This window comes from Arenimonas sp., from assembly GCF_044348765.1.
GTDB lineage: Bacteria > Pseudomonadota > Gammaproteobacteria > Xanthomonadales > Xanthomonadaceae > Arenimonas.
The window spans coordinates 1-40,393 of the sequence record NZ_JBIKSE010000013.1 but is presented as its reverse complement, the minus strand read 5'-3'; the positions used below and the strand labels follow the sequence as shown (position 1 = coordinate 40,393).

The following is a 40,393-nucleotide window of genomic DNA, read 5'->3' as shown; positions in this document are numbered from 1 at the left end:
CCGGCTCGAAACCTTCCAGCCAGAATCCAATGAAACGGTCCTTGCTGCCATCGCCATCGACCTGCAATGCAACATCGCGGACCTTGACCGGCTCGCCGGGGGCGACATCGATGATGATCTGGGCAAGGGCACCGTCGCGCTCCATCCGGCTACTCACCACCGAATGGTAGTATCCCAGCGGCTCCAGACTGTCTTCGACCAGACGGTTGATGTTGCTGACGTAGTAACCGAGCCGGCCTTCCGAAACCGTTACACCCTTACCCTCTGCTTCCGGAAGCGCCACCGCACGGCGCACCACCTGCTCGAGCATCTTGTTCTTTTCCAGACCATTGATCCTGACCGGCAACAGCTCCGCTGCTGGCACCGAAGCAGAAAAGGTGCCGAAAACAAATAAATAGAGAAAGAGCGGCCGCATACGGCATTTTACGGGGCGCTCAAGGTGCACGGCAAGCGATTACTGCATGCGCAAAGGTTCCGGGTAGTGTCTGCCGGCGCGTTTTGGACGAAAACAGGGCATACGCGTGAAGAAATCTGCAGCGGTATGTTCTGGATGCCAACCGGGAATGCCGGTCAAGGGAATCGGACGCAGTTCCTGCGGGTCATTCAACAATGAGCCGGCGGCGATACCTGTCGCAATGCGGGATGCCATGCCGTCCTCGTCCAAAGTGTCCGGCGAATTGATGACCAGAGCCTTGGCCACCAGCGCGATGGCAGGGGTCAGTGCATGCTCGAATAGGGAATGTCCGAACAGCCAGAGTTGGACTGCGCCTCGCCGTTCGGCATCGGTCCAGTTCCGGAACAGATACGGCCAGTCATGTGCATCCCAAGCCGTCTGCAGCGTGGCATCATGCAGACGCAGCACGGCTCCAGCCTCATCGAACTGCGTCAGCGCACATTGGCCGCGCGTGCGTTGCTTCGGACCCACCTGCACGATATCGGTGACCTGGCGGGCGTTTAATGCTTGCTTGACGGCGGGATAGCGCATCCAGATGAAGGCATTGAACAGATCGTGCCAGTTGCGGGTACGGGTGGCGATGGCTCCGGTGTGCGCGATGCGCTGCTCGTAATGCGCATCGTCCTGCAAGTCATCTTGGTCCACGAAACGGAACGGAAATCCGGCAGCATTGACGGGAGCTTGCCAGAGGGCATTGAGCGCAGGGATTTCGGGCCAGTTCTCGGACCGGCACAGATGATGCTGACTCTCATGCAACTGCTCGAAAACCGGATGCGCGAAAACCTGCGTATCAATCCGGCCGCGTTCGGGAGCGAGGTAACGCATTACCGCCATGTTAATGGAAGCGTGCCGCTTTCAAGGCCAACTCGCGAACAGCCGCGGGAATCTGTGCAGACGATTCCACCGTGCGCATCCGTTCGTCATCGGCGATGAAGCCCTCATGATGGTCCAGGGCCCAGGTCAAGGGATACGGTACATGCACGGCGAACCCGCCGACATGCAATACCGGTGCGACATCCGAGTTCAGGGAGTTGCCGACCATCAGGAATTGCTGCGGCTGCAAGCCGAACTCGGACAGTACGCGCCGGTAAGTGACCGGATCTTTTTCCGACACGATTTCAATGCGTCCGAACAGGGTCGATAGACCGGACCTGGCGACCTTGCTTTCCTGATGGAACAAATCGCCTTTGGTGATCAAAACCACTTGGTATTCACGGGCAATATCGGCTACCGCATCGGCGATGCCATCCAGCAGTTCCACCGGATGGTTCAATACTTCTTTGCCAAGCTGGATGATTTCGTGCAGATGATGCGCGCTGATGCGTTCGGCGGTCATCGCCACGGCCGTCTCGAGCATCGACAGGGTCATGCCCTTGGCGCCGTAACCGAAGAGCTTGATGTTGGTACGCTCGACCTCGAGCAGATGCTCGTGCACATTGGCATTGCCGATGTCGATGTACTGTCCGAGGATGGTCTCAAAGTGGCCATGCACCTCGCGGTAAAAGCCCTCGCTGTGCCAGAGCGTGTCATCGGCATCGAAGCCCACCAGTTTCAGCATGTCCGCACTCCGTGTGTCACTTGGGTTCACGCCACAGCCGGGCGCCGAGGAAAATCAAGCGCAGCTGCAGCACGAAATGGTCGACCAGTTCCTGCTCGCTCTGGCGATGGCCGGCCGGAAGATCGAGGATGTCGGTGGCGGCATTGAGCATGGTGCTGACCACCAGGCTGCAGATCAGTTCGATGGTCTGCCCGGACAGACCGGGCACGGTTCCGAGTTCGCGCATGTCGTGCGCCATTTCGTGCACGAAGCGCTCTTCTTCGCGGCGGATGGCCTTGCGGATCACCGGCGAACCGCCGCTGCGTTCGCCGACGATGAAGCCGAACACCAAACGGTTCTGTTCCAGATAGCGTTTGTAGACCAGTACCGAATTGTGCAGCATGTCTTTGGGTGGAAATCCGCTGCGGCGGGCTTCGCGCAGCAAGCGGCGCAGGGTCACCCCACCCTCTTCCACCAACGCCAGGCCCAGTTCGTCCATATCCTTGAAATGCCGGTAGAACGAGGCCGGGACGACCCCGATCTCGCGGGTCACTTCGCGCAGACTCAGCGACGTGAAGCCACGCCCCTGGCCGACCAGATCCAGCGCCGCCAGCATCAGCTGCTGACGGGTCTGCAGCTTGCGAGCGTCGCGGCGGGTACCTGTGGCGAGCGGGAGGGTCGGCGAACTGGACAAAGGGGCGCTTCCGGAGGAGTGAACCCAGTATAAACACTGGGCCGATGCTGGCAATGTGCAATTGACACAGCCCGTCATTTGAGTAAACATATGTTTACTGACATTAACCGGTAGATGCAATGCTGCCACTAGCACCCGCAATGTTCTGGCAAAGCCCGTGGCTGAAGCCCTTGAACGACACCACGGCATGGAACACCCTGCTGCAGGGCATCAACGCCACCTGGTCGCTGACCGAGGTGCGGGCCCGCGTGCTGCGTACCGTGCAGGAATGCCGGGAGGTGGTCAGTGTGTACCTGAAACCGAACCGCTTGTTCAAAGGCTTCACCCCCGGCCAGCATCTGATGCTGACCCTGCCCTGCAAGGGCGTGCTGCAATCGCGCAGCTTCAGCCTGTCGCAGGCCCCGGAAAGCGGCGGCGTGCTGCGTCTGACCATCAAACTCAAAGCCGATGGCATGGTGTCTCGGGCGGTAGCCAAACTCAAGCGTGGCGCAGTGGTCATACTCAGCCAAGCCGGCGGCGAATTCACTCATGCCAATCCCGAGGCTGGGGTTTTGCTGCTGTCGGCCGGCTCCGGCATCACGCCCATGGTGGCGATGCTGCAGGCCTGGGCGAAACACGAATCCCGTCCGGATGTGCTGATGATCCACAGCTGCCGCAATGAATCCGATTGGATTCTGCGTCAAGATCTACAAACACTTGTTCACCAATGGCCACAACTGAAAATCCGACCGGTGTTCACCGCCGCCGAAGGCCGCTTGGATCCCGAACGCCTACAGGCCCTGGCACCGGATTTCGCCCTACGCGACACCCTGCTGTGCGGCCCCGAAGACTTTATGGAGTGGATCGCCGCGTTTTACCGTGAGCAGGGCCTGAGCCGGCAGCTCAAACAGGAACACTTCCAGGCCCGGCGCACCGAAATCCGGCCCGATGCCACACGCTATCAGGTGTTTTCCGCCGATGGCCGGGCTGTATTCGATACCCGCAACGGCCAGAGCCTGCTGGAAGCGGCCGAAGCCAGCGGACTGAACCCGGTGTACGGCTGCCGGCGCGGCATCTGCAAAACCTGCACCTGTCGCAAACTCGGCGGCACCGTACGCAACCAATTGACCGAAACCCTGTCCGGCAGCGGCGAAGAGTGGATCCAGCTCTGCGTCTCGACCCCGGTCAGTGATCTGCATCTGGAGCTCTGAACCATGGCCGTGAAAACCTTCCTCGATGGCGACCGTCTTGCCGCATTCCAGCAGGAGCTCGACCAGCTGCGCGCGAAAGTGATGGCTGATCTCGGCGACATCGATGCCGCCTATATCCGGCGCGTGCGGGCACTGGCCCAAGGCAGCGCCATCGCCGGCCGCGGCCTGTTGATGTTCGGCATGGGTCCTATCAGTTGGGTGTCCGGCATCCTCGCGCTGGCGCATGCCAAAATCGTCGAGAACATGGAACTGGGCCACAACATCCTGCATGGCCAGTATGACTGGATGAATGATCCGGCTTTCCACTCCAAACACTACAGCTGGGACATGGTCTGTGCACCGGAAAACTGGCGCAAGTCGCACAACATCGAACACCACAACTACACCAACATCCTCGGCAAGGACCAGGATTACGGCTACGGCATGTTCCGGCTCACCGCCGCGCAGCGTTGGCGCCCGTCCTATCTGATCCAACCGTTCAGCTATCTGGTGCTGGCCAGCAATTTCCAGTGGGGCATTGCCATCCAGGATCTGAAACTCGGGCGCTGGCTGCAGGGCCGCATGAGTACCGCGCGCCTGAAAACCATCGCCAAGCCGTTCATGAAGAAAGCCGGCTCGCAGCTGGTCAAGGACTACCTGCTGTTTCCGCTACTGGCGTTCTGGCAGTGGCCGCGCGTGCTGCTCGGCAATCTCATCGCAAACGGCATCCGCAACGTGTGGACCAACGCCGTGATTTTCTGCGGGCACTTCACCGCTGACGCGCAGACCTTCACTCTGAAAGAAACCAAGGATGAATGCCGCGGCCGCTGGTATCTGCGCCAGATCCAGGGCTCCAGCAATCTGGAGGGCGGGCGCTGGTTCCACTTGATGACCGGAAACCTGAGCCACCAGATCGAACACCACCTATTTCCGGACATGCCGGCGCGGCGCTATGCCGAAATCGCACCACAGGTTCGCGACATCTGCACCCGCTACGGCATCCACTACAACACCGGCGGTTTCTGGAAACAGTACGCCAGCGCCCTATGGCGAATCCTGCGTTACGCCTTCCCGAATGGACGGCGCACGCTAACGACGGCATGATTGTTTTCCAGCATGAATAAAAAAAACCGCCCGAAGGCGGTTTTTTTATTGGCTGAATTATCCGCTCAACCGCATTTGCTGTAACCACAGTTCAGGCAGGTCTGGCAGCCGTCCATCAGCACCAGCGCCTTGGTGTTGCACTTGTGGCACATGGTGGCGGTCGGAGGGAAAGAGGCTCCCTCGCCGGACTGCGATGCCGCCTCGTCGGCGCTGTCGCGCCCGGCATCCACGGCGAGGTCGCCCTCAGAAGATTTCTTTTTCGCACGGCTCTCGTAGGCCGCGCGTTTTTCGGCGATCATCACGCGCTGGGCGTCGCTCAGCTCCGGGTCAATGATCATGCCGATGAATTTCAGGTGCTCTTCCACCACCGAACCGATTTCGGCTACGATCGAGGGCATGTACACGCCACCGGCCTTGAAGTAGCCGCCACGCGGATCGAATACCGCCTTCATTTCCTCGACCAGGAAGGTCACGTCGCCGCCCTTGCGGAACACGGCGCTCATGATGCGGGTGATGGCGACCACCCATTGGAAGTGATCCATGTTCTTGGAGTTGATGAACACCTCGAACGGACGGCGCAGTTCGTGATCGGTGCCGGGATTGAGCACGATGTCGTTGATGGTCACGTACATGGCGTGCTCCACCAGCGGCGATTTGATTTTGTAGGTGGCGCCGACCAGGGCTTCCGGGCGCTCGACCTTTTCATGCATGTGGATGATTTCGGCGGTGGCCGGCATAGCCGCCACGGCGACCGGCGCGATTTCAGCGGCCTTATCTTCCGGTTTATTGACACTGTAGGACTTGATTTTTTTTGTAATTTTGATGGCCATTACTGCAAAGACTCCTGAGGATATTCGGTGGAACGCGGACATGGGGCGCACAGCACTCTGCCCATTACGGCCAGAGCACGGTCATCGCGGATTATTTTCTAACGGCTTTCTTGGCAACGGTTTTTTTGGCAACCGCCTTCTTGGTCGGCGCCTTTTTCACTGCTACTTTTTTGGCAGGAGCTTTCTTTCCTGCAGCTTTCTTCACCGGAGATTTCTTGGCCGGAGTCTGCTTGGCGAGTTTGGCTTTGACCTGGCTGATGGCTTTCTTCACCGCTTGCGCAGCTTCGGAGCGCTCGGCTTTGGCCACTTCCTGCTTCACTTTTTTGATTAGCGGTGCGGCTTTTTTGCTCAGCACAGCGCCAGCCTTCTTGGCTTCGGACTGCACCTTTTTCACCGCACCCTGCATACCGCTGGATTTCTTCGCACGCATGACATCACCCTGTCTGGTTGGAATGGTTTAGAACTTTCCGTAGTAGCCTTCTTTCAGCGCATCGAATAGGTTGGCGGCGGTATGCATTTCACCGTCGTATTCGATTTGCTCATTACCCTTTACCTCTACCACGGAACCATCTTCCAGTTCAAACCGGTAGGTGGTGTTTTCCAAATCCGACTCCTTGACCAAAACGCCCTGGAAGGCGGCCGGATTGAAACGGAAGGTGGTACAGCCCTTCAGGCCCTGCTGGTGGGCATAGGAATAGATATCCTTGAAGTCCTCGAACGGATAGTTGGTCGGCACGTTGGCGGTCTTCGAAATCGAGGAATCAATCCACTTCTGCGAAGCGGCCTGGATGTCGACGTGCTCCTTCGGCGAGATGTCATCGGCAGCCACGAAGTATTCCGGCAACGCAGCTTCCGGGTCTTCGCTATAGGGCATCGCTTTCGGATTGATCAGCTCGCGGTAAGACAGCAGTTCGTAGCTGTACACCTCCACCTTTTCCTTGGACTTCTTGCCTTCGCGGATTACGTTGCGGCTGTAGTGATGCGCGAACGAGGGCTCGATACCGTTGGAGGCATTGTTGGCCAGCGACAGCGAAATGGTGCCGGTCGGCGCGATCGAACTGTGATGGGTGAAGCGGGTACCCTTCTCAACCATCTTGGCGACCAGATCCGGGGCGACCGAGGCCACACGCTGCATGTAGCGCGAGTATTTGGCGTGCAACACCCGTCCCTTGATTTTCTGACCCAGCTTGTAGCCATCGGCAACCATTTCCGGACGCTTGCGCAGCATTTCGGCAGTCACCTTGAACTCTTCGTCCATGATCGGGGCCGCACCTTTCTCTTCGGCCAGCGCCAGGCCGACTTCCCAGCCGGCCAGCGCCATTTCCCGCGAGATGGCTTCGGTGAACTCCAGACTTTCGGCGGAACCATATTTCATCTTGAGCATGGTCAACGTGCTGCCCAGGCCCAGAAAACCCATGCCGTGGCGGCGCTTGCGCATGATTTCCTGACGCTGCTGTTCCAGCGGCAGACCGTTCACTTCCACCACGTTATCGAGCATGCGGGTGAACACGCGCACGACTTCTTTGTATTCTTCCCAATCGAACGCCGCCTTATCGGTGAAGGCATCACGCACGAACAGGGTCAGATTGACCGAGCCGAGCAGGCAGGCGCCGTAAGGCGGCAATGGCTGTTCGCCACAGGGATTGGTGGCACGGATGTTTTCACACCACCAGTTGTTGTTCATTTCGTTGACACGATCAATTAGGATGAAGCCCGGCTCGGCGAAATCGTAGGTGGACGCCATGATGCGGTTCCACAGCAACTGCGCGCGGATATGACCGAAAATCTTGCAGGCCACCAAGCCGTCGTCACGGGTCACATAGCCGGTGTTGACCGGCCAATCGCGCCAGATCACCTGCGAGGCGTCGTTCAGATCAAGATCGTTCTGTTCTTTGACACTGACCGGGAAAATCAGCGGCCAGTCGGCATCCTTGTTGACGGCATCCATGAAGCCATCAGTAATCAGCAATGAAAGATTGAACTGACGCAGGCGACCGTCTTCGCGTTTGGCACCGATGAATTCCTTGACGTCCGGATGCGAGACATCGAAGGTACCCATCTGGGCGCCGCGACGCCCGCCGGCGGACGACACCGTGAAGCACATCTTGTCGTAGATATCCATGAACGACAGCGGACCCGAGGTATGCGCACCGGCACCGGATACGTAGGCGCCGCGCGGGCGCAGGGTCGAGAATTCATAGCCGATACCGCAGCCGGCTTTCAGGGTCAGTCCTGCTTCGTGCACTTTGTCGAGGATGCCGTCCATCGAATCCGGAATCGAACCCGATACCGTGCAATTGATGGTGGAGGTGGCCGGCTTGTGTTCGAGCGCACCGGCATTGGAGGTGATCCGTCCGGCCGGAATCGCGCCGCGGCGCAAGGCCCACAGGAAACGTTCATTCCAATAAGCCTGGCGTTCGGCATCCGGCTCGGCCTCCGAGAGTGCTTTGGCGACTCGGCGGTAGGTATCATCGATGCTCTGATCCACCGGCGCGCCGCTTTTGGCCTTCAGTCGGTATTTTTTATCCCAGATATCCAGCGAAGCCGGTTGCAGCGGAAGCGCATCATTGTGCAGGGTTTGAACGCTGGCGGGAACGGCTTCCAATCGGGGTGTACTCATATCCAACTTATCTCCATGATAATTCAAGCTTTTCAGTCATCACTTAGCACCCCTCACTACATGTTGGGGTTTCTCGTTATAAAAACACAACATCTTGTGTTTCAGAACCCTACATTAACCGTCTTGAAACGGGCTGTCAACACGATATTTTAACCTGTCCTCATGTCAATATCTATTTACATTACAATTAGATAGACTATTTTCACTGGCGTGAAACCATGTCGTGAATCACCAATTTTTTTCACCTTCGCTATACTGCTTCCCAGACCCCCGGCAGGAACTCCTATGACTCTCTCCTTGCGTACCTTGGCTTTGGCGACGTTGTGCACCATGACGGGCGCACTCGCAGCCGGTTTTTATTACTCAAATCAATCAGATAGTAATAAAAATGGAGCCTCGGGGCGCCTGTGGATGATTCCGGACGCCCGCGCCGCAGTCCCCGCCAATGCGCAAACCATGCCCACGCTCGCACCAATGCTCGCCAAAGTGACGCCTTCGGTGGTCAACATCTACACGAAGCAGCGGGTCAGGGTGAACAATCCCATCGCTGATTTTTTCGGTGGCGGCCGCTATCCTCAGGAACGCATCGCACAATCGCTTGGCTCGGGCGTGATCGTAGATGCCGCACGCGGTCTGATCCTAACCAACAACCACGTGGTCGAGGGAGCCGATGAAGTATCGGTCAGCCTATCCGATGGCCGCACCTTCGAGGCGCAACCGGTCGGCTCCGATCCCGACACCGATATCGCGGTCATCCGCATCGCCGCCAAGGATCTGGTGGCATTGCCGGTGGCCGATTCCAGCAAACTGCGCGTCGGTGATTACGTGGTCGCCGTCGGCAATCCCTTCGGTCTGGGACAAACCGTGACCTCGGGAATCGTCTCCGCCGTTGGCCGCAGCGGCCTGCAGGGCCTGGGCTTTCAGAATTTCATCCAGACCGACGCATCGATCAACCCCGGAAATTCCGGGGGCGCGTTGGTCAATCTCAGCGGCGAACTGGTCGGTATCAATGTCGCCAGCTTCAATCCGCGCGGCAGCGCCGCCGGCAATATCGGGCTGGGTTTCGCAATTCCCGCCAATCTGGCCAAGGAAATCATGCGTCAGCTGATGGCCTATGGCGAAGTCCGCCGAGGCACGCTTGGTCTGGATGCCGAAACCGCGCAGACGCAGGTCGAGCCAATCACCCGGGGGGCCTTGGTGACCCGGGTCTACCGCGGCAGTCCGGCGGAAGACGCTGGCATCCGTCCCGGCGATGTCATCGTCAAAGCCAACGACCAACGCATCGACGGTGCCGACGCCCTGAGTAATCTGGAAGGCCTGTTGCCGCTCGGCGCGCCGGTGCGACTGGAACTGGTACGCGACAGCCAGCGCCTTGTTGTCAATGCGCAACTGAAAGCCTCGGCGAAGGAACTGGACGCAGGCCAACTGGATGCCCGGTTGGCCGGCGCCATACTGATTGACACGCCGGAACGCTACCGACAGACCGGCATGCGTGGCGTCATCATCAGCAAAGTGGCGGCGGGCAGCCGCGCCGAACGCAACGGCCTGGAAGCCGGCGACCGCATTCTGGTGGTCAACCGCCAGTCGGTCGGTGATCTGGCAGCCTTGCGCAGTCAGCTCGCACAGAATCCGCCGCGCCTGGAGCTGGGATTGGCACGCGGCCGGCAATCCGGTTATCTGCAAATACGTTAAAAACACGCAGTGTGCACGTCGATGCGCGGTATGCTATCGGGATGCATACTGTAAAAGCCATCAGCCTCGATCTGGACGATACCCTTTGGCCGATCTGGCCGATTATCGAGCGCGCTGAAGCGGCACTCCATGATTTCCTGCTGGCACACGCTCCGGTCACCGCCGAACAATTCCCGGTGCCGGCCATGCGCCATGTGCGTGAACAGATCGCCCAGGCCCATCCGGAACTTGCGCACGACTTCACCGCGCAGCGCAAACTGTCCTTGCAGCACGCCTTCCATCTGAGCGGCGAAAGCGATGCACTGATTGAGCCGGCCTTCGATGCGTTTTTCCGGGCACGCAACGACGTCACGCTTTACAGCGACTGCCTGCCGGCACTTGATCGCCTGGCGGCGCGCTTTCCGTTGATCGGATTGACTAACGGCAACGCTGACCTCGGTCGCACCGGCATCGGCCACTACTTCATCGGCTGCATTTCCGCGCGCGACGTCGGTACCGCCAAGCCGCATCCGCCGATTTTCGAAGCCACCAGCCAAGCGCTGGGCATCGCACCGCAATACATCCTGCATGTCGGTGATGACCCATGGCTGGACGTGCAGGGTGCACATGATGCCGGTTTCCGTTCGGCATGGATCAATCGCACCGGCGCGGTCTGGCCGGCCGAAATCATGCCGCCCCATCTCACCATCACCACCCTGCTGCAACTGGCCGAACGGCTGGAAAAGGTATCCGCATGACTGCTTTATTTTCCGCGCAAGGTCTATCGAAAGAACGCCATCCGCAATCGCGGGCCATCGAATTGGTGTCGGTTGAGCAATACGCCGACTGGCTGGCGACGCAAGCAGAGTTCACCCGTAACTGGTTGACCAGCCAGTCGTTCCAGGGGCGTGCTACGCAATTCGCGCTGCTGCCGGATGCCGGCGGACAATGCAATCGGGTTGTGGCTGTCATCGGCGGCGACACGCCCTATGCCATTGCGCATCTGCCGAAACTCTTGCCGAAAGGCCACTATCATCGTTGTCCCCATTCCACCGCCGCGCTCAGTACCGACAATCTTCTGCTCGGCTGGGGACTGGGCGCTTATCGATTCGAACGCTATCTGGCCAAAACCGAGCCGGCGATTCTGCATGCCGAAGGCCAGAGCGCCCGTGCCGAAAGCGTACTCACCGCCAGCCTGGAAGTGCGCGATTGGATCAATACGCCGACCGAACACATGGGGCCCGATGAACTGGAGCAGGCCGTCCGCGCCATTGGGGCAGACTTCCAGGCGAAGGTGTCCAGCATCTGCGGCGAGGAACTGCTGGTAGAGAACTTTCCGACCATCCACGCAGTCGGCCGCGCCGCGCACCGGGCGCCGCGCCTGATCCGTCTGGACTGGGGTGATGACGCGCATCCGCATGTCGTGTTGTGCGGCAAAGGTGTATGCTTCGATACCGGCGGCCTCAACATCAAAGCAGCCGATGGCATGCGCAACATGAAAAAAGACATGGGTGGCGCGGCACACGCACTGGGTCTGGCGCGTCTGCTGATGCAGAACACGGTACCGGTGCGGTTGACTCTGCTCATTGCCGCTGTCGAAAATGCCATCGCCGGCAATGCCTTCCGCCCCGGCGACGTCATCACCACCCGCCAAGGCTTAAGCGTTGAAATCGATAACACCGATGCCGAAGGCCGTCTGGTGTTAGCCGATGCCTTAGCGCTTGCCGGTGAACTGAAACCGGATCTGATCATGGATTTCGCCACGCTGACCGGTGCCGCCCGTATCGCGCTCGGACCGGATCTGCCGGCTCTATTCAGCAACCAGGATGCGGTAGCACGCGACTATCTGGCCGCCGGTGAATCCGAGCATGATCCCCTGTGGCAAATGCCTTTGTGGCAACCCTATCTGGGTTACCTGAAATCCAATGTCGCCGATTTGGCCAACTCGGGAGCTAGCAAAATGGCCGGCTGCATGACCGCTGCCCTGTTCCTGCAACGTTTCGTTCCGACCGAAACCGCTTGGATGCATCTGGATGTCTACAGCTGGAACGATTCCGAGCGGCCCGGAAAGCCCGCCGGCGGCGAAGCCCAGGGGCTGCGTGCGGCGTTTCGCTTCCTCCAGAAAAAATATGACCACCGGTACTTCACCGATTCCTGAGTCAATGACAGAATAATGGCCATTCCGCCAAGGACCTTTGCATGAACCGCTCCGAAGAACTTTTGAATGAACTGAAAATCAACCGTCGCGGCATCCAGGCCGTCAAGAAACGGCGCTGGCCCTGGATCGTCGGTGCTCTGGCGGTTTTGGTTATGGCTTTTTTCTTGTTGCGCGGCGGCAAGGCGCTGGAAGTGGAAACGGTCAATCCGCGCTCGGCCGCAGAAAGCGGTCCGGCCTCGGTGCTGGATGCCTCCGGCTACGTGACCGCACGCCGTATCGCTACCGTCTCTTCGAAAATCACCGGCAAGGTCAAAGAGGTCTACATCGAGGAAGGCCAGCGCGTCAAAGCCGGCGAAATACTCGCCCGCCTCGATGTGCAGGACGCCGACGCCCAGTACCGGCTGTCGCAATCGCAATTAGCCTCCAGTGAATCGCAGCTGGCCGAAGCGCGCGCGCAGCTGGCTTTGGCCGAGAGCAACTATGCCCGCAACCGCGAGCTCGGCGCCAAACAGCTGGTTTCCCGTCAGGCGCTGGACGCCGCCAAAGCCGAGCGTGATTCGCGCGCGGCTCGTCTGAACAGCCTGCAAAAGTCTGTCAATGTCTCGCGCGACCAGCTTGGCGTATCGGCACTGAACATCGACAACACCGTCATCCGTGCGCCCTTCGACGGCGTGATCGTGGCTAAGGCCGCGCAGCCGGGCGAAATGATCTCGCCGATTTCCGGTGGCGGCGGTTCGATCCGTACCGGCATCGGCACCTTGGTCGACATGGACTCGCTGGAAGTACAGGTCGATGTCAACGAAGCCTATATCGGACGGGTCACGCCGGAAATGCCGGTACAGGCCGTGCTGAACGCCTACCCGGACTGGAAGATTCCCGGTGCGGTGATTGCCATCGTGCCGACCGCCGACCGTTCCAAGGCCACGGTGAAAGTTCGCGTGGCATTGACCAGCAAGGACTCTCGCATCGTGCCGGATATGGGTGTGCGCGTCAGTTTCCTCGAGCAGAAGAACGAAAACAAACCCTTGACCGGCTTCTGGGTGCCGAACGGTGCCGTACTCAAGGACGGCAACGCCACTTACGTATTCACCATTACGGACGGCAAAGCTGTTCGTACCGCCGTGACCGTTGCTGAAAGCAATGACAGCGAAAGCCGAATCAGTAAAGGCGTAGCCAAAGGCGATTCGCTGGTGGCCACGCCCGACAAAGATCTGAAAGATGGCGCCAAAGTCGTCCGCAAGGCAGACGCCGGTCAATGAGCGCACGCGACAGCAGTACCGGTCTGTTTCCGTTGGTCGAAATACGCCAGCTGACCAAGGCCTATGTACGTGGCAAGCAGGTACTGGAAGTACTGCACGGCATCAATCTGGATATTCCGGAAGGCGATTTCGTGGCACTGATGGGCCCCTCCGGTTCCGGCAAAACCACCTTGCTGAACCTGATCGGCGGCATCGATTCACCGACCAGTGGCGTACTGACCATCGATGGCCGGCGCATTGACGATCTGGGCGGTAACGAACTGGCCGCCTGGCGCGCCAACACCGTCGGTTTCATTTTCCAGAGCTACAACCTGATGCCGGTGTTGAGCGCCCAGAAGAATGTGGAGCTGCCCTTGTTGCTGACCGACATGGATGCCGGCGAGCGTCGTCACCGCGCTTCGATTGCCTTGAAGCTGGTCGGCATCGCCGACCGGGCCGGCCATAAACCGAACGAACTGTCCGGCGGCCAGCAGCAGCGCGTGGCCATCGCGCGCGCGCTGGTGTCCGATCCGCGCATTCTGATCTGCGATGAACCGACCGGCGATCTCGACCGCAAGACCGCCGACGAAGTGCTGACCCTGCTGCAGCAGCTCAACCGTGAATTCGGCAAGACCATCGTGATGGTGACCCACGATCCGAAAGCGGCCGAGTACGCCAAGCGCACGGTGCACCTCGACAAAGGCAGTCTGGTCGACGAGCCAAGCCACTGAGATGATCCGCAAATATATGCCATTGGTGTGGGGCGCCCTGATGCGCAAGAAAACCCGGACGGCATTCACCCTGCTGTCGCTGTCGGCGGCCTTCCTGCTGATCGGCCTGCTGCAGGCGGTGAACTCGGTGCTGTCCGGCGGTGCCGATTTCCTCGGTGCCAACCGGCTGATCACCCAGGCCAAGATCAGTTTCACCCAGCCCTTGCCGATGCGTCTGCTGCCGCAGATCGAAGCCATTCCCGGCGTCGAACACGTCGGTCATTCGCAGTTTTTCGGCGGCGTCTACCAGGACCCGAAGAATTTCTTCCCGCAGTTCGCCGTCAATCCGCAACGCCTGCGCGATACCTACCCGGAATGGACCATGGATGAAGACGCCTGGCGCACCTTCATTTCGACCCAGGACGGCGCCATCGCCGGCAAGGTGCTGGCCGAAAAATACGGCTGGAAGGTCGGCGACATCATCCCGCTGAATTCCTTCATCTGGACCCAGCGCGACGGCAGCCGGGTCTGGCAATGGCGTCTGGTCGGCATCTTCGAAGGCCGTGATCAGGAATGGACCGACCGTGCCAACCTGATGTACTTGAATTACGGCCAGTTCGACGAAGGCCGCAGTGAACGCGCGCGCGGGCTGGCCGGCGTATTCGTGGTGCGGGTGAAGAACCCGATGGACTCCGAACGCATCGCCGCCGAGATCGACCGCAAGTTCGAAAACTCCTCGGAAGAAACCAAAACCCAGAGCGAGCAGGAATTCCAGCTCGGCTTTTTGAAGCAGCTGGGCGACATCGGCTTCATCGTCAATGCCATTTCCGGCGCGGTGTTCTTCACCATCCTAATTTTGACCGGCTACACCATGAGTCAGGCCGTGCGCGAGCGCATTCCCGAACTGGCCGTACTGAAATGTCTCGGCTTCACCGACCGCACTGTTTTGGGACTGGTGCTGGCCGAGTCTTTTCTGCTCTGTTTCATCGGTGCCTTGTTCGGGCTGTTGCTGGCCAGCGCGGTAACCGGGCTGCTGCCACCGGAATACCCGATCAAAGCCGATGCCCGCGTCTGGCTGTTCGCACTGGCCACCACCATCTTCCTGGCGCTGGTGGTCGGGCTGCCGCCGGCATTGCGTGCGATGCATCTGAAAATCGTCGATGCCCTGGCGGGACGCTGAAATGAGTACACTGACCCAGATCCGTGAAATCGTGCTGATGAATCTGAAAAGCATTCCGCAGCGTCTCGGGGCCTCGCTGGTCATCGTCATCGGCATCGCCGGGGTGGTCGGGGTGCTGGTGGCGATGCTGTCGATGTCGACCGGACTCAATAAAACCCTAACCGCCACCGGCGATCCGAACCGTGCCATCGTGCTGCGCGGCGGCTCCAATGGCGAACTGGCCAGTTTCCTGGACCGCAGCGCGGCTACTTTGATCAAACAGGATCCGGCCATCGCCCGACATTCTGACGGTCTGCCGTTCGCCTCCGGCGAGTTGATCGTGATTACAGAGGTGCCCCGCAAAGGCCAAAGCTCGGGTGCCAACGTGTCGCTGCGCGGCATCGAGGCCAAAGGCCTGGTAATCCGCCCGGAACTGAAATTGGTTGCGGGAAGATCCTTCAAGCCCGGACTGCGCGAAATCATCGTCGGCAAAGGCGCCTATACCCAATTCGACGGCCTGCAGGTTGGTGCCAAACTGAAATTCCGCGGCTCGTACTGGGATGTAGTCGGCATCTTCGAAACTGGCGATGCCCATGATTCCGAGCTTTGGGCCGATTTGGATACCGTACAGAGCGCCTTTGGTCGATCGGGTGTGTCTTCGGTGGTGGTTCGTCTGAATTACCGCGATGCGTTCAAGGATCTGAAGCGCCGTCTGGAATCGGACCCGCAGCTGAATGTGGAAGTGAAAACCGAGAAAGATTACTTCTCCTCGCAATCCTCCGGGCTGACCCGTCAAATCGGATTTCTGACCAGCATCGTTACCGTCATCATGGCCTTCGGCGCCCTGTTCGGCGCGCTCAATACCATGTACTCGGCGGTTTCAGCGCGTACGGCGGAAATCGGTACCCTGCGCGCGCTCGGTTTCGGCAATGCACCGGTAGTGGCCTCGGTGATGGCGGAAGCGATGTTCCTGTCCCTGCTGGGCGGCGTGCTCGGTGCCGGCATCGCCTATGTGCTGTTCAACGACTACTCGGTATCCACGCTCGGCGGCGGCTTCACCCAGGTCGCGTTCAATTTCGCGGTGACCCCGGGCCTGGTCGCGCAGGGCCTGAGCTGGGCGCTGACCATCGGCTTTCTCGGCGGACTGGCACCAGCGGTGCGCGCCGCCCAGCTTCCGGTTACGGCGGCATTGCGCGGCTGAATCTTGATGGCGAAATAGCTCGAATCCCAGATCAGATGATCGCCGCAAGCATTACGGCGAGGTGATCGGATTTCAGTGACAGACTCATCGCGCAGCGACGCCGCTGCATTCACGGCGCAACAGATCTTCCTTCAAGGGCAAGCCCCAACGATAACCGCCGAGCGACCCATCGCCACGGATGATGCGGTGACAGGGCACCAGAACGGCAACCCGGTTGCCGGCACAGGCCCGGGCCACCGCACGCGCGGCTTTGGGCAGGGCCAGACACTCGGCCAACTCGCTATAGGACAAGGTGCTGCCCCGTGGAATGGTCATCAGCGCCTGCCAGACACGGTGCTGGAAAGCCGTTCCAATCAACTCCACCGACACCTTCGCCGCCTTTCCGGATAGGGCATCGACAACCGCACGAACCTTTTCCGCGATGATGCCGTCATGGTCGGGGACGTGATTAAGTTCAGCATGAGGAAATTCGGCGCGCAATTCTTCGAGCAATTTCGGCTGCTCGTCCGCCAGCGCGACCGCGCAGATGCCACGCTCGGTGGCGGCGACAAGGGCGTTCCCCAGTACCGTCACCGTGATCGTCCAATGGAGGATCAGGCCAGCGCCGCCCTTTCGGTAAACAGCAGGCAACATGCCGAGTTTGGCCACGTCGTTTTCATAGACGCGCGAACTCAATCCATAACCGCTGTCGACCCAGGCCGGGGTCGCGTCCGATGCGTTATCCGCATCCTGCATCACTGCGTCCAGATCTTGGCGGCATTGGATTTCGGAAACACCTGGGTCAGCAAGGGCTTGCTGCCTTCCAGCAGAACGATGGCATCGGCAAGAATGGCTGCGGACTCATTCAGCAACGGATCCGGGCGCTCCTTATCGGCATTTTCCTGGGCGACCTGTTCACTGACCTTGCGTTCATTGGCCTGCAGGCCATCATCGTTATCGTCCGGACCGCCGGATTTCAGGCCCAGCGCCTTGCGTTCGACCTCACGGGCCTCGCGCTTGGCTTTGAAGGCAGCCCGTTCATCCAGGCGTTCCTGCTCATTCAGGGACACCGACTTCTTCGCGCGGTCGGCCTTGAAGCTGGCGACGTCCTGCATCCACCAGGTAAATTCCTTGTCGCCGGTGATGCGGGCCTCGTGGCGGCTGATCAGCTGCGGATTGATGGCCTGGAACATGCCGAGACGATTGTAACTGGCTGCCGGAATTTCGGTATACGGCAGGGCGTTGTCGAAGGTGCTTTCGCCGTATTCACCGGCATCGACGGTCACCGGGAACGGCACATCCGGACTCACCGCCGCATTCTGGGTGGTGCCTCCATTGATGCGGAAAAACTGGGCCGTGGTCATGTGCAGATCGCCGAGCTTGAAATCCTTGGTGCGCTTGTAGCGATCAAAAGGAATGACGCTCTGCACGGTGCCCTTGCCGAAGGTCGGCTCGCCGATGATCAGGCCGCGGCCGTAATCCTGGATGGCGGCCGCGAAGATTTCCGAAGCCGATGCCGAAGAACGATTGACCAGAACCGCCAGCGGGCCGGACCAGGCTACACCGGGTTCGGTATCGCCGCCGACTTCGATGTCGCCGTTGCTGCTGCGAACCTGCACAACCGGTCCGGTGTCGATGAACAGGCCGGTCAGTTCGATGGCTTCCGGCAAGGCACCGCCGCCGTTGCTTCGCAGATCCACGACCACGCCATCGACTTTTTCGGCCTTGAGCTCATTCAGCAGTTTGCGCACGTCGGAGGTCGCCGAACGGACATCGGGATCACCGCGGCGAGCTGCTTCGAAATCGAGGTAGAACGCCGGCAGCTCGATCACGCCGATGCGCTTGCCGCCGCTTTCGATAATCTTTTTGCTGGCCGCCTGTTCTTCGAGCTTGATTTTGTCCCGCACCACGCGCACGATCTGACGGGTGCCGTCGGCGCCCTCGTCGCCGGACTGCACTTCCAGACGCACCACGGTGCCTTTGGCTCCGCGGACTTTGGCCACGACATCGTCGATGGACCAGTCGACCACGTCCACCATGGGGCCACTTTCGCCCTGGCCGACAGCCAGAATGCGGTCACCGGCTTTTATCTTTCCGGTTTTTTCAGCCGGGCTACCCGGCATGATGGTGCGGAACAGCACGTAGCCATCCTGCTGCTGCAGCACCGCGCCGACGCCTTCCAGCGACAGCCTCATGGTCATTTCGAAGTTCTCCGCACTGCGTGGCGAAAAATACGCGGTATGCGGATCGATGGCGTTGCCGTAGGCATTCATGTAGTTCTCGAACACATCGTCGCCATCAAGCTGGTGAATACGGCGCAAGAGATCGCTGTAGCGCTTATCGAGCGTAGTACGGATCTCCGGCATGCTGCGGCCAGCCAGTTTCAGGCGCAGTACATCATTCTTGACCGATTGCCGCCAGAGCTCATCGAGTTCCTTGTTATTGGCGGCCCATGCCGTATCCTCCCGATTGTAATGATAGGACTCCTTCACAGTGAAGTCGAAATCCTGTTTCAGCAGATTGCGGGCATAGGCGATACGTTCATCGACGCGCGCAAGATAGACTTTAAAGATAGTGAATGGTGTCGTGAAATCCTTGGCCTTCACCGCATCGTCATGCCTAGTCTCAAACGCTTTGAACCCGGCGATGTCGCTGGCCAGGAAAAACATCCGGTTGCCATCAAGGGACTCGAGGTATTTGTCGTGCATGGTGCGTGAGAGTTCATCGTCGAGCGGCAGCGGGCGATAGCTGAAATCGCTTCCCGAAAGGTGCAGATACATGAGTGTTCCAGCCTGAGCCTGGGCCTCGGTCGGGGCCAACGCCGCTTTCTCGGCCGGGGCATTGCCCTGTGTTGCCGCATAGGCGATAGCCAGGGGCAGCAGTGCCGCGATTGCCAGAACGATCCGTTTTTTCATGGGTTGCCTCGTTAGTTACCGCGATTGTGCGCGCTCCGCACGGAAAAAGCATGGGCCATTGGTTGGGTCAGGCCTCGACGAAGCCGGCATCCATAGCCATGCGGTCTGCGTGGTAGCTGGAACGCACCATCGGCCCTGATGCGACATGGGTGAAGCCCAGTTGGTTCCCGTAAGCTTCGATTTCGGCGAATTCTTCCGGAGTCCAGTAGCGCATGACCGGATGATGGTGCGGAGTCGGCTGCAGATACTGGCCGACCGTGATCATGTCGACGTCATGCACGCGCAGATCCCGGAGCGTCTTCTGGACCTGTTCCATGGTTTCACCCAGGCCGAGCATAATGCCGGATTTAGTCGGCACTCCCGGATTGGCGGCTTTGAACTCTTTAAGCAAATTCAGAGACCATTGGTAATCGGCCCCGGGCCGTACATTCGGATATAAATCAGGCACAGTTTCCAAATTGTGGTTGAAGACATCCGGCGGCGCCTGGTTGAGTAGCTCCAATGCGCGCTCCATACGGCCTTTGCCGCGAAAGTCCGGGGTCAGGATTTCAATCTTGATGCCCGGGCTGAAACGCCGGACCTCTTCGATGCAGCGGGTGAAGTGTTCGGCACCACCATCACGCAGATCGTCACGGTCGACCGAGGTGATCACCACATAGCGCAGCTTCATGTCAGCGATGGTTTTGGCTAGATTCAGCGGCTCGGACGCGTCCGGCGGCTTCGGGCGGCCATGCGCGACATCGCAGAAACTGCAACGCCGGGTACAAACCTCGCCCAGGATCATGAAGGTGGCGGTACCGTGGCTGAAACACTCATGGATGTTCGGGCAGCTGGCTTCTTCACACACGGTGACCAATCGGTTCTCGCGCAGCTGCGATTTCAATTTTGCGACGGCGTTTCCAGATGGAATACGGACGCGTATCCAGCTCGGTTTGCGCAATACCGGCGCCTCGGCGAAATTGACCGGACTGCGTGCAATTTTGTTTTCGCCCAACTGCTTCACACCGGCCTCGAGGCTGGTGACGGTCTGCGCGGCGATGGTTTTATCCTTGGACATTACGCTCTCACGTTTCGGGAAGGAATGCCGGCGGCAACGCATCGGTCCAGACTGGGGTCAATCCCAGCTGCTGCGAGAGCTGCGCCACCAGTATGGGCTCGACCTGATCCAGGCCCGCGGCTGGATTCAATTCTACCATCTGCGTCACTTCCAGGCCGGCATACCCGCAGGGATTGATGCCATGGAACGGCGCCAGATCCATAGCGATGTTGAAAGCCAAGCCATGAAGGCTGCAACCATGCTTCACACGCAGGCCGAGGGCGGCGATCTTAGCGGCGCCCACGTATACCCCAGGTGCCCCGGAACGCCGTTCGGCGACAATATCCCAATGTGCAAGGGTATCGATCAATGCCTGCTCGATACGGGTGACCAATTCGCGCACCCCGATGCCCAAGCGCCGGATATTTACCAGCGGATAGGCCACAATCTGACCTGGGCCGTGATAGGTGACTTGTCCGCCGCGGTTGCAGCGGATAATCGGAATAGCGCCCGGCAGCAGCACATGTTCGGGTTTGCCGGTCTGGCCGAGGGTATAAACGGGCATGTGCTGGAGCAACCAGAGCTCGTCCCGGCCATCGTTATCCCCACGTTCGGCGGTATGCCGCTCCTGCGCATCCCAGACCGGTGAATAGGGTTGGATGCCGAGCCGGCGAATCTGCCAGGACGGTGTTATAGCGTCCACTTGATCTCGGGGTGGGCCCGCAACGCATTATGTGCGGCTTCGTAATCAGTACGGGTTTCAGCTTTGAATTGCAGGCTAACCGAAACGAAACGGCCGGCACTGGAGGCGCGGCTGGACACGGTTTCATGCAGCACGGTCAGCCCGGCCTGCTCCAGTTCGTGCGGAACGGCCGATTCCAGATGGGCAGCGGCACTGCCCAAAGCGGTGATTTCAAATACGCCCGGGAAGGTAAAGCCTTTTTCAGGGGGGGGGTCGGTAGTCATGTCCTCATTATCGGGGCAATCCGGGCAAAACCCAAGGTCGGACCGGGCCGGATATGCCTTTCGGCACATTTAATTAACGCGCTTTCACGTAAAATCGGGGAGTTATCCACTAAAGGTCCTTTCCCATGTCGAAAAATCCCGTCACCCTCGCCATCGCCCTGGCCTTGGCCACCGCCAGCCTCGGCCTGCCTTCCGAATCGGCACAGGCTGCCGCCACCAAGGAATCCGCGCAAGCCATGAATCCGTTCTTCCAGAAAAGCCCGCTGCCCTACCAGTATCCGCAGTTCGACAAAATCAATAATACCGTCTACGGCCCTGCCTTTGAAGCCGGCATGAAAGAGGGTGCAGCCGATATCGAGAAAATTGCAAATAATCCCGCCAAGCCGACCTTCGAAAACACCATCGTGGCGATGGAGAAATCCGGACAGGTGCTCGACCGCGTATCCACCGTATTCTTCAGCCTGATCGGCACCAATAACAATCCGGATATGCTTAAGCTGCAAGCGGAACTAGCCCCGAAACTGTCGGCCTACTCCGATGCCATCACGCTCAACGGTAAACTGTATGCCCGGGTCAAGACACTGTATGACCAGCGCGACAGCCTGGGACTGGATGCCGAATCCAAGCGCCTGCTCGAACGCTACCACACCGACTTCGTGCGCGAAGGTGCGCAATTGAATGATGCCGACAAGGTCGCACTGAAAGACATCAATGCCAAATTAGCTGGCCTGCAGACTACCTTCAGCCAGAATGTGCAGAAGGAAGTCAACGCTGCCGCCATCGTGGTCGACCGCAAGGAAGATCTCGCTGGCATGTCCGATTCCGACATTGCGGCCGCCGCCGCCGTGGCCAAGGCCCGTGGCATGGACGGCAAGTATGTCATCGCGCTGCTCAATACCTCCGGACAGCCGGCGCTGGACTCCCTCGACAACCGTGCACTGCGTGAACGCATTCAGAAGGCCTCGATTGCCCGCGGCAGCCAGGGCGGTGAGTTCGACAACCGTGCCGTGTTCGCCGAAATCGTGAAGCTACGCGCCCAGCGCGCTAAACTACTCGGCTACGGCAACCATGCCGAATACGTGCTGGAGGATGCCACCGCGAAGACCACGGACGCCGTCAACAAGATGCTGTTCGGCCTGGCACCGGCGGCTGTGGCCAACGCCAAGAAAGAAGCGGCCGACATGCAGAAAGTGGTCGACGCCGAAAAGGGCAAGTTCCAGCTAGCAGCCTGGGACTGGTCGTACTATGCCGAGAAGGTCCGTAAGGACCGCTATGCTTTTGATGAGTCGCAGCTGCGCCCTTATTTCGAAATGACCAACGTTCTTGAAAACGGCGTATTCTACGCGGCCGAAAAACTGTACGGTCTGACCTTCAAGCGCCGCGACGATCTTCCGAAATACCACGAAGACACCACGGTCTATGAAGTGTTCGATGCCGATGGCAGCCATCTGGCTCTGTTCATCGCCGACATGTATGCGCGCGACAACAAACGCGGCGGCGCGTGGATGAACGCCTATGTGGCACAGAACCGATTGACTGGAAATACCCCGGTGGTGGCAAACCATCTGAACGTACCGAAGCCCCCGGAAGGCGAACCCACGCTGCTGACCTTCGATGAAGTCACCACCATGTTCCATGAGTTCGGCCATGCGCTGCATGGCATGTTCTCGGACGTGAAGTATCCGCGCTTCTCAGGCACCTCGGTGCCGCGTGATTTCGTCGAATATCCCTCGCAGGTCAACGAAATGTGGGCGACCGATCCGACCATCCTGAGCAATTACGCCAAGCATTACCAGACCGGCGTGCAGATTCCACAGGTGCTGTTGGACAAGGTTCAGGCGGCGGCCCAGTTCAACGAGGGTTTCCGCACCACCGAATACCTGGCCGCTTCCATCATCGACCAGGCCTGGCATCAGAAAACCGCCGAGCAGCTTCCCGGCGCCGATGGTGTCCTGGCGTTTGAAAGCAAAGCGCTTGACGAAGCCGGCATCAATATGGCTCTGGTTCCACCGCGTTACCGCACCACCTATTTCAGCCACATCATCGGCGGCTATTCGGCCGGTTATTACTCCTACCTGTGGAGTGAAGTGCTGGATGCCGACTCGGTCGAATGGTTCAAGGAAAACGGCGGCCTGAAACGCGAGAACGGCGATCACTTCCGCAAGACTCTGCTCTCGCGTGGCGGCAGCGAGGATGCCATGAAGCTGTTCGAGGATTTCCGCGGCCGTTCTCCCGACATCCAGCCGCTGCTGAAACGCCGCGGCCTGACCGCCACGACCACGCCTTCCAAATAAGTACTGTCCGAGAAACAAAAAAGCCGGTGCAAGCCGGCTTTTTTGTTACGGAATGACTCAGGATTACAAGTTGTCCCACCACATCAGGAAACCGTCCCACAGACGTCCGAAAAACCCGGCTTTGGCCACCGCGGTCGTGGCGACCAGCGGGGCTTCCGCCACCACTTTGCCGTCGAGACTGATTTTCAGCGTGCCGACTTTCTGGCCGGCAGCCAGCGGTGCGATGACATGTTTGGGCAGATCGATGTTGGCTTTTAAAGCATCAAACTTACCACGTGGCAGGGACACGCTGAAGGGCGAAGCCACGGCCAGCGTCACGACATTGCCTTTGCCTTTCCAGACGCGCGGCGAAGCGATGATTTTGTCAGGCGTATACAGCGTACGGGTTTCATAGAAACGAAAGCCCCAGTTCAGCAGCGCCAGATTGCCGTTTTCGCGCAAATCGAAGCCCTGCTTCTGGGAGTCGGTTTGGATACCCAGCACCACCGACACCAGCCGCTGTTCGCCGCGCTTGGCCGAGGCCAGCAGGCAATAGCCGGCGGCCGAGGTGTGGCCAGTTTTGATGCCATCGACCGAGGCGTCCCTCCACAGCAGGCCGTTGCGGTTGTGCTGACGGATGCCGTTGACCGTGTATTCCCTGATCTTGTTGTACGAATAGGCTTCTGGGAAGTCACGTATCATCGCGCGTCCCATCAGCGCCAGATCACGCGCGGTCGAATAATGATTAGGATCCGAAAGGCCATGCGGATTGACGAAGTTGGTATTGTTCATGCCGATTTTCTTGGCATAGGTGTTCATCAACTCCACGAATGCCACCTCGGAACCGGCCACATGCTCGGCCAAGGCGATCGCGGCGTCGTTGCCGGACTGGATGACCATGCCGCGCTCAAGTTCATCCAGACTGACCGTGCTGCCCAGTGGCAGAAAGCTGGTGGATCCATCGGTACCGCCACCACCGCCACGCCAGGCGTTTTCGCTGATCAGCACCTGATCGCTACGCTTGATCTTTCCGGCTTTCATTTCGGCAGCGACCACATAGGAAGTCATCACCTTGGTGATGCTGGCAGGTTCAACACGGGCATCCGGATTGGCACCGGCCAAAACTTGGCCATTACTGAAATCCATCAACAGCCATGCTGAAGCGCCGGCCGGCGCCGGGGCGGCCGGAATCTGCACGGAAGTTGCCGGGGTCGCATTCGGCACCGGGACGGATTGCGCAACAGCCACAGCCATTGCGCACAACGCGGCACAGGCCGCAAGATAAGGGGGAAATCGCATGAAAGCTCCAAAAAGGGGATCCTACCCCGCCATTTTAGGCTATTCGGCCCCGACACGGACCCCTTGCAAGCCGTTTTCCTGCAATAACTGCTGGATTCGCTCGATTTCCAGACTATTCAAGGGACCAATCCTTACCCGCCAGACCGATCCCTGTTCAGTCCGGGCCTTCTGTATGAAAGCAGTATCAATGGAAATGTCGCGCAGAAGATCTTTCAGGGCTTTGGCATTGTCTTCGCTGGCAAAGGAGCCGGCCTGAAGATAATGTTTATCGCTTTCCGGCGTCTTCGTTACCAGCACCGGCGGTAGATCTTCGAGATTGCTGACGGCTTCGACCTCAACCTTTGCCGTTCCGAGACGGTTGATGCCGAGCTTTGTGGCGGCGGCAAAGCTCAGATCGATGATGCGGCCCTCATGGAATGGCCCACGGTCGTTGACACGCACGATCACCGATTGCCCGGTATCAAGCCGGGTTACGCGGACGAAACTGGGAATCGGTAGGGACTTGTGGGCGGCGCTGAACTGGCACATGTCATAGATTTCACCGCTGGAGGTGGTACGTCCGTGGAATTTGGTACCGTACCAGGACGCAATTCCGCGCTCCTTGTAGCCCTCCGCAGAATCACGCACGTAGTAATTGCGGCCAAGTACTTTGTATGGCGAGCGGTTGCCGACCCTCGATTTCGGTTCGGCGCGCGGCACCGGCTCTTTCAGCAGTCTGATGTCGAGCTCGCCATCCGGGTGGGCATCGGCAATCCCGGGCGCATACAGTCCGCCTTTGGTGTAATTGCGCTCGTCATGCTGCATCACCTGCCGGCAGACGCGGGCGTTGTTGCGCTCGGCCTCTCCGGAGCTTTCCGGCAATGACGACACCGTTGGAGTCTGCGCCTGTGACGGCTGTGGTGGCGGCTGTAGTAGCGCCGGCGACGACACCTCGGGCCGCGGCGGCGCACTGCTGCAAGCTGCGAGCATGAGCGCCAATAAAGGCGCGAACTTCAACGCAGTCATTATTTGGCCGGAGCCTGGGCGCTTGTGAAAGAATCTTCCGGCGCCCCGTAGGATTGCTGTGCGATTTCCTGCGAGAGCTGCCAGACCGCCATGGCATACATCGGCGAGCGGTTGTAGCGGGTAATCACCCAGAAGTTCTTGAACCCAATCCAATGTTCGGTACCCTGCGCGCCTTCAAGCGTCAGCAAGGTTGACGGCAGGTTCTGCACGGGACGGACCGGCGCATAGCCTCTGGCGGCGAGTTCGGCCAAGGTGAACTTCGCCTCCCAGTTTTCCGGTTTATACGGCGCGGCACCCGGGGCGGCAACTGCCCGGACGAACACCGGCTTGCCGCTTTGCCAGCCGAAACCATTGAAGTAATTGGCGATTGATGCAAAAGCGTCTTTCTTCGATCCGAACAGATCACGGCGGCCGTCAGCGTCGCCATCCACCGCATATCTTCGGTAGCTCGAAGGCATGAATTGACCCAGGCCCATGGCGCCGGCATAGCTGCCCTTTAATGCATGGATATCGAATCCTTCCTCGCGTACTAATGCGAACAACTGACCCAGCTCATCGGTGAAGAAAGCGGATCGCGCCGGATTAGGTTTGCCGTTGATAATCGGATAATGGAAGGCCAGAGTGTACAGTGCATCCAAGACATTATGGCTTCCCATGTTACCGCCCCATCCGGTTTCAACGCCCATGATGGCCAGGATCATTTCAGACGGCACACCACTCTTGGTAGCAACATCCTCGATGCTGACGCGGTTGTCGGCATAATAGGTACGGCCCTGCCGGATTCTTCCATCGGTGAGGAAGATGGGACGGTATTGCGCCCAGGTCCTGGTCGATTCCGCCGGACGGGCCATAGCATTGACGATCGACTGCCTGTAAACCGCTTTGGACAGGGTAACGCTGATTTCACTTTCAGGAATGCCATATTTCTTTGCAGTCTCGGCGATGAATTGCTGCTTGCGTGTTTGCAGATCCGTACTCAAAGGCTCACTTTCTGCCGGCGGCGGTAGGGGAACGGGAACCGTAACCGGCTTCGAAGGCGCTATAGCTTGCTTGACCGGCGTACCGGTGCAACTGGCCAGCGCGAGAGTCATCACCAGCATCGGAATATTTTTCATGTCTTGCATCCTTGTTCTTTCATCCGTATGAGTCCAAATTACCACAGTTCATTTGCCGCCGTTATGCGTCTATAACTATAGTCAAAGCACATGCGGATCCAGATCCCGGCAGAGCGGGTCGAGTGCGGTGAAGCGCTCGAGCTGTGCGTCCTTGGCCGGAAGTTCCCAGGTGATGAAGTATTGCGCGGCGGCGATTTTTCCCTGAAGCAGGGCCAGATGCGGACCGCGGGCCTCGGCCTGTAATCGTGAAGCGGTCAAGGCCTGATCTAACCAGAGCCAGGCCACGACAGCATGCCCCATCGCATCCAGCATAAGATAGGCGTTGGCCAGCGCCAAGTCCATGTCGGTACGAGCAGCTGCGCCGGCGGCATGAATGGCGGAAGCAAACTTCGCCCAGCGCATTGCCAGAACCTCGGCCAATGGTGCGAGTACCCCATTATTGCGGGCAGCGGCGAGTGTACTTTCGACACGCGCGCTCAGCAATGCAAATGCACGGCCGCCATCCGCCAATAATTTCCGACCAAGCAGATCCATGGCTTGGATGCCGTTAGTGCCTTCATGGATGGCATTGATGCGGTTTTCTCGCCAGAGGCGTTCAACCGGAAAATCACGCGTATAGCCGGCACCGCCATGCACTTGAATCGCAATGGAGTTCGCTTCCAAAGCATAATCCGACGGCCAGGCTTTTACGATCGGCGTCAGCAGGTCGACCAGTGCCTGGGACTCAGCTGCCGCTGCGCCGCCGGACTTCGCTTCATCGACAAGACGCGCTGCATAGAGACACAGTGCCAGCCCGCCTTCCACATAACTCTTGGCACGCAGCAGCATGCGGCGGACATCAGCATGCGCGATGATAGGAATCATCGGTGAAGACGGATCGCGCTCACCCACGGCTCTGCCCTGACGGCGGTCTTTGGCGTAAGCCAGTGCCGCACGGTAACCGGCATAGCCGCCCATGGTGGCGCCGATACCGACACCGATACGGGCCTCATTCATCATCACGAACATGCCGCGCAGGCCGTCGTGAGGTGCACCGACCAACTCGCCGATGCAGACTTCATTTTCACCGAAGCCGAGCAGGCAATTGACCTGGCCATGCGTACCGAGCTTGTGGTTCAATCCGAGCAGAGTGACGCCGTTGCGGGCAGTCGCGTTGCCATCGGCATCCACGTGCCGACGCGGCACGATGAACAGCGAAATGCCCTTACTGCCCGCAGGGCCGCCCGGAATCTTGGCTAGCACCAGATGCACGATGTTCTCAGAAATTTCATGGTCACCGCTGCTGATCCACATTTTGTTTCCGCGCAGAGCGTAGCGTCCGTCCGGAAGCGGCTCGGCGATGGTGCGGATATCGGCGAGACTGGAACCGGCCTGGGGCTCTGAAAGACACATCGTTCCGTACCAACGACCCTCGACCATCGGAGGGAGGTAGCGACGCTTCTGGTCTTCACTGCCGACCTCGCGGATCAGATTGGCGGCAGCCTTGGTGAGAAACGCATAGCCGTTGGTCGCAACATTGGCGCAGGAAAAAATGCCCCCAAGCGTCGCAACCAGTGTATATGGAAGGCCAAGGCCGCCTTCGGCTGTCGGAGTTCCCATGCCGAAAAATCCAGAGTCGCGATAGGCCGCCAATGCCTGAGCGATTTCCGGCATCAATTGCACGCGGCCATCCTTGAATTGCGGCGGATTGGCATCAGATTTCGCCGCATGCGCAAGGAACTCCGTTTCGGCCAGAATCAGCGCGGCATCAAGCATGGCCTGCATGGTTTCAGTATCAGCGTGCGCAAACTCCGGAATTACGGAGAGATTCTCCGCATGTAGCCAATCAAATAAGAGAAAATGCAGATCATCGCGCGGTGGCAGCATCGGAATTCATCCAGTAAAGTCAGGGAAGGTACTTGGTATTTCGTTAGGCATACATGGGAGTTAGTCACCCATATGTTTTCGGTGCGCGAATACGGACATGATGAGTCCGAATCCGGCCAACAATGATACGGCGGAAGTGCCGCCGTAACTGATCAAAGGCATCGGCACCCCGACAACAGGCAGGAACCCGGCGACCATGCCGCCATTGACTACGATATAGATGAAGAAAGTCAACGCTAAGGTGCCGGCCAATAGGCGTGAATAGCTATCTCTGGCTTGCATCGCCATCCAGAGGCAGCGGACAATGACGAAAAAGTACAGAGCCATCAGCAAAAGCACGCCGAGCCAGCCCCACTCTTCAGAATAAACCGAAAAAGCGAAATCGGTCGTATGCTCGGGCAAAAAATCGAGCGCCGCCTGGGTGCTTTCGCCCCAACCCTTGCCGCTGAAACCGCCAGAGCCGATCGCGATCTTGGATTGAATGATATTCCACCCCGCGCCTTGGGGGGCACTTTCCGGACTCAGAAATACCATGATACGGTCTTTCTGATACGGCATCAGTAATTGATAGCCGATGGGAACCGCAATGGCAGTCATACCGAATGCAGCCAAAATACGCTGCCACTGCAAGCCGGCCAGAAACAAGGCGAATCCTCCTGATGCGGCGACCAACATACCGGTACCGAAATCGGGCTGCTTCACGATCAGCAACACCGGCAGACCGATGATGACGGCGCTGACTAACAGCGTCTTCCAGCTCGGCGGTAAAGTTTCACGCTGGAGGTACCAGGCCAGCATCATCGGTACACTCAATTTCAACAGCTCGCCCGGCTGCAAATAGAACACGCCGAGATCTAGCCAGAGATTGGCGCTGCGGCCGCTACCGAAAATGAATACCAGCGGCATCAAAGACAGCGTGCCGGCATAAATCCAGGGCGTCCAAGACCGCAGTGTAGCGGGCTTAGTATTGGCTAACAGCAGTAAGGCGGCCAACCCGAGAGCGAATCGCACGATCTGTGCCATCACTACATGCAATGCATCGTCACCGACACTGGACTGTACCAACAGACTGACTATCATCAGTGCAGTCAATGCTGCCATCAGCGGTGCATCGACACGTGACAGCAGCCGTGCGATGAATTCACGGAATCCGGCGAGCAGTTCAATCATTGGCTGTCTCCAGGACCACTTGTTCGGTCTTAGGTAGCAAATAGGCATCCATCATCTTGCGCGCAATCGGCCCGGCCGTGCTGGCACCGTAACCGCCATGCTCGACCACCACTACTACGGCAATTTTCGGGTTATCCGCCGGTGCATAGCCGATGAACAGCGCCTGATGGCGCAGATGCAGGGGCAGACTACGGGGATCCATGCTGACATTGCCGCGACGGCTGATTTTCTGCACGGTTCCTGTTTTTCCGGCAATGCGATAGGGCGAGCCGAGTGCAATCGCCCATCCAGTGCCCTTGCGGGTATGCATGGTTGCTTCCATTCCGGTACGGATCGCCTGCAACTGTGAAGCGTTGGCGCCGATTGAAGTGGTCTGTGCTGCCGGCAGTGGCTGCCATGCCTGATGCAATCCGGTACGGGTTGCCTGTACCAGGCGAAGTGGAATGCGACGACCACCATTGGCAAGACTGGCCGTACCTTGCGCCAGTTGCAACGGGGTAACGACCCAATAACCTTGGCCGATGCCAGCAATCACGGTTTCACCCAAATACCAGGGCTGGTTGAATCGCTTGCGCTTCCATTCGGGTGACGGCAAGGTGCCCGGAATTTCACCGACCAAATCGATACCGGTCGGCTGTCCGAATCCATAACGACGCATATAGGCATCGAACTTGGCAATACCCATGTCCATCGCCAGTTTGTAGTAATAAGTATTTACTGATTCAGCGATAGAAGCATACATATCGACGTTACCATGTCCGCCGGCATGTGAGTCCCGGTAGCCACGGCGTTGGCCGGGTATGAAGAACTCGCCGCTCGAATATATGGTGTCTTCTGGTGCGCGCATTCCGGACTCAAGACCTGCCAATGCCACGAATGGCTTGATCGTAGATCCCGGTGGCGTCCCGCCACGGACATTGCGGTTGAACAGCGGCCGCGACGGATTGGTGGATAGCGCAGCGTAGTCCGCGGTCGAAATGCCGTTGACGAAAAGATTGGTGTTGAACGAGGGTAGGCTGACCATCGCCAATACTCCACCGGTATTGGGGTCAACTGCCACCGCCGACCCGGTCAGCTCACCGAATGCAGCGACGGTGGCTTTCTGCAGATCGGCATCAATGTTTAGCTTGAGATCGGTGCCTGCCTGGGAGATATGGCGTTTGAGTACACCCAGGGAACGACCGCGCGCATTGGTTTCGACTTCTTCGTAACCGATAGTCCCGCGCAGTTGTGCTTCATAGGCGCGCTCGAGACCGGTCTTTCCGGTATGCGTCAGTACCGAATAGCGCTCATCACCCATCGCTTTCAGATCGGCTTCATCCAACCGGGCGACATATCCGATGACATGCGCGAATAGATCATCATAAAGATAACGGCGCGTAAGATATGGCGTCACCTCAACACCCGGAAACCGGAATCGGTTCACTGAAAACCGGGCAACCTCTTCTTCACTGAGGCGCAGCTTCACCGTAATCGGCAGGAATTTACGAGAGCTGTCCATGGCGCGGCGGAAGCGCCGCAAATCGTCCTTCGACAATACGACCAGATTGCCCAACTGCAACAGTGTGGCATCAATGTCATCGACCCGCTCCGGCGTAAGCTCCAGACGGTAGGCAGATACGTTGTCGGTCAGCAGACGGCCTTTGCTGTCGTATATCAGCCCGCGTGCAGGCATAGTCGGCTTGAGGCGTATGCGGTTGCTGTCGGCCTGTTCGCGATATTCATCAAAACGCAGAACCTGCAGATTGAAATAGCCGAACAGGAGGGCGGCCATCACTGCCGTAACCAGCAATGTAGCCATGAATGTCCGCTGCCGGAACAGTTCGGCTTCAAAATAGGTATTCTTGATCGTCGCCGCCATGCTCAGCGGCCGCGACTCTGCACACGCAGATTATCCAGAAATATGTAGAGCCATGGCCAGATCAGTAATGCCAGAATCGGCGAGCCCCAGATTTCGGCCTGTTCCATTGGCAGACCCTGCGATAGTCGCATCAGCCAGAGTACAACCAGATCCGCATACAGTATCAGCATCAAGAAGCCGGACTGCTGCCAGGCCAGATAAAAATGGAACCGGCTGCGCATCAGATGCAATATTCCGCCTATAAGAAGCAATCGCAAGGCATGTTCGCCAAGCATGGAAAAATTGACCAGATCGAGCAGCAAGCCAATCAGGAATACACGGCCAAGTCCCATTTTCTGGGGCGTTTCAAGAATCCAATAGGCCACAACTAACGCAAGCAGAAAAGGACGGGGCGCGGAAAGCCAGTCTGGAAACGGAAACTCCATGAACAGGAAGGCCGCAACCAAACTCAGCCAGCGCAGTACAGGAGTATCGCGCCGGATCACGGTTTACCGCCCTTGACTGGATCCGACACAGCGGTCTGGACTGCCGGCAGCGGACCGGGCGCTGCTGCAGGCAAGATCTCAAGCAGAAGCAAATGCCGGCCATAGTGCGGGCGGGCAAACGGCTGCACCTGTGCGCTGATGAACGTCAGTGACGGATCCTGCCTGAAGGCTTTGACCTGGCCAACCGGAATCCCGGGAGGAAAACCTCCGCCAATTCCGGATGTCAGCAGGATATCCCCTGCTTTGACATCATCACTCGGCGTAAGGTTGGCCAGTGACAGACGGTTATCACTGCCCTGACCGAACAGCACGCTTCGGAAGCCGGAACGCGCGACCAGGACCGGCACTGCATGATCGGCATCGGTGACTCCGATGACGACTGCGCTTGAAGGATGGACTTCGGCAACCTGTCCGACCAGTCCGTTGGCATCAATCAAGACCTGGCCGACACGGACATTCTGGCGGGCACCCTCGCTGATGACGAATCGTTTCTGTGACGCATCTGGATTGATATTCAGTAATTCGACCACGCGTGCCGTCGGTGCCAGTCGCTGGCGCCCCATAAGCAGTTTGCGCAACTGTGCATTTTCCGACTGGACAGCCAGCATCTGCTGCAATGCCAGATCGGTTTTGAACTTCTCCTTTTCAAGTACATTGATGCGTTGTTGCAGGCTGTCATTGGTACTCAATGCCGCGACCCCGCCTTGCCAGAGCTTTTGCGGCTGCGATGCCAGCCACCAGACTGGCGATACCAATACATTGGCCCGGCTGCGGATTTCGCTGCCGATGGAAAAGCGCGCATCAATGGCCATAAGGCATAAAGCAGCAGCGACATAAAAAAGAATCGGCAGCCAGGCGCCGATGCCGCTGCCGATCCGGAGCGAAATGCGATTATCCGATGCCACGGATCATTCGCGTGTCGAGAATTCGCCGCCGCCGTGCATATCGATCAGATCAAGGGCCTTGCCGCCGCCACGGGCGACGCAGGTCAATGGATCATCGGCGACATGAACGTGAAGGCCGGTCTTGTCGGATATAAGCTTGTCGAGATCGGTCAGCAGTGCGCCACCGCCGGTCAGCACAATACCCCGCTCGGTCATGTCGGAACAGAGCTCCGGCGGCGTCTGCTCCAGTGCCAGTTTGATGGAACTGACGATGCCCGACAGTGGTTCGCGCAAGGCCTCCAGAACATCGTTCGAATTCAATACGATTTCACGTGGCACGCCTTCAGCCAGATTTCGCCCGGAAATACGCATTTCCTTGATGTCCTGTTGCGGAAAGGCGCAACCGATTTCAAGCTTGATCTTTTCCGCAGTCGCATCACCGATCAGCGTGCCACGGGTACGACGCACGTGATTGACGATGGCCTCGTCGAAACGGTCGCCGCCGATCTTGACCGACTGCGCATACACAATGCCGTTGAGGGAAATCACTGCGATTTCGGTGGTGCCGCCACCGATGTCGATGACCATCGAGCCGCGCGCCTCAGCAACCGGAATACCGGCACCGATGGCGGCCGCCATCGGTTCTTCGATGATGAATACATCGCGGGCACCCGCTTCAAGCGCCGATTCCTTGATGGCACGGCGTTCGACCTGGGTCGAGCCGCAGGGTACGCAGATCAGTACGCGCGGGCTCGGACGCAGAAAGCGCGAGGTATGCACTTTGCGGATGAAGTGCTTGAGCATTTCTTCGGTATAGGTGAAATCCGCGATGACGCCGTCTTTCATCGGTCGCACGACCGTAAGGTTGCCCGGAGTCCGTCCCAGCATCTGCTTGGCATCAGTGCCGACGGCGGCGACGGTATGCGAATGGTGGCTGTTGCGTCCGGTTCGGATAGCGACTACGGATGGCTCGTTCAGTACGATGCCTTGACCACGCACATAAATCAGGGTGTTGGCTGTTCCAAGGTCGATGGACAGGTCATTGGAGAAAAGACCGCGGAGCTTTTTAAACATCGTGGAAAGCCTTATAAAATTAGGATTGGAGCGAATCAATAGGATACCGTTTCCGGCCAGCCGGGACAAGCGATCCCTGTTTCATGTTTCCTTGAAATTCAGACAGATGTCGCCCAATCGGGTAAAATGGCGGACCTTATGGATTTCAGGGATTTACGATGTCTCGTGCACTGATTTGCGGTTCCCTGGCCTTCGACACCATCATGGTGTTCCAGGACCAGTTCAAGAACCATATCCTGCCCGACAAGGTGCATATCCTCAACGTCTCGTTTTTCGTGCCACGGATGCGCCGCGAATTCGGGGGTTGTGCCGGCAATATCGCCTACAACCTGAACCTTCTGGGCGGAAAACCGGTACCGATGGCAACCGTCGGCCAGGACTTCGAATCCTACCGCGAACATTTCGAGTACTGCGGCATCCCGCTGACTCATATCAAAGTCGTGCCCGACCTTTACACCGCACAGGCTTTCATCACCACGGATCTCGACGATAACCAGATCACCGCCTTCCACCCCGGCGCGATGATGCGCTCCTTCGAGAACCATGTGAAGGATGTGCCCGATGTCGGTTTCGGCATCGTCGGACCGGACAGCTACGAAGCCATGCTGCAGAACTGCCGGGAATTCAGTGAATCCGGCATCCCATTCATATTTGATCCGGGTCAGGCGATGCCGCTGTTCAACGGCGACGAACTGAAGCAGATGATCGAGCAGGCGACTTACGTCACTGTAAACGACTACGAATCGCTGCTGATGAGCGACAAGACCGGACTGAGCACGGCTGAAATCTGTAGCCGTGTGCAGGGCTACATCATCACCCGCGGCGACAAGGGTTCGGAAATCCATACCGCCGACGGCCTGCTGCAGATTCCTGCCGCCAACGCCATCCGGGTGGTCGATCCGACCGGTTGCGGCGATGCCTATCGCGCCGGCCTGATTTTCGGGTTGATGAAAGGCATGGACATGGCCACCGCCGGCCGTATCGCTTCACTGATGGGCGCGCTCAAAATCGAGCATCTCGGCCCGCAGAACCAGCGCTTCAGCTACGCCCAATTCGCCATGCAGTTCAAGCAGCAGTTCGGCTACGCGCTCGACTGATTTCGGCGGTTTCCAGCCAAAGAAAACCCCCCGGCATGCCGGGGGTTTTCCGTTCCAGCTTGGATTGATCAGAATTCCTGCGAGAAACGCAGACCGATGGTGCGTGGCTGGGCGGCCACGGTGTACACCTGGCCATCCGGATATTCCGGAACAAGCCCGGAAGCACCGCAGACGGTGACAGCGCACATGGTGAACCGGTTGAACTCGGCGCGTTCATCGAACAGATTCTTGACGTACAGATTCAAGGTCCAGCTGTCCTTGCGGATGCCGGCCGAGAGATCGAACATGGTGTAAGAGGGCATATCGCCCAGAATCTCGCGCTCTATGATCCGCAGATCGCTGGTACGACGTCCTTCATACACCACCGAACCCTGGATGAAGGGCTCGTACCCGTTCCAGTCGAAGGTGTAACGCGCATTCAGGTTGCCTTTGAAATCCGCAGTCACCGGCAGACGCGTGCCCGTGGGCGCTTCCGGATCGGCACAGTCCGTCACCGGATTGCCGTCATCGTCGGTGAAGCCGCAGTAGTTCTCGGTCAGCTTGGCATCGTAAAACGCCACACCAGCACTGAGCTGCAGATTGTAGGTCGCGGCGAAGTTGACATCCATTTCCAGTCCGTCAATACGCGCCTGGTTGGCGTTCTTGATCTCCGTCAAACCGTTCTGCCCGAGAATGGTGAATTGGAAGTCTTCCCATTCCTGACGGAACAATGCGCCGTTGAAGGTCAAGCGGTTGTCCATCCAGCTAGTTTTCCAGCCAAGCTCCCAGTTAGTCAGGTAATCGGCTTGATACGGCGGCAGGGTGGCGCGGCGGTTGATGCCGCCGGGGCGGTAACCTTCCGACCAGGTGCCGTAAATCAGCTTGGTGTCATCCAGTTTGTAGGTGACGTTGAACTTTCCGAGTGTCCCGTTTTCCTTGGTGGTTTTACCGAGACTGCCATCCGGATCGCGGATGAATTCGCAGGGTGCGCCGTTGAACTTCGGCCAATTGGCCGGATTGGTGCTGCCCCAGACGAAAGCGCAGCCGGCTTCGCCATAACGCTGGTTGCCCGGTTTGCTGCCCTGACTCGAGAAACCCCGCGAGAAACCGAAGAAGCCGCGCAGACTATTGTCATTCTCGAAATAGCGGAAGCCGGCAGTCGCGGTCAGCTTGTCAGTAAAATCGAAGCTGAACTCACCGAACACGGCCTGTTCGCTGTCGCGACGGTCCTGCTTGGTCAACCAGATAGTGTCTTCCCAGCCGGTCACTTCATAGCCGTCGTACCAGTCGGCGATCATGTAGCGTTCCTGGATATCGCGGTACTGGTCGATCTGGAAATAACCGCCGATGAAACGGAAGCGCTCGTCCTGCGGCGAGGAAATACGCAGTTCGTGGCTGCGCTTGGTCTGGTGACCTTCGCTCAAGGTGATCTGTGAAGGATTGATGTAATCGCCGTTGTTGTCGTAAGCATAGGCGCCGTAACCGGAAACCACGTCATACCAGAAGCCGTAATCGTTGTAGTCGGATTCGGCCTTGCCGTCGCGGTCGAGCGTGGAGAACGCATAGACCAGATCGAAATTGCCGATTTTGCCGGTCACGGTCAGGGCGACCTGAGTGAATTTGTCTTCCAGCGACTCGGGATAGTAACGCGAGATGTTCAGGTCCCCAACGACTGGATCGAACGCGAAACTACCGTTAGTGGTTTCCTTCTGAGTCATGATGCTGGGCATGATTGACCAGTTCTCGCCAAGATCGACTTTCAGGGCAGCACGGGCACCGGTCGTATGTGAATCGTTGTAATTTTCTTCGACCAGATCCGCATTATTCATAGTGATGCCAGACGTCGGGAAAGTACGTTCGTTATAGACGTTATCAATCCATCCAGCTTCTCTCTTATCCCAACCGACCACACGCAGTGCGGCAACATCCGACAGCGGAAGATTGAGGAATCCTTCGGCAACATGACCATCGCCACCGCCACTGATGCTATTTACTTCAAAAGCATAGCCAGCCGCAAAACTGCTGGAGTCGGGCTTGTTGGTAATGATCTTGATAGTACCGGACTGCGAGCTGGCGCCGTACAGGGTGCCCTGCGGACCGGCCAGTGCTTCGACGCGTTCGATGTCGTAGATATGCGGTTCGATGGAGCCGCCGACACCGGTAACCGGCTGCTCGTCCAGATAGATTCCGACCGACGGTGAAGGGCCGGAATGGTTGCCGTCACCACCACTGACCACGCCGCGGATATAGGGATCAGAACCGCCGCCCTCGCCTTGGGTATAAGACAGGCTGGGCAGGAGCTTGGCATAATCATCGAAATCATTGACATTCATTTCGGTGAGCTTCTGGGTTCCCAGGACCTGGATGCTGATGGGTACTTCCTGTAGGTTTTCCGTTCGCTTCTGTGCGGTCACGGTCACCGTGTCAAGGACGGCTTTTTTGTCTTCGGTCGCAGCCTGGTCATCCGGGCTAGCCAAAGCCGCCGTGCTGAGTGCCATGTAGATTGCAGCCGTGAGCGGCAATCGTGACATCCTCAGTTTCGGCCTCATATTTTTTTGTGTTTTCATTTACTCTCCCTTTCGTTGGTGTTGTACTGCTGTTTTCAGGAAAACCGGAGCTTCCGGGTACTGCTCGAGGACGGGGCCCAATACGTCTTTCAAAGGCCCCAACCAGGTTTCGAAATGGCGCCAGTGATCGACACCCTCTTTATAAATCGGCCGACGCACCTGCTCGGAACTGGCGGTGCGTACTGGGCGATTATTCTCGAAGAAACGCAGACAGCCGTCTTCGAACGGCAGGCCGCAATAGGCCAACAGACGCCGGACCTCGTTTTCGGTATCTTCGACCATATTTTCGTAATGTACGCGGTGGATGCTACCGGGCAACGCCTCATCGAAATGCGCCATTAGCTCGACATAGTCCCGATAGTAGCGGCCCATGTCATCGAGACTGTAGCTAAAATTCTGGCCTCGGGCGAAATGCTGCTTGAAATTAGAAAAGCAGCAGGCCAATGGATGTCGACGCGCATCGATGATTTTTGCATTGGGTAGCATCAAACGAATCAATGCGATGTGCGCATAATTATTCGGCATCTTATCGATGAAGAACGGCGCTTCGGTGCGTCGCTGGATGCGGGTATTTTCGATATAGCGTCGACCATAAACAGCCGCTTGTTCGGCACTCATTGCTGGCAACATTGGATAATAGGTACCGGCAGAGGTATCACTCTGACGACGATAAAGATCCTTGGTCACCGAAATGATGTCCGGTAACTCCATGGTGCCCTCCACCTGCGAATGGCTGGAAAGGATCTGTTCCAATAGCGTCGATCCTGCCCGCGGCATGCCGAGAATGAAAATGGGATCGGCATCGGTAACGCCGAAACCGGAGCGTTTCTGGAAGAATTCCGCATCGAACAAGCGCTGATTCTGACGCAGCTTGAGGGTATTGCGATCAGCACTGTACTGAATCAAGCTTTTACGCAGACCGTTGCCGTTATCGTAATGATGGAATGAACGCTCATAGTCGCGCCGGTCCTCCAAAGCCTTGCCCAATGCAAAATCGAAATGGAAACGATCTTCGGCAGCCAACTCGCCGCGGTCAAGCTGTGCCTGCATGGCAATGACGTCTTCGTCCGTGAACACAAATGTTTTCAGATTGGCGAGGCTCCAGTAAGCCTCGCCATAATGCGGCTCGATGCTGATACTGCGGCGATATGCAGTTACGGCCTCATCGGTTCGTCCGGCAGTTTTCAGGGTATGTCCGTAGCTATGCCAGATGCGCGAATAGCCCGGGTGCTCGGCAAGCACTTCCTGGTAAAGCGCGATGGCGGCATCAAAATCGCCGATCTTTCCGAGCGCAACGGCTTTGAGGTTGCGGTAGCTCATGTTGCGCGGATCAGCTCCAAGAAGAATCTCCGTCTGCTCCAGAACTTTCGCGAAACTGTTGTTGCGGTTGAGAATGTAGGCGTAGTTCTGGCGGGCGAAATTGAATCCTGGTGAGAGCTCCAGACAGCGCTCGAGTAGGAGCTCGGCATCCTGGTCACGGCCGAGGCGTGCGGCGACTTCGGCCAGCATGCGGATGGCGGCAACGTCAGTGGGATTTTCCTGCAGGTAATCCTTCAAGGACCGTTCGGCAACCGGAACTGCGTTCTCGCACATGGCCGCGGCGGCGGCTAAAAGTCGAGGATTACTGTCCGAATGACGTAATTGCATGGCATAGGCTGCATCGGCCGCAGCGGAGTCGCCGTTGGCGGAATGGATATCGGCAATCGCCAACCAGGCCTTGGGCGAATCAGGCTTGAGCGCGACGGACTCGCGCAGCGCGGCCATCGCCTTATCGCCCAGACCCATCAAACGGTAGAGCTGACCGAGCTCGAGATGCACGGCATACCATTGTGGGCGAAGTCTAGCCAGACGCTTCAGTGCCAGCTCGGCGGATGCGAGTTTGCCCTGTTTTGCCTTGGCTAGGGCATTGAGCAGAAGCGCATTCGGTTGCTCCGGCAATAGCTTAAGGATTTCATCGGTCTGGGCCTCGGCCAAACGGGGCTGTTCCGCCAACAGCTTGGCGGCTTGCGAAAGGGCGGCTTCCAATCCAGACGATGAGTCCGTGACGACTGACATCATGAACCTTAATCAATGTTAAACAATGATTAAAAATACCATAATTCGACCCGTCAATAGGGGTGGATCGGGCATTATTTCAGCCGGAATTCCAACAATAAAAACCCCCGATCCATGAGGACCGGGGGTTGGGGTAAAGACCCTGGCGATGACCTACTCTTGCATGACAGAATCACACTACCATCGGCGCGGTTGCGTTTCACTTCCGTGTTCGGGATGGGA

General features: G+C 58.2%; 34 protein-coding genes. 11 read left to right on the top strand and 23 right to left on the bottom strand.

The annotated features are described in order from the left end of the window. The 4 genes from ACIQ0Q_RS03770 to fabR form a co-directional block, all read right to left on the bottom strand. The coding region (locus ACIQ0Q_RS03770) for a POTRA domain-containing protein (protein ID WP_395771616.1) at positions 1 to 346 on the bottom strand (346 nt) is incomplete at its 3' end. Positions 347 to 454: 108 nt separating this feature from the next. Next, positions 455 to 1,288 carry a DUF3025 domain-containing protein gene (locus tag ACIQ0Q_RS03765; protein ID WP_395771615.1) on the bottom strand — a complete coding sequence of 278 codons (834 nt, stop codon included), beginning with the start codon at positions 1,286 to 1,288 and terminating at the stop codon, positions 455 to 457. A 1-nt stretch (position 1,289) separates the two neighbouring features. Beyond that, a complete protein-coding gene (locus tag ACIQ0Q_RS03760) occupies positions 1,290 to 2,012 on the bottom strand; it encodes an HAD family hydrolase (protein WP_395771614.1) in 723 nt (240 codons plus the stop codon). A 16-nt stretch (positions 2,013 to 2,028) separates the two neighbouring features. Beyond that, positions 2,029 to 2,685 (bottom strand): HTH-type transcriptional repressor FabR, encoded by a 657-nt coding sequence (fabR, locus tag ACIQ0Q_RS03755; RefSeq protein WP_395771613.1) that lies wholly within the window; start codon positions 2,683 to 2,685, stop codon positions 2,029 to 2,031. Between the two features lie 119 nt (positions 2,686 to 2,804). Here fabR and ACIQ0Q_RS03750 point away from each other — a divergent pair, with 119 nt between their 5' ends. Together ACIQ0Q_RS03750 and ACIQ0Q_RS03745 are read left to right on the top strand one after the other, a co-directional pair. Beyond that, a complete protein-coding gene (locus tag ACIQ0Q_RS03750) occupies positions 2,805 to 3,875 on the top strand; it encodes a flavin reductase family protein (RefSeq protein WP_395771612.1) in 1,071 nt (356 codons plus the stop codon). Between the two features lie 3 nt (positions 3,876 to 3,878). Further along, positions 3,879 to 4,958 (top strand): fatty acid desaturase family protein, encoded by a 1,080-nt coding sequence (locus ACIQ0Q_RS03745; RefSeq protein ID WP_395771611.1) that lies wholly within the window; start codon positions 3,879 to 3,881, stop codon positions 4,956 to 4,958. 65 nt (positions 4,959 to 5,023) lie between these two features. On the opposite strand, the gene ACIQ0Q_RS03740 is transcribed toward ACIQ0Q_RS03745, so the two are convergent. From ACIQ0Q_RS03740 to ACIQ0Q_RS03730, 3 genes are all read right to left on the bottom strand, one after another. Next, positions 5,024 to 5,788, bottom strand: coding sequence for an NrdJb (locus tag ACIQ0Q_RS03740; protein WP_395771610.1), 765 nt, complete (start codon positions 5,786 to 5,788; stop codon positions 5,024 to 5,026). A 91-nt stretch (positions 5,789 to 5,879) separates the two neighbouring features. Beyond that, complete coding sequence (locus tag ACIQ0Q_RS03735) at positions 5,880 to 6,218, bottom strand: hypothetical protein (protein WP_395771609.1); 339 nt, start codon at positions 6,216 to 6,218, stop codon at positions 5,880 to 5,882. A gap of 27 nt (positions 6,219 to 6,245) precedes the next feature. Next, complete coding sequence (locus ACIQ0Q_RS03730; RefSeq protein ID WP_395771608.1) at positions 6,246 to 8,408, bottom strand: adenosylcobalamin-dependent ribonucleoside-diphosphate reductase; 2,163 nt, start codon at positions 8,406 to 8,408, stop codon at positions 6,246 to 6,248. 285 nt (positions 8,409 to 8,693) lie between these two features. Between ACIQ0Q_RS03730 and ACIQ0Q_RS03725 the strand changes: the two genes are divergently transcribed. The 7 genes from ACIQ0Q_RS03725 to ACIQ0Q_RS03695 are packed head-to-tail and all read left to right on the top strand — an operon-like array spanning position 8,694 to position 16,545. Then, positions 8,694 to 10,100, top strand: coding sequence for a trypsin-like peptidase domain-containing protein (locus ACIQ0Q_RS03725; protein ID WP_395771607.1), 1,407 nt, complete (start codon positions 8,694 to 8,696; stop codon positions 10,098 to 10,100). Between the two features lie 41 nt (positions 10,101 to 10,141). Further along, positions 10,142 to 10,837 carry an HAD family hydrolase gene (locus ACIQ0Q_RS03720; protein WP_395771606.1) on the top strand — a complete coding sequence of 232 codons (696 nt, stop codon included), beginning with the start codon at positions 10,142 to 10,144 and terminating at the stop codon, positions 10,835 to 10,837. Next, on the top strand, positions 10,834 to 12,237 hold the full coding sequence (locus ACIQ0Q_RS03715; protein ID WP_395771605.1) for a leucyl aminopeptidase family protein: 1,404 nt from the start codon (positions 10,834 to 10,836) through the stop codon (positions 12,235 to 12,237). The genes ACIQ0Q_RS03720 and ACIQ0Q_RS03715 overlap by 4 nt, the downstream gene beginning before the upstream one ends. Before the next feature lie 41 nt (positions 12,238 to 12,278). Continuing rightward, positions 12,279 to 13,496 carry an efflux RND transporter periplasmic adaptor subunit gene (locus ACIQ0Q_RS03710; protein ID WP_395771604.1) on the top strand — a complete coding sequence of 406 codons (1,218 nt, stop codon included), beginning with the start codon at positions 12,279 to 12,281 and terminating at the stop codon, positions 13,494 to 13,496. Then, positions 13,493 to 14,206, top strand: a complete 714-nt coding sequence (locus ACIQ0Q_RS03705; protein WP_395771603.1) for an ABC transporter ATP-binding protein — start codon at positions 13,493 to 13,495, stop codon at positions 14,204 to 14,206. The genes ACIQ0Q_RS03710 and ACIQ0Q_RS03705 overlap by 4 nt, the downstream gene beginning before the upstream one ends. Before the next feature lies 1 nt (position 14,207). Beyond that, positions 14,208 to 15,365, top strand: a complete 1,158-nt coding sequence (locus tag ACIQ0Q_RS03700; RefSeq protein WP_395771602.1) for an ABC transporter permease — start codon at positions 14,208 to 14,210, stop codon at positions 15,363 to 15,365. 1 nt (position 15,366) lies between these two features. Beyond that, positions 15,367 to 16,545 carry an ABC transporter permease gene (locus ACIQ0Q_RS03695; RefSeq protein WP_395771601.1) on the top strand — a complete coding sequence of 393 codons (1,179 nt, stop codon included), beginning with the start codon at positions 15,367 to 15,369 and terminating at the stop codon, positions 16,543 to 16,545. Positions 16,546 to 16,629: 84 nt separating this feature from the next. Here the strand turns inward: ACIQ0Q_RS03695 and ACIQ0Q_RS03690 are convergent, their stop codons facing one another. The 5 genes from ACIQ0Q_RS03690 to ACIQ0Q_RS03670 form a co-directional block, all read right to left on the bottom strand. After that, positions 16,630 to 17,280: a methylated-DNA--[protein]-cysteine S-methyltransferase gene (locus ACIQ0Q_RS03690; RefSeq protein ID WP_395771600.1), complete on the bottom strand. Its 651-nt coding sequence runs from the start codon at positions 17,278 to 17,280 to the stop codon at positions 16,630 to 16,632. Further along, positions 17,280 to 19,439 carry a carboxy terminal-processing peptidase gene (locus tag ACIQ0Q_RS03685; protein ID WP_395771599.1) on the bottom strand — a complete coding sequence of 720 codons (2,160 nt, stop codon included), beginning with the start codon at positions 19,437 to 19,439 and terminating at the stop codon, positions 17,280 to 17,282. Before ACIQ0Q_RS03685 ends, ACIQ0Q_RS03690 begins: the two co-directional genes overlap by 1 nt. Before the next feature lie 67 nt (positions 19,440 to 19,506). After that, a complete protein-coding gene (gene lipA, locus ACIQ0Q_RS03680) occupies positions 19,507 to 20,496 on the bottom strand; it encodes a lipoyl synthase (RefSeq protein ID WP_395771598.1) in 990 nt (329 codons plus the stop codon). Between the two features lie 7 nt (positions 20,497 to 20,503). After that, on the bottom strand, positions 20,504 to 21,178 hold the full coding sequence (gene lipB, locus ACIQ0Q_RS03675; protein WP_395771597.1) for a lipoyl(octanoyl) transferase LipB: 675 nt from the start codon (positions 21,176 to 21,178) through the stop codon (positions 20,504 to 20,506). Further along, on the bottom strand, positions 21,166 to 21,441 hold the full coding sequence (locus ACIQ0Q_RS03670) for a DUF493 family protein (protein ID WP_395771596.1): 276 nt from the start codon (positions 21,439 to 21,441) through the stop codon (positions 21,166 to 21,168). Before ACIQ0Q_RS03670 ends, lipB begins: the two co-directional genes overlap by 13 nt. 125 nt (positions 21,442 to 21,566) lie before the next feature. Between ACIQ0Q_RS03670 and ACIQ0Q_RS03665 the strand changes: the two genes are divergently transcribed. Continuing rightward, positions 21,567 to 23,735 (top strand): M3 family metallopeptidase, encoded by a 2,169-nt coding sequence (locus ACIQ0Q_RS03665; protein ID WP_395771595.1) that lies wholly within the window; start codon positions 21,567 to 21,569, stop codon positions 23,733 to 23,735. 63 nt (positions 23,736 to 23,798) lie between these two features. Here the strand turns inward: ACIQ0Q_RS03665 and ACIQ0Q_RS03660 are convergent, their stop codons facing one another. From ACIQ0Q_RS03660 to ACIQ0Q_RS03620, 9 genes are all read right to left on the bottom strand, one after another. Then, entirely contained in the window at positions 23,799 to 25,013 is a 1,215-nt protein-coding gene (locus ACIQ0Q_RS03660; RefSeq protein ID WP_395771594.1) for a D-alanyl-D-alanine carboxypeptidase family protein, read from the bottom strand. 39 nt (positions 25,014 to 25,052) lie between these two features. Continuing rightward, on the bottom strand, positions 25,053 to 26,018 hold the full coding sequence (locus ACIQ0Q_RS03655) for a septal ring lytic transglycosylase RlpA family protein (protein WP_395771593.1): 966 nt from the start codon (positions 26,016 to 26,018) through the stop codon (positions 25,053 to 25,055). Beyond that, positions 26,018 to 27,133 carry a lytic murein transglycosylase B gene (gene mltB, locus ACIQ0Q_RS03650; protein WP_395771592.1) on the bottom strand — a complete coding sequence of 372 codons (1,116 nt, stop codon included), beginning with the start codon at positions 27,131 to 27,133 and terminating at the stop codon, positions 26,018 to 26,020. The genes ACIQ0Q_RS03655 and mltB overlap by 1 nt, the downstream gene beginning before the upstream one ends. A gap of 81 nt (positions 27,134 to 27,214) precedes the next feature. Then, positions 27,215 to 28,999, bottom strand: coding sequence for an acyl-CoA dehydrogenase (locus ACIQ0Q_RS03645; RefSeq protein ID WP_395771591.1), 1,785 nt, complete (start codon positions 28,997 to 28,999; stop codon positions 27,215 to 27,217). A gap of 60 nt (positions 29,000 to 29,059) precedes the next feature. Then, positions 29,060 to 30,169, bottom strand: a complete 1,110-nt coding sequence (gene rodA / locus ACIQ0Q_RS03640) for a rod shape-determining protein RodA (protein ID WP_395771590.1) — start codon at positions 30,167 to 30,169, stop codon at positions 29,060 to 29,062. Then, positions 30,162 to 32,030 (bottom strand): penicillin-binding protein 2, encoded by a 1,869-nt coding sequence (gene mrdA / locus ACIQ0Q_RS03635; protein ID WP_395771589.1) that lies wholly within the window; start codon positions 32,028 to 32,030, stop codon positions 30,162 to 30,164. The genes rodA and mrdA overlap by 8 nt, the downstream gene beginning before the upstream one ends. Before the next feature lie 2 nt (positions 32,031 to 32,032). After that, a complete protein-coding gene (mreD, locus tag ACIQ0Q_RS03630; protein WP_395771588.1) occupies positions 32,033 to 32,515 on the bottom strand; it encodes a rod shape-determining protein MreD in 483 nt (160 codons plus the stop codon). Continuing rightward, positions 32,512 to 33,420 (bottom strand): rod shape-determining protein MreC, encoded by a 909-nt coding sequence (gene mreC / locus ACIQ0Q_RS03625; protein ID WP_395771587.1) that lies wholly within the window; start codon positions 33,418 to 33,420, stop codon positions 32,512 to 32,514. Before mreC ends, mreD begins: the two co-directional genes overlap by 4 nt. A 3-nt stretch (positions 33,421 to 33,423) precedes the next feature. After that, positions 33,424 to 34,473, bottom strand: coding sequence for a rod shape-determining protein (locus ACIQ0Q_RS03620; RefSeq protein WP_395771586.1), 1,050 nt, complete (start codon positions 34,471 to 34,473; stop codon positions 33,424 to 33,426). A gap of 158 nt (positions 34,474 to 34,631) precedes the next feature. Here ACIQ0Q_RS03620 and ACIQ0Q_RS03615 point away from each other — a divergent pair, with 158 nt between their 5' ends. Further along, the gene (locus ACIQ0Q_RS03615; RefSeq protein WP_395771585.1) at positions 34,632 to 35,570 is read left to right on the top strand and encodes a carbohydrate kinase family protein; all 939 of its coding nucleotides are present in this window, start codon (positions 34,632 to 34,634) and stop codon (positions 35,568 to 35,570) included. Positions 35,571 to 35,638: 68 nt separating this feature from the next. Here ACIQ0Q_RS03615 and ACIQ0Q_RS03610 read toward each other — a convergent pair whose 3' ends face one another. Together ACIQ0Q_RS03610 and ACIQ0Q_RS03605 are read right to left on the bottom strand one after the other, a co-directional pair. Next, positions 35,639 to 38,080 (bottom strand): TonB-dependent receptor, encoded by a 2,442-nt coding sequence (locus tag ACIQ0Q_RS03610; protein WP_395771584.1) that lies wholly within the window; start codon positions 38,078 to 38,080, stop codon positions 35,639 to 35,641. A 36-nt stretch (positions 38,081 to 38,116) separates the two neighbouring features. After that, complete coding sequence (locus ACIQ0Q_RS03605) at positions 38,117 to 40,174, bottom strand: tetratricopeptide repeat-containing sulfotransferase family protein (protein WP_395771583.1); 2,058 nt, start codon at positions 40,172 to 40,174, stop codon at positions 38,117 to 38,119. Positions 40,175 to 40,393 lie beyond the last annotated feature (219 nt).

What these genes read in the sequence shown, in the direction of transcription:
- ACIQ0Q_RS03765 (WP_395771615.1), bottom strand. Translation starts at nt 1,288, where the DNA reads ATGGCGGTAATGCGTTACCTCGCTCCCGAACGCGGCCGGATTGATACG.
- ACIQ0Q_RS03760 (WP_395771614.1), bottom strand. Translation starts at nt 2,012, where the DNA reads ATGCTGAAACTGGTGGGCTTCGATGCCGATGACACGCTCTGGCACAGC.
- ACIQ0Q_RS03750 (WP_395771612.1), top strand. Translation starts at nt 2,805, where the DNA reads ATGCTGCCACTAGCACCCGCAATGTTCTGGCAAAGCCCGTGGCTGAAG.
- ACIQ0Q_RS03745 (WP_395771611.1), top strand. Translation starts at nt 3,879, where the DNA reads ATGGCCGTGAAAACCTTCCTCGATGGCGACCGTCTTGCCGCATTCCAG.
- ACIQ0Q_RS03740 (WP_395771610.1), bottom strand. Translation starts at nt 5,788, where the DNA reads ATGGCCATCAAAATTACAAAAAAAATCAAGTCCTACAGTGTCAATAAA.
- ACIQ0Q_RS03735 (WP_395771609.1), bottom strand. Translation starts at nt 6,218, where the DNA reads ATGCGTGCGAAGAAATCCAGCGGTATGCAGGGTGCGGTGAAAAAGGTG.
- ACIQ0Q_RS03730 (WP_395771608.1), bottom strand. Translation starts at nt 8,408, where the DNA reads ATGAGTACACCCCGATTGGAAGCCGTTCCCGCCAGCGTTCAAACCCTG.
- ACIQ0Q_RS03725 (WP_395771607.1), top strand. Translation starts at nt 8,694, where the DNA reads ATGACTCTCTCCTTGCGTACCTTGGCTTTGGCGACGTTGTGCACCATG.
- ACIQ0Q_RS03720 (WP_395771606.1), top strand. Translation starts at nt 10,142, where the DNA reads ATGCATACTGTAAAAGCCATCAGCCTCGATCTGGACGATACCCTTTGG.
- ACIQ0Q_RS03715 (WP_395771605.1), top strand. Translation starts at nt 10,834, where the DNA reads ATGACTGCTTTATTTTCCGCGCAAGGTCTATCGAAAGAACGCCATCCG.
- ACIQ0Q_RS03710 (WP_395771604.1), top strand. Translation starts at nt 12,279, where the DNA reads ATGAACCGCTCCGAAGAACTTTTGAATGAACTGAAAATCAACCGTCGC.
- ACIQ0Q_RS03705 (WP_395771603.1), top strand. Translation starts at nt 13,493, where the DNA reads ATGAGCGCACGCGACAGCAGTACCGGTCTGTTTCCGTTGGTCGAAATA.
- ACIQ0Q_RS03700 (WP_395771602.1), top strand. Translation starts at nt 14,208, where the DNA reads ATGATCCGCAAATATATGCCATTGGTGTGGGGCGCCCTGATGCGCAAG.
- ACIQ0Q_RS03695 (WP_395771601.1), top strand. Translation starts at nt 15,367, where the DNA reads ATGAGTACACTGACCCAGATCCGTGAAATCGTGCTGATGAATCTGAAA.
- ACIQ0Q_RS03690 (WP_395771600.1), bottom strand. Translation starts at nt 17,280, where the DNA reads ATGCAGGATGCGGATAACGCATCGGACGCGACCCCGGCCTGGGTCGAC.
- ACIQ0Q_RS03685 (WP_395771599.1), bottom strand. Translation starts at nt 19,439, where the DNA reads ATGAAAAAACGGATCGTTCTGGCAATCGCGGCACTGCTGCCCCTGGCT.
- lipA (WP_395771598.1), bottom strand. Translation starts at nt 20,496, where the DNA reads ATGTCCAAGGATAAAACCATCGCCGCGCAGACCGTCACCAGCCTCGAG.
- ACIQ0Q_RS03670 (WP_395771596.1), bottom strand. Translation starts at nt 21,441, where the DNA reads ATGACTACCGACCCCCCCCCTGAAAAAGGCTTTACCTTCCCGGGCGTA.
- ACIQ0Q_RS03665 (WP_395771595.1), top strand. Translation starts at nt 21,567, where the DNA reads ATGTCGAAAAATCCCGTCACCCTCGCCATCGCCCTGGCCTTGGCCACC.
- ACIQ0Q_RS03660 (WP_395771594.1), bottom strand. Translation starts at nt 25,013, where the DNA reads ATGCGATTTCCCCCTTATCTTGCGGCCTGTGCCGCGTTGTGCGCAATG.
- ACIQ0Q_RS03655 (WP_395771593.1), bottom strand. Translation starts at nt 26,018, where the DNA reads ATGACTGCGTTGAAGTTCGCGCCTTTATTGGCGCTCATGCTCGCAGCT.
- mltB (WP_395771592.1), bottom strand. Translation starts at nt 27,133, where the DNA reads ATGAAAAATATTCCGATGCTGGTGATGACTCTCGCGCTGGCCAGTTGC.
- ACIQ0Q_RS03645 (WP_395771591.1), bottom strand. Translation starts at nt 28,999, where the DNA reads ATGCTGCCACCGCGCGATGATCTGCATTTTCTCTTATTTGATTGGCTA.
- rodA (WP_395771590.1), bottom strand. Translation starts at nt 30,169, where the DNA reads ATGATTGAACTGCTCGCCGGATTCCGTGAATTCATCGCACGGCTGCTG.
- mrdA (WP_395771589.1), bottom strand. Translation starts at nt 32,030, where the DNA reads ATGGCGGCGACGATCAAGAATACCTATTTTGAAGCCGAACTGTTCCGG.
- ACIQ0Q_RS03620 (WP_395771586.1), bottom strand. Translation starts at nt 34,473, where the DNA reads ATGTTTAAAAAGCTCCGCGGTCTTTTCTCCAATGACCTGTCCATCGAC.
- ACIQ0Q_RS03615 (WP_395771585.1), top strand. Translation starts at nt 34,632, where the DNA reads ATGTCTCGTGCACTGATTTGCGGTTCCCTGGCCTTCGACACCATCATG.
- ACIQ0Q_RS03610 (WP_395771584.1), bottom strand. Translation starts at nt 38,080, where the DNA reads ATGTCACGATTGCCGCTCACGGCTGCAATCTACATGGCACTCAGCACG.
- ACIQ0Q_RS03605 (WP_395771583.1), bottom strand. Translation starts at nt 40,174, where the DNA reads ATGATGTCAGTCGTCACGGACTCATCGTCTGGATTGGAAGCCGCCCTT.